This window comes from Ensifer sp. Root1252 (genome assembly GCF_001425885.1).
Lineage (GTDB): Bacteria > Pseudomonadota > Alphaproteobacteria > Rhizobiales > Rhizobiaceae > Ensifer > Ensifer canadensis.
In genome coordinates, this window is record NZ_LMDT01000059.1 from 114,202 (window position 1) to 171,872 (window position 57,671).

The 57,671-nt window shown below is 62.4% G+C and carries 39 protein-coding genes (1 of these 39 running past the window's edge); 20 read left to right on the plus strand and 19 right to left on the minus strand.

From position 1 onward, the window contains the following. Window positions 1-17: 17 nt before the first annotated feature. The 5 genes from ASD02_RS36255 to ASD02_RS36275 all read right to left on the minus strand — a co-directional run bounded on the left by ASD02_RS36255 (window position 18) and on the right by ASD02_RS36275 (window position 5,075). Entirely contained in the window at window positions 18-1,367 is a 1,350-nt protein-coding gene (locus ASD02_RS36255; RefSeq protein WP_057213032.1) for an LLM class flavin-dependent oxidoreductase, read from the minus strand. 23 nt (window positions 1,368-1,390) lie between these two features. Further along, the gene (locus ASD02_RS36260) at window positions 1,391-2,386 is read right to left on the minus strand and encodes an LLM class flavin-dependent oxidoreductase (RefSeq protein WP_057213029.1); all 996 of its coding nucleotides are present in this window, start codon (window positions 2,384-2,386) and stop codon (window positions 1,391-1,393) included. A 377-nt stretch (window positions 2,387-2,763) separates the two neighbouring features. Continuing rightward, window positions 2,764-3,291, minus strand: a complete 528-nt coding sequence (locus tag ASD02_RS36265) for a DUF992 domain-containing protein (protein WP_057213026.1) — start codon at window positions 3,289-3,291, stop codon at window positions 2,764-2,766. A gap of 322 nt (window positions 3,292-3,613) precedes the next feature. Then, window positions 3,614-3,826 (minus strand): hypothetical protein, encoded by a 213-nt coding sequence (locus ASD02_RS36270; RefSeq protein WP_057213024.1) that lies wholly within the window; start codon window positions 3,824-3,826, stop codon window positions 3,614-3,616. A 70-nt stretch (window positions 3,827-3,896) separates the two neighbouring features. Next, window positions 3,897-5,075, minus strand: coding sequence for a glycosyltransferase (locus ASD02_RS36275; RefSeq protein ID WP_082555728.1), 1,179 nt, complete (start codon window positions 5,073-5,075; stop codon window positions 3,897-3,899). A 330-nt stretch (window positions 5,076-5,405) separates the two neighbouring features. Between ASD02_RS36275 and ASD02_RS36280 the strand changes: the two genes are divergently transcribed. The 7 genes from ASD02_RS36280 (at window position 5,406) to ASD02_RS36310 (ending at window position 14,999) form a co-directional block, all read left to right on the plus strand. After that, window positions 5,406-6,731, plus strand: coding sequence for a polysaccharide biosynthesis/export family protein (locus tag ASD02_RS36280; protein WP_082555729.1), 1,326 nt, complete (start codon window positions 5,406-5,408; stop codon window positions 6,729-6,731). Window positions 6,732-6,777: 46 nt separating this feature from the next. Then, window positions 6,778-9,051 (plus strand): exopolysaccharide transport family protein, encoded by a 2,274-nt coding sequence (locus ASD02_RS36285; protein ID WP_057213022.1) that lies wholly within the window; start codon window positions 6,778-6,780, stop codon window positions 9,049-9,051. A 92-nt stretch (window positions 9,052-9,143) separates the two neighbouring features. Beyond that, complete coding sequence (locus ASD02_RS36290; protein WP_244494350.1) at window positions 9,144-9,968, plus strand: glycosyltransferase; 825 nt, start codon at window positions 9,144-9,146, stop codon at window positions 9,966-9,968. A 4-nt stretch (window positions 9,969-9,972) separates the two neighbouring features. Further along, window positions 9,973-11,262 (plus strand): glycosyltransferase family 4 protein, encoded by a 1,290-nt coding sequence (locus ASD02_RS36295; RefSeq protein WP_082555730.1) that lies wholly within the window; start codon window positions 9,973-9,975, stop codon window positions 11,260-11,262. Between the two features lie 229 nt (window positions 11,263-11,491). Beyond that, window positions 11,492-12,169: a sugar transferase gene (locus ASD02_RS36300; RefSeq protein WP_057213020.1), complete on the plus strand. Its 678-nt coding sequence runs from the start codon at window positions 11,492-11,494 to the stop codon at window positions 12,167-12,169. A 441-nt stretch (window positions 12,170-12,610) separates the two neighbouring features. After that, complete coding sequence (locus ASD02_RS36305; protein ID WP_244494346.1) at window positions 12,611-14,131, plus strand: oligosaccharide flippase family protein; 1,521 nt, start codon at window positions 12,611-12,613, stop codon at window positions 14,129-14,131. Window positions 14,132-14,177: 46 nt separating this feature from the next. Then, a complete protein-coding gene (locus tag ASD02_RS36310) occupies window positions 14,178-14,999 on the plus strand; it encodes a methyltransferase, TIGR04325 family (RefSeq protein WP_244494347.1) in 822 nt (273 codons plus the stop codon). 32 nt (window positions 15,000-15,031) lie between these two features. Here the strand turns inward: ASD02_RS36310 and ASD02_RS36315 are convergent, their stop codons facing one another. Then, the gene (locus tag ASD02_RS36315; RefSeq protein ID WP_057213016.1) at window positions 15,032-16,756 is read right to left on the minus strand and encodes a GMC family oxidoreductase; all 1,725 of its coding nucleotides are present in this window, start codon (window positions 16,754-16,756) and stop codon (window positions 15,032-15,034) included. A gap of 273 nt (window positions 16,757-17,029) precedes the next feature. Here ASD02_RS36315 and ASD02_RS36320 point away from each other — a divergent pair, with 273 nt between their 5' ends. Continuing rightward, the gene (locus ASD02_RS36320; protein WP_057213014.1) at window positions 17,030-18,211 is read left to right on the plus strand and encodes a DegT/DnrJ/EryC1/StrS family aminotransferase; all 1,182 of its coding nucleotides are present in this window, start codon (window positions 17,030-17,032) and stop codon (window positions 18,209-18,211) included. Further along, on the plus strand, window positions 18,201-19,001 hold the full coding sequence (locus ASD02_RS36325) for a 4'-phosphopantetheinyl transferase superfamily protein (RefSeq protein WP_063978329.1): 801 nt from the start codon (window positions 18,201-18,203) through the stop codon (window positions 18,999-19,001). Before ASD02_RS36320 ends, ASD02_RS36325 begins: the two co-directional genes overlap by 11 nt. On the opposite strand, the gene ASD02_RS36330 is transcribed toward ASD02_RS36325, so the two are convergent. The 5 genes from ASD02_RS36330 to ASD02_RS36350 all read right to left on the minus strand — a co-directional run bounded on the left by ASD02_RS36330 (window position 18,922) and on the right by ASD02_RS36350 (window position 34,568). Beyond that, window positions 18,922-20,508, minus strand: coding sequence for a hypothetical protein (locus tag ASD02_RS36330; RefSeq protein WP_057220182.1), 1,587 nt, complete (start codon window positions 20,506-20,508; stop codon window positions 18,922-18,924). The two genes, ASD02_RS36325 and ASD02_RS36330, sit on opposite strands and share 80 nt — an antisense overlap. A gap of 24 nt (window positions 20,509-20,532) precedes the next feature. After that, on the minus strand, window positions 20,533-23,343 hold the full coding sequence (locus tag ASD02_RS36335; protein WP_057220183.1) for a condensation domain-containing protein: 2,811 nt from the start codon (window positions 23,341-23,343) through the stop codon (window positions 20,533-20,535). After that, a complete protein-coding gene (locus ASD02_RS36340) occupies window positions 23,340-31,418 on the minus strand; it encodes a hybrid non-ribosomal peptide synthetase/type I polyketide synthase (RefSeq protein ID WP_057220184.1) in 8,079 nt (2,692 codons plus the stop codon). Before ASD02_RS36340 ends, ASD02_RS36335 begins: the two co-directional genes overlap by 4 nt. Then, on the minus strand, window positions 31,415-33,361 hold the full coding sequence (locus tag ASD02_RS36345; protein ID WP_057213005.1) for a non-ribosomal peptide synthetase: 1,947 nt from the start codon (window positions 33,359-33,361) through the stop codon (window positions 31,415-31,417). Before ASD02_RS36345 ends, ASD02_RS36340 begins: the two co-directional genes overlap by 4 nt. A gap of 349 nt (window positions 33,362-33,710) precedes the next feature. After that, entirely contained in the window at window positions 33,711-34,568 is an 858-nt protein-coding gene (locus tag ASD02_RS36350; RefSeq protein WP_234907998.1) for a glycoside hydrolase family 16 protein, read from the minus strand. Between the two features lie 138 nt (window positions 34,569-34,706). Here ASD02_RS36350 and ASD02_RS36355 point away from each other — a divergent pair, with 138 nt between their 5' ends. The 4 genes from ASD02_RS36355 (at window position 34,707) to ASD02_RS36370 (ending at window position 39,310) form a co-directional block, all read left to right on the plus strand. Continuing rightward, complete coding sequence (locus tag ASD02_RS36355) at window positions 34,707-36,155, plus strand: hypothetical protein (protein ID WP_244494348.1); 1,449 nt, start codon at window positions 34,707-34,709, stop codon at window positions 36,153-36,155. After that, on the plus strand, window positions 36,152-37,435 hold the full coding sequence (locus ASD02_RS36360) for a polysaccharide pyruvyl transferase family protein (RefSeq protein WP_057213003.1): 1,284 nt from the start codon (window positions 36,152-36,154) through the stop codon (window positions 37,433-37,435). Before ASD02_RS36355 ends, ASD02_RS36360 begins: the two co-directional genes overlap by 4 nt. Before the next feature lie 270 nt (window positions 37,436-37,705). Continuing rightward, complete coding sequence (locus ASD02_RS36365) at window positions 37,706-38,374, plus strand: Crp/Fnr family transcriptional regulator (RefSeq protein ID WP_025428341.1); 669 nt, start codon at window positions 37,706-37,708, stop codon at window positions 38,372-38,374. Between the two features lie 273 nt (window positions 38,375-38,647). Further along, window positions 38,648-39,310 (plus strand): response regulator transcription factor, encoded by a 663-nt coding sequence (locus ASD02_RS36370; RefSeq protein ID WP_025428340.1) that lies wholly within the window; start codon window positions 38,648-38,650, stop codon window positions 39,308-39,310. A gap of 229 nt (window positions 39,311-39,539) precedes the next feature. Here ASD02_RS36370 and ASD02_RS36375 read toward each other — a convergent pair whose 3' ends face one another. The 4 genes from ASD02_RS36375 to ASD02_RS36390 all read right to left on the minus strand — a co-directional run bounded on the left by ASD02_RS36375 (window position 39,540) and on the right by ASD02_RS36390 (window position 45,320). Further along, on the minus strand, window positions 39,540-40,091 hold the full coding sequence (locus ASD02_RS36375) for a DUF922 domain-containing protein (protein ID WP_244494349.1): 552 nt from the start codon (window positions 40,089-40,091) through the stop codon (window positions 39,540-39,542). 222 nt (window positions 40,092-40,313) lie between these two features. Continuing rightward, window positions 40,314-43,466, minus strand: a complete 3,153-nt coding sequence (locus ASD02_RS36380) for an efflux RND transporter permease subunit (protein ID WP_057213064.1) — start codon at window positions 43,464-43,466, stop codon at window positions 40,314-40,316. Between the two features lie 26 nt (window positions 43,467-43,492). Further along, the gene (locus tag ASD02_RS36385; protein ID WP_057213000.1) at window positions 43,493-44,602 is read right to left on the minus strand and encodes an efflux RND transporter periplasmic adaptor subunit; all 1,110 of its coding nucleotides are present in this window, start codon (window positions 44,600-44,602) and stop codon (window positions 43,493-43,495) included. A 109-nt stretch (window positions 44,603-44,711) separates the two neighbouring features. Further along, complete coding sequence (locus ASD02_RS36390) at window positions 44,712-45,320, minus strand: TetR family transcriptional regulator (RefSeq protein WP_057212998.1); 609 nt, start codon at window positions 45,318-45,320, stop codon at window positions 44,712-44,714. A 219-nt stretch (window positions 45,321-45,539) separates the two neighbouring features. On the opposite strand from ASD02_RS36390, the gene ASD02_RS36395 reads away from it, so the two are divergent. After that, window positions 45,540-46,508, plus strand: coding sequence for a DUF808 domain-containing protein (locus ASD02_RS36395; protein WP_025428335.1), 969 nt, complete (start codon window positions 45,540-45,542; stop codon window positions 46,506-46,508). A 97-nt stretch (window positions 46,509-46,605) separates the two neighbouring features. Here the strand turns inward: ASD02_RS36395 and ASD02_RS36400 are convergent, their stop codons facing one another. Beyond that, window positions 46,606-47,367 (minus strand): L,D-transpeptidase, encoded by a 762-nt coding sequence (locus tag ASD02_RS36400; protein WP_038577748.1) that lies wholly within the window; start codon window positions 47,365-47,367, stop codon window positions 46,606-46,608. A gap of 108 nt (window positions 47,368-47,475) precedes the next feature. Between ASD02_RS36400 and ASD02_RS36405 the strand changes: the two genes are divergently transcribed. From ASD02_RS36405 to ASD02_RS36415, 3 genes are all read left to right on the plus strand, one after another. After that, window positions 47,476-48,138 carry a response regulator transcription factor gene (locus tag ASD02_RS36405; RefSeq protein ID WP_057207531.1) on the plus strand — a complete coding sequence of 221 codons (663 nt, stop codon included), beginning with the start codon at window positions 47,476-47,478 and terminating at the stop codon, window positions 48,136-48,138. Then, complete coding sequence (locus ASD02_RS36410) at window positions 48,138-49,493, plus strand: ATP-binding protein (protein ID WP_025428332.1); 1,356 nt, start codon at window positions 48,138-48,140, stop codon at window positions 49,491-49,493. Before ASD02_RS36405 ends, ASD02_RS36410 begins: the two co-directional genes overlap by 1 nt. A 69-nt stretch (window positions 49,494-49,562) precedes the next feature. Further along, entirely contained in the window at window positions 49,563-49,913 is a 351-nt protein-coding gene (locus ASD02_RS36415; RefSeq protein ID WP_025428331.1) for a DUF1801 domain-containing protein, read from the plus strand. Between the two features lie 18 nt (window positions 49,914-49,931). Here ASD02_RS36415 and ASD02_RS36420 read toward each other — a convergent pair whose 3' ends face one another. After that, window positions 49,932-50,894, minus strand: a complete 963-nt coding sequence (locus tag ASD02_RS36420) for a LysR family transcriptional regulator (RefSeq protein WP_057212994.1) — start codon at window positions 50,892-50,894, stop codon at window positions 49,932-49,934. A gap of 108 nt (window positions 50,895-51,002) precedes the next feature. On the opposite strand from ASD02_RS36420, the gene ASD02_RS36425 reads away from it, so the two are divergent. The 3 genes from ASD02_RS36425 to ade all read left to right on the plus strand — a co-directional run bounded on the left by ASD02_RS36425 (window position 51,003) and on the right by ade (window position 56,131). Then, window positions 51,003-52,805, plus strand: coding sequence for an adenine deaminase (locus ASD02_RS36425; protein ID WP_057220185.1), 1,803 nt, complete (start codon window positions 51,003-51,005; stop codon window positions 52,803-52,805). A 59-nt stretch (window positions 52,806-52,864) separates the two neighbouring features. Beyond that, window positions 52,865-54,268 carry an NCS2 family permease gene (locus ASD02_RS36430; RefSeq protein WP_082523592.1) on the plus strand — a complete coding sequence of 468 codons (1,404 nt, stop codon included), beginning with the start codon at window positions 52,865-52,867 and terminating at the stop codon, window positions 54,266-54,268. Between the two features lie 72 nt (window positions 54,269-54,340). Then, window positions 54,341-56,131 carry an adenine deaminase gene (ade, locus tag ASD02_RS36435; protein WP_057207528.1) on the plus strand — a complete coding sequence of 597 codons (1,791 nt, stop codon included), beginning with the start codon at window positions 54,341-54,343 and terminating at the stop codon, window positions 56,129-56,131. A gap of 71 nt (window positions 56,132-56,202) precedes the next feature. Here the strand turns inward: ade and ASD02_RS36440 are convergent, their stop codons facing one another. Next, window positions 56,203-57,336 (minus strand): serine hydrolase domain-containing protein, encoded by a 1,134-nt coding sequence (locus ASD02_RS36440; protein WP_225906401.1) that lies wholly within the window; start codon window positions 57,334-57,336, stop codon window positions 56,203-56,205. 5 nt (window positions 57,337-57,341) lie between these two features. After that, window positions 57,342-57,671, minus strand: the final stretch of a protein-coding gene (locus ASD02_RS36445; protein WP_057220186.1) for an ABC transporter substrate-binding protein. The gene runs 1,269 nt beyond the window's last position; 330 of the gene's 1,599 nt are visible here — the last part of the coding sequence; its start codon lies off the right edge, out of view; it ends in the stop codon at window positions 57,342-57,344.

Genomic DNA, 57,671 nt, shown 5'->3' on the forward strand with positions numbered 1-57,671 from the left:
GCGGCTCCGTCGACGCCTCAAGCGCCGACGGCCCTTCCCTGCTCGATCTCTTCCGCCGCCGCCGCATAGCGGCTCTCCCTGTAGGGCAGCCCCAGATGATCACGCAGCGTCTCGCCCTTCAGATGCGGGTCGAAATAGCCGCGCTCTTCAAGAATCGGCAGCACGTGGGCGGCGAAATCCTGCAGGCCTTCGGCAATGACCGGGAAGCCGAGGATGAAACCGTCTGCAGCGTCGCCATCGACCCAACGGATGATCTCGTCGGCGATGTGGTCTGCGGTGCCGATGAAGGCGGTCCGCGGCGTCGCAACATCAAGCGCGATCTCGCGAAGAGTCTGGCCGGTCTCGCGCGCCGTCTTCTTGATGCGGTCGGTCGTCGCGCGAAAGCTGTTCTTGCCGATATCGCCGATGTCGGGGAACGGTTCGTCCAGGGGATAGGCACTGAAATCATGGTGATCGAAGAACCGGCCGAGATAGAGGAGCGCCTCCTCGACCGTGACCAGCGCGCGGATTGCCTGATACTTGGTCTCCGCCGCCGCGGCCGTCGAGCCGACGATCGGCGCGATGCCGGGGAAGAGGCCGATATCGGCCGCCCTTCGGCCTTGAGCAATCGCACTCTGCTTGATCTGCTTGTAGAAGGCTTGAGCATCGTCGATCGGGCCGCCATTGGTGAAGACGGCATCGGCATGTTTGCCGGCAAGACGGATACCTGAATCGGAAGCCCCTGCCTGGAAGATCACCGGCTGTCCCTGGCGCGACCGGCTGATGTTGAGCGGCCCTTCGATGCGGAAGAAACGGCCTTTGTGGTTCAGACGGCGCATCTTGGCCTTGTCGACATAGACGCCAGCCTGACGGTCACGGACAAAGGCATCGTCGTCCCAGGAGTCCCAGAGGCCCTTGGTCGCATCCAGATACTCGTCGGCGATCTCGTAGCGCAGCTCATGTTCCGGATGCTCGCGCCCATAGTTGCGGCCGGAGCCCTCCAACGGCGAGGTCACCGCGTTCCATCCGGCCCGCCCGCCGCTGATCAGGTCGAGCGAAGCGAACTGGCGGGCGATGGTGAAGGGGTCGCTGTAGGAGGTCGAAACGGTACCGACGAGCCCGATCTTCGAGGTCGATGCGGCAAGCGCAGACAGAATGGTCAGCGGCTCGAAGCGGTTGAGAAAATGCGGGATCGACTGTTCGTTGATATAGAGGCCGTCGGCGACGAAGGCGAAAGCGATACCGGCGGCTTCCGCCTTGCGCGCCGTGTCGACGAAGAATCCGAAGTTGACGCTAGCGTCGGCGGGACCGCTCGGATGCTTCCAGGCATTCATGTGGCCGCCGGGGCCCTGCAGCATGATACCGAAGGTGACATTTTTCTGGGGCATGGACGAGATCCTTGTGCGGATGTTCAGGCGACGAGCGAAAGCCGCTCTCTGGCGATGAGTTCGATCGATGCGAAGCGTTCGGCCGCAGGAAGGGCTGGCGTGTCGATCACGAATTCCTTGACGCCGTAGCGGCGGTGAAGCGCATCAAGCTCCTGGCGGACCTGCCGCGGCGTTCCGTGCAGCACGCTCGGGCTCTTTTCCTCGACGCGGTAGTCGCTGACGCCCGCCTGGCGCGCGAATTCGGCCGCCTGTTCCTCACTGCCGACATTGACGCTTTGGCCGTTGCCGAGGAAAACCTTGAATATACGAAGGCCGGCGACGCGCTCGCGGGCGCGCTCCTCGCTTTCCGCTGCCAGCGCCGCGACTGCCAAAATCGGCCGACCACCGCCCGTTGCGCGCTCGTAAGCCGCAACCGTTCGCTCGATGTTGTCCGGATCACCATTGAGATGCGCGGCAAACACCAGTTGCCAGCCTTTTGCAGCGGCAAGTTCCGCACTCTCGACACTGGCCCCAAGCAGGAACCTTTCAGGCGCATGGACGGGCAAGGGCGTTGCCAGCAACGCTCCGTCTTCGGATTTTCCGGGCGCAAGATAGTGGTTGAGATCGCTCAGCTGTTCGGCAAAACCCGGCTTGCGCTCGGGATCGATGCCGATCTGTAGCGCCCGTGTTGAGAGAGGAAAGCCACCCGGCGCCTTGCCGACACCGAGATCGACCCGTCCGGGGGCAAGTGATGCCAGGAGGTTGAACGTTTCGGCGACCTTGTAGGCGCTGTAATGCTGCAGCATGACGCCGCCGGAGCCGATGCGGATCTTGGATGTGCGCGCCAGGAGATAGGCAATCAGCGTTTCGGGCGCCGAGCTTGCCAGCCCTGTCATGTTGTGATGCTCGGCCAGCCAGAAGCGGTGATAGCCCCACTCTTCCGCTTTCGCCGCCAGCCTGGCGGTTACCTGCAGCGCGTCAGTTGCGGTGGTTCCCGGATCGATCGGGCTCTTGTCGAGAAGACTGAGAAGATAGGACATGCCAAGTGTTCCAGATTGTCTCGGCGCCCTTGCTGGTCGCCTTTAATCTATAAAACACATAGACAATATGCATTATAAGAAATGCATTTCTATTTCGGGGCGGGATGAGAGAAAAACCCGCCCAAAGCTTGCAGCCTGGAATCTCGCTGAAGACAGGGTGCGCCACATGTGGTCGGCGCTGGAAGCCAGCCGTTCGACCGGAAGTGCAGGAGATGGGCTGCAGTCAGCCTTGCGGGAATAACGCCGAGGCGTGGTCCGGCGACAGGATTGCTCGACGCCAGCTTCGACTGAGGCAGCGCGGCGACCCTGAGGTGTGGAGGCGGCGAAAAAGGATGGAGAAGCACCGGCGCGCAGCAGAGCCGCGCGCCGCTCGCAGATCAGTTCACCGAAGTGAGCGTCATCGACGTGCCGGTCGCGGCAACGTTGAGGCCGAGTTGACCCGTCACACTGACCGTCTGCAGGTGAATGGCACCGGCCGTACCGCCGATGAGAATGTTGGCCCCGACGCCTGCACCGAGCGTCGCTTCGGCGGTCGCACCCTGGTAGATGCCGCTCAACGCGCCCTTGTGATAGCCGGCGGTCGGCGCGAACACCGCCCAGATCAGCCGGCTGCGGGTGGTGAAGCCGACATCGACGCCGAGCTTGCGGATCGCACCGGCATAGTGGTCGGAAGCCTCCGCGCCGACGGTCGGACGGAAGACGCATTGGACTTCCTTGGCCGAACCCAGGACATAGCCGGCACCGCCGGCAATGTTGCAGTCGAGGTAACCGATCTTGACGCCACCGCGCGCGTCCGGCTCCCGGTAGGTCTCCTTGTAGGTCGGCAGGTCGGCGGCATTGACAGCCCACGCACCGGCAGACGCCAGGGTTGCAGCAGCAAGCGCCATCGCAAGACTCTTTTTCATAGTTCGCTCCTTTTCGGGTCGTTATTGATCAACAGCACTCGGTCTTTTTGGAAAACGAATCGAGCGACAGAGACGTCACCGTTGAACGCCGATCGGACATTTCGAAGGCACCGCTCCGGGCGCGAGCACCCGGATGCAAGTTTGCGGCGGACTGTTGCTGATGGAGAACACCAATCGCCTGCGGACACCTGCCGAAGGGCAGTTGCGCCAATATGGACATAGGATGGCGATAGCGTCGGACCAGTGTGGCTCGAAAGCCGCATAGCGAGACAGATCTGCAGAAGGTGCCGCCACCGGGAGCGTCGCTTCAACCGCCCATCCGTCAGCCTGCCTTGCGGTCAAGCCCCGTCAGCCACCCAACCGTCATCAGAACGAGGATTGCCGCAAGGGCAAGCACACCGACGGCATACATCACGAGGAATTCGAGGATGCGCGGCACGAATAGCAGCGCCTGTCTCGGGCGCGATTGAGCACCACGCCAAGCGGGCAGCTCATCCCGATTGAAAGCCTCCAGCCGACGAACAAGAAAACGCATGTCCACCTCTTCCGGCCGACGGCAAGCCAAGGTGGCGCGCCGGCAATTCCCGTTTGAACATCGACCGCCCTCAATGCAGCGGCGTCGCGCTTTCCGCGTCGCGCATTTGAAACCCGCCGATCGCCAGTTTTCCGTCGCCGAACGGCAGCGCGCGGCGCTGACGAAGCTCGTCATCGATCACCGCCTGCATGCCGGACTTGAATTTCCTGACGCTGAACTGGGCAGTGTGTGTCCTGATGACGTCGGGCCGGAAGGTATCTTCGCGCGCCTCGAAAGCGTAGATCGCCTTGATCAGCGCGTCGACACTCTGCTGCTCGAAAAGCATGCCCGTCAGATTGGGCACGACGGTTTCAAGCGCCCCCCCGGCGCCAAAGGCGATGACCGGACGGCCGCTCGCCATGGCCTCGACAGGCACGATGCCGAAGTCTTCCTCTCCGGGAAAGACAAGAGCGCGGCAGCGCGAGAGCTTTTCCTTCAGCACTGCAAAAGGCGCGCGCCCGAGGAAGGTGACGGTGGGACCGGCCATGCGCTTCAGCCTGACGATGTCCTGTTCCTTGCCGTCGCCGATCACGACCAGGTTCTTGCCCATCTTCGTGAACGCCTCGACCGCGAGATCGATTCGCTTGTAGGGGACGATCTGCCCCGCACAAAGATAGAAATCCTCGATCTGCGTCGAGGGTGCGAAGTCCTCTGTGCTCACAGGCGGATAGACGACCGTGGCCGGACGTCGGTAGTATTTGCCGATGCGTGCCGCAACATGATGGGAATTGGCGACAAACCGATCCACCCGCATGCTGGTATTGACGTCCCAACTGCGCAGCATCGGCGCCAGCACCGGCATCATCATCCGTGACAACAGGCCCGCGCTCGACCGATAGGCATGGTAGTGATCCCAGAGATAGCGCATGGGAGAATGGCAGTAGCAGATGTGTGCTGCATGTGGCGGCGGGATGATCCCCTTCGCCGGCCCCGACTCACTCGAAATGATCAGGTCGTAGCCGCTGAGATCGAGGCTCTCGAGCGCAAAAGGCATCAGTGGCAGCAGCGACTGATAGTGCCCGATCGCTCCCGGAATGCGCTGTAGGAATGACGAGGTGACCTTGTGCTTCTTGATCTTGTCGGACACGCGGCCCGGATCATAAACCAGGGTGAAGATGTCGGCCTCGGGATAGAGGTCGCAAAGCGATTCAATCACCTTCTCCCCGCCGCGCATCGATACCAGCCAATAATGAACGATTGCGACGCGCATAGTGCTCCCCTCTGAAACGATCCTGCCGCAGCATGGGACACACAAGGTGCGCGTGCACAGAGCCAAGATCGGTCCGGGGGTGCATCCGAAGGAACGATCGTCATACCCGAAAGGTTTAGCGGCCGGTGGCGGACGACCCGGGTTTAGCCATAGGCCGAGGCAATCCTATCCGATGGTGCCGCCAGTTTAGGGATATTCCCCTAAAGGGATTACCCACGATTAGACCGCAGGGAATTTACCTCGAACGTTTTGGGCCGACAATCAATCCGACGCGCCACACCAAGCCGAGCTGTCCGGTACCGTGGCGCGCTGGAACATCAGCGAGGCCCCATGCCCCATGCCGATCACCGTATTCTGCATCGCCTGTCGTCGCTTGGCCGTGTCTCGACCCTGTACCTGGCGATCGGCCTGAGCACTCTTGCTCCCATCCATCAGGCCCATGCCGAGCCCGTGTTCCGTTTGCAACCCCAGACAAGGGTCAAGGTCGCGATCGTCGAATGGGTCGCGGCGACCGGGGAATACAAGGAATGGACCGCGCTCAACGGAGAATATGTCGTATCCCCCGCTGGCACGATCTCGGTTCCGCTGGTCGGCGAAGTGAAGGCCAAGGATCGGACACCCGCAGAACTGGCGGCCACGATCGCCGACCTCCTGAAGGAGCGCACCGGCCTCAGCAAGGCGCCGGAGACATCCGTCGAAGTTGTCCGCTACCCGATGATCTATGTCACGGGTCTGGTGGACCGGCCGAGCGAGCTGGAATTCCGCCCGGGCATGACTGTGATGCAGGCGGTGGCCATGGCGGGCGGGCGCGAACGCCGTACGAACCCTGCCGGCGGCTACTCCGACATGGAGCAGATCCGCTACACCGGCGAGTTGAACCGGATGGAACTTGAGATGATGCAACTCGCCGCCCGTCGGGCGCGGCTGAGGGCCGAGTTCACCGACGGCCCCAAGATCGAGTTTCCCCAGGCGCTCAAGGCCGCCGATAGCGCCGCCATCCAGCAGATCGTACGCGACGAGAGCACGCTCTTCGATGCCCGGATCGAAGCCATGCGCCGCCAGCTCGATTCCCTTGCCGAGCTCGGCACGCTGCTCAAGAACGAAATCGATGTGCTCGATGAAAAAACGGCCGTCCAGCAGCGTCAGATCGAGATCGCGCAGGACGAGCTCAAAGGCATATCGAAGCTGGTGAACGACCAGACGGTGACGAAGTCGCGGCAGACGTCGCTCGAGCGGATCGTCGCAGAACTGCAAAGCGACAAGCTCGACCTCCAGGTGGCCGCCATGCGCGCCAAGCAGAAACTCAGCGAAACCGAACGCGATGCCGTGACCTTGCAGGGTCAGCGCCGAACCGAAGCCGGCCGCGACCTGCAGACGACGGAAGCCGCGATCGAAGATCTGAAGCTCAAGCGCAGCACGACGCTGCAACTGCTGCAGATCAACGGCGCTTCGCTTTCCCGTTTCGCCGACAGGAAGGCAATGGACCTGGAGCCGCTGGAGTACTGGATAACACACGGCGGCGGCACCGACCCGGCCGTGAGAGTTACGGAAGCAACATTGCTGGTTCCGGGCGACGTGCTCGACGTGCGCTCGGCGCTGACGGCAGCGCTGGATAACAAGCTTCTGACATCGGTGGGCATCGAGCAGTCCCAATAGCAACGACAGATCAACTGTGGCGCAGCGTATTTCATGGGGAACACCAATGGTCGTGCATGACATCTCAAAAATCGTGCTGGATGAGAACTTCGAGGCCAAGCGTTCATCTGGCCAGGAGAGCATATCCTTCCGCGATGTTTCCGACTTCCTGCGGCGGCACCTCATTCGCATCGGGATCTGTGGCGTGATCGGGCTGGCGCTCGGCGCATTCTACATACTCAACACGGCACCGACCTTTACCGCGACCGTCCGCCTGGTGATCGATCCCGAGCAGGGTCGCATCGCCTCACAGGATGCCTCGACCGGAACGATCATCATCGAAGCAGCCGAAATCGCCAGCGAAGTCGAAATCGTCAAATCCGAGGCGATTGCCCGCGCCGTGATCGAACAACTCGACTTGACCAATGATCCGGAAATTGTCGGCGGCGGCGTCTCGATCCGCGGCATGATCGGCTCGCTGCTCTCGTCGGGGGCCAAGAATTCCGACGATGATAAGGTCGACGACGAGTATCTGATGCGGCGCACGATGGCCGCCTTTCTCTCGCGCGTAACCGTGCGGCGCGTCGGCCAATCCTACGTGCTTGAGATCGGCTACTCTTCCACGGACCCGCGAAAGGCGGCCAAGACCGCCAACGCCATTGCTGGAGCCTATATCCGCACGGGCATGAACGAGAGATCGGACGCCGCGAGAAGCGGCGCCAAGTGGCTGGAAAGTCGCCTTATCGAAGTCGGCGCGCAGGCCCGCGCAGCCGCCATGACCGTGGAGGAGTTCCGCGCCAAGAACGACATCACAACGGTGGGCACCGCGTCGACGCTCGATCAGCAACAGCTTTCCGAACTCAGCAGCCAGATGCTGGCGGCACGCGCCGCGACCGCAGCGGAATCGGCCAAGCTGATGACGCTGCAACAGCTCATGTCGAAAGATACGCTGGTCGCGACCGTCAACGACAGTCTCGACAACCCGCAGATCCAGAAGCTCAACGAAGAAATGCGCCTGGCATCCGCCAAGCTCGACAATCTCAAGACCCGATACGACAGCGGAAATCCCGCCATTGTCGCCGCCGAGGCAGATATTGCGCGGCTGGATGCCTCTCTTCGCAACGAATTCCTGCGCATCGAACAGTTCTACAAGTCGAATGTGGACATCGCCAAGACCCGGGAAAAGCTGCTGGAAAGCGAGCTTGCCAGCCTTACCGCGGCGGGTGCCGGCAAAAACGTCGCCCGCGTCGAACTCTCCGAGATGGAAAGCCGCGCGACCACCTACCGCAGCATGTACGAGGGCATTCTACAGCAGCTCATCGGCGCTTTGCAAAAGCAATCCTTCCCCCTCGGCAAGGCACGCATCGTGACGGCGGCAACGGCGCCGCTGGGCAAGACCTGGCCGAAACCTTCGACGATCATGCCGTTTTCGCTGATGTTCGGATTGGCAACCGGGTTGATGCTGTCGGTGCTGCGCGACGGTCTCGACCGGCGCGTCAGCTCCAGCGAGCGCCTTCGCGCCGAGCTCGGGATAACGTCGCTCGGCCACGTGCCGATGTTCAGAAGCAGCCCACGTCCCCATCAGCCTCCGATCGCCTCCACCATGCTGCCGCTTAGATCGGTCCTGGACATGCCCTATTCGCGCTTCTCCGAGGCCCTGCGCGGCGTCAAGAACTCGGTCGATTCCGCCTTCCCTGCCAATGCGACGGCGGTGATCGGCGTGACCTCGGTCGGACCCGGCGAGGGCAAGACCACGATCGCCGCCAACCTCGCCCAGCTCTACATGAACGAAGGGACCTCGGTCCTGCTCGTCGATGCGGATTTCGTCGGCTCGCGGCTCAGCCGCGTCACCACCGAGGATGGTGCGGGCTTCGGCATGGAGAGCCTGCGGATCCTGGGCATTGCCGGCCAATACTCCAGGCGCAGATCAAGCGAAGCGCCGCAGCACGTCGACGAATTCGACGGCAAGGCCGTTCGCTGCGTACCGGTTCTGACTGTCGACCAGACACGCAAGGCCGCCGTCGCGCATCAGCGCTACGGTCACCTGCCGGCGCTGAAATCGGAGCTCGAGCTACTGAGACAGCGCTACAAGGTGATCATCGTCGACATGTCGGGCTTCGAGGATTCGGCCGATACGCGTGTGATCTGTACTTACCTCGACGGCATCGTCGTGGTTCTTGGACAGTCCGACAAGATGACCGTCGAACGCTTGGGCGAAGCCTTGGCGACATTCGGCAAATCACGCGTCGCTTTGCTCGGCGTCATTTCAAACAGAAGCGACGGCCCTCGCCGTACCAACATCCGCTGGGACCGAAAACAATGGCGCAAGTTCAGAAGATGATGCCGGCAACGGGCGATCCCACCGAAGTTCGTCCGGCAACGGTTGCCATCGGCATACCGAGCTGCGGGCGAAGGGACATTCTCTCCGCCGTCCTGCCCCTGATCGCCCGACAGACCCGGCAGCCAGACGAGATTTACGTCTGTCTTTCGTCTCCGGAGGATATGGATCCGAGTTGCACGGACATGCTCGCCTGCCCTGTCACCGTGATCCTGTCCGAACGTGGTCTGTGCCGCCAACGCAACCGGATACTGGCGGCGGTGAATGCTGACATCATTCTGTTCCTTGACGACGATTTCCTGATGGCGCCGTCGTATTTGAGCGAATTGTTGGAGCTGTTCGTCGGCAAACCTGACGTCGCCATGTGCACGGGCACTGTCATCGCCGATGGCATCATCGGCCCAGGTATCGCAATCGATGATGGGCTTGAGATGATAGAGGCAGGATTGCCTTGGCCGGATCTGCCGGAGACCTTCGCACCGATTTACAGCGCTTACGGCTGCAACATGGCGGTGAGGACTGACGCCATCCGACGCGGCGGGTTACGCTTTGACGAAAATCTACCGCTCTATGGTTGGCTCGAAGACGTCGACTTTAGCCGGCTGGTTGCCAAGCATGGTCGTGTCGTTCGTTCGAGCAAACTGCTGGGCGTCCACCTCGGAACGAAGAAAGCCCGCACCTCTGGCATCAAGTTCGGCTACTCACAGATCGCCAACCCCATTTACCTCATGCGCAAGCATACAATGAGCATCCGCCACGCCACCGTCCAGATGGCGCGAAACCTGATCGCGAACTCGGTCAGGGTCTGGAACCCGGAGCCGTGGATCGATCGAAAAGGCCGCCTGCGCGGCAATGTCCGCGCTTTCCTGGATCTGCTGACCGGCCGGCTCGCGCCGCAGAACGTGGAAAGGCTCGAGTAGCGCCATGATGGTCCTGCCGCCCGACCGTGTCGTCGTCATCAACGACCGCTCCACCAGGGTCGGTGGCGCCACGAACCTCGCCATACTCTCGGCCGAGTTGCTCCAACAGCGCGGCCTATCGGTGACGTTCTTTGCCGGGGACGGCGCCCCCGTCGACCGGCCGGCCGCCGATACGATCAATCTCGACGCTGTTCCCCTCCTTGAGCGGCGGCGGAGCGACGCATTCCGGCTCGGCCTTTACGCTCCGCCCGTCTACGAGGCCCTGAGTTCGTTGATCACCAGCCGCGATACGTCATCGACGATCTACCATGTTCATGGCTGGTCGAAGATCCTGTCGCCGGCGATCTTTCGGGCACTGGCACCGGTGCGCGATCGCGTCATTCTACACGCTCACGATTACTTCCTCGCCTGCCCCAATGGCGGCTTCGTCAATTTCCAGACCCAGCGTGTCTGCGACCTCAAACCGATGTCGGGCCGTTGCCTGACGACACAATGCGACAAGCGCGGACTGCACGAGAAGGCCTGGCGCTCGGCGCGGCACATGCTGCGCGAGCATCTTTTCCCGACCAAGCGAATGGCCGCGAACATCATCGTCGTGCACGAGAAGATGCGGTCCTATTTCGAACGCGCCGGCATGAACGGCACCCGGATCGAAACAATCCGCAATCCGGTGCTTCCCTTCATCGGCCCCGGGCTCCAGCCCTGGACCAACCGCAACTTCGTGTTCGTCGGCCGGCTGGAACCCGAAAAAGGGTTCGAGGATGCAGCCAAGGCAGCGAGCCTTGCAAAGGTCCCGCTTCACTTCATCGGCGATGGCTCAGGTCGCACCATGATCGAGAAGACCTACCCCGAGGCAACCGTTCACGGATGGAAGTCGAAGGACGAGATGCGGGACATCATTCGCAGCGCACGTGCAGTCGTGGTCTCGTCGCGCGTGCCCGAACCGTTCGGGCTGGCGGCTCTCGAAGCCGTTTCGAGCGGCATACCGGTCATCCTGCCCGACGCTGCATTGCTCGCGGACGAGATTGAGGCCTTGGGATGCGGCGTCAAATTCCGCATCGCCAATGTCGAGGATCTCGCCGCCGCTATACGATCCGTCGCCGCCGATGACGCATTGGTGCAGAGGATGAGCGCGAACTGCTTCAAGGAGGCCGGCGGGCTGGCGCATTCGCCGGAAACCTGGGCGGATGAGTTAATCGACCTCTACCGTCGCGTACTGCACCATTCGGCGCGGAGCGCGATCACGACGATCGACAGCGCTGTCTGTGATCTACGCAGCGGAGATGCTCCATGAAACGGCGTCAATCGTCACCGGGAGCAACTGGGCGACAGGAGTTACGGCAACCCGGCAAAACCCGGAGGCATTCGGCTTGCTCTCGATTAGACCGCCGACCGCCTGGCGGCGCAATCCTGTCCGTCGCGTACCTCCATTGGACTAGGCCCTGCCCATCAGGGTCGATTGTAAATCAATGCGCCCGCTGGCAGCCTGTTAAGGGCGAACGGTGTTTGGAGGGGTGAGAGATATGCTGTCCGTTTCTGATGGCGCTGGACGACAAGGGCATACCGCGCGCGGAACCATCGCAGCACGGCGCGCTAGCAGATCCAAGCGTCTGATCGACGTGACCGTCTCCATCCTGGCGCTGATCTTCCTTGCGCCTGCCCTGGCGCTGATTGCAATCGCGCTCATGATTGTCGACGGACGCCCTATCCTTTTCCGACAGGCCCGTGTCGGTGCGCAGGGGGAGATGTTCGAGTGTCTCAAGTTCAGATCCATGCGCCTCGATGCGGCGGAGCGGCTTGCGGAACTGCTGGCCTCCGACCCCGCGCGAAACAGGGAGTGGATGGAGAACCGCAAACTCGTCGGCGACCCGCGTGTCCATTGGCTCGGCAAGATCCTGCGGATGACCTGTCTCGACGAACTGCCGCAGTTCTATAACGTGCTGCGTGGCGATATGAGCCTTGTCGGCCCTCGACCAATTTCACCTGAAGAAACCGAGAAATACGGTCCGAACCTGCATTACTACACGGGGCTGAAGCCCGGCATCACCGGCATGTGGCAAGTCAAAAGACGGCCGGACACGACCTATGACGAGCGCGTCCAATTCGACATCGAGTACTACCAGTCTCGGTCGATCTATCTCGACATGGTGATCATCGTAAAAACGGTGGGCGTCGTCCTCTTTGCAACAAACGAGACCTGACGGGGACGTTCACCAGATGAAAAAAATCACGGCCGCCCAAAAGACAAGGCACAGCATGACCACTAACCAGCGAATGGCCAGCGTCGTGTTCCATGCAGGCCGATTGGTCATGGCGCCCTCTTTGTCCAACGACATCCGTCTCAACATCTGCTGCGAGCTCCCCTTTCCCGCCTGCGTCGCCGCTCTTTCCCTGGCCGCAACCAGCCACGGAATTCAGGCGAACTGCGGGCGCCACCGTTCACGCCATCGCCCATTCTTCCGCACAGAACGGGCTATACCCGAATCATGGCGACAACGGACACCATACCTTAGGCCTTGCGAATTTTCAGCAAATCGGGGCAATTTCGCGAAAGTCGCTACGCAACGCTCGGCACGAGCGGTTGAGCCCGACCCGTTATCATCCTTCCGTCAGCGCCGCTTCCTCTCAGTCGTGGTGCAATGATGGCCCGCTGGATCGAGACGGCAATCCTCCCATTGCGACGGCTGCTGCCAGATTTCTCCCGCGCCTTGCGCCTGCCGCACCTGATTGGCGACGGCTTTGCCGCCCTGTGCGCCAAGGTCATCTCGCAGGCCGCCCAATTGTCGATTTTCATCGTCGCGGCACATGTTCTGGCGGCGGCCGAATTCGGCTTCTTTGCGTTCGCCTCGTCCTTCGCCATCTTCGTTCTTGTTGTCGCCGAAGGCGGATGGGGCGAATTCATCATGAAAGGCGGCGCCGATAAGACTGATATCGATCAGCTGGCGACCCTGTCGATGCTATCAGGGCTTATCGCCACGATCCTGGGCCTGTGTACCGCCGCAACCATGTTCATGCTGGGTCACGGTTGGAACGCGCTGCTGGTCGCCCTTTTCAGCTCCTGGTACCTGCCAGCATCGCTGTCGACGGTTTACGACGGCATTCTCATCTCGCATGGCCGGTTGCGCGGCCAATCTATCATTAGGATCGCGGCCGAGATCATCGGGCTGCTCGTGGCGATCGGCGGGCTTTCCTTGGGGTGGAACATTGTTGCTCTCATCTGCGGACGGTTGGCGCAACAGCTGACGATCCTGGTCGCCTCGATGATCTTGGTGCGATGGCTGCCGCGTCTGCGCTTGCGCCGCGCTTACGCCATGCAGGTGTTGGAATTCTCGCGCCATATCGTCGCCAACCGGCTTGTGGTGTTCTTTCGCTCCTACGCCGGCACGCTGGTGGTGGGCAGCTTCCTCGGCCTGGCCGAAGCGGGATACTACCGGGCAGCGGAGCGGATCGTCGCCGCATTCTCCGAGCTTATGGGTGAACCCGCCCGGATGCTTGCCTGGATCCTCTTCGGCCGCGCGGCGGGCAAGGACAAGGGCAATGTCGACCGGGCCGCGATCGGGACGACTGCCACCACCTTCATGACCGTGCTGATGGCGATCTCGACGCCGATCTATCTCGGTCTCGCGCTGATCTCGGCAGAATTGATCGACGTCGTTCTGGGTGAGAAGTGGGCACCGGCGGCGATCCTTGTTGCAATACTCGCCGCGAAACAGACGCTTCTGATCCCGGGCTACGTCACCGAGCCGCTGCTTTCGCTGAGCGGCAACATTCACAGGATGCCGCGGGCCGTCATGTTGAATGGGGCGATCTCCGTCGGCCTGGTCATTCTCCTGACCCCGTTCGGCGCGGTTGCTACGGCGCTGGGACAGTGCGTCGCCGCGGTGTTTTCGTTCAACATATCCATGCGCCTGCAATCGCGCGAGGGCGAACTTGCCTGGAACCGCGTCCTTCGCGACTGCGGCCTGGTGGCAATCGCCGTCTGCGCCATGGCCGCCGCCGTCTTTCTGTTCGGCCGGATAGCCGAAGCGTCGTCGCTGAAGCAGATGTCGACGATCGCGCTGCAGGTGGTTGCCGGTGCGGCGATTTATGTCGCAGCACTCGCCGTGCTGCAGCGATGGAGCGATGCCTTGCGGCCGCTCTTCGCGTTCGGCCGCCATGGATAAGAAGCACACAGGACAACGCAGGCGCGGCAACCAGGGGAGACGCATCGTGCTGACCAGCGATATCAGGAACACCGCCTACCCGCTTCTGCGCAGCGCAATGCGTAGCCTCAACCGCTCCCTGACCCCGCTGAAGGCGGCCGGTGGACGGCTGCGATATCTCTCGCCGTTTCCACAGCGTTTCACCGGCGCCTACGCGTCGTTCGAAGACGCAATCGCTGCCGCCCGCTCCAACGGGCTTGCCGGCTATGACCATGAGGAAATCGCGCAGGTTGCCTTCGAGAAGATGTGCGAGATCGCGCCCTGGGATTACCCGGTGCTTTTCTGGATGCGGCAGGTCATGGGCGAGATCGACGGCCTCGTCGATGCCGGCGGCCACATGGGCACCAAATACCGGGCGTTCCACGACCTTCTCTCGCTCGAAGGATCCTTCCGATGGGTTGTCTACGACTTGCCTGCGATCGTGCAGGCGGGCCGGCGCCGGGCCGAACAGGATAAGCTCGACAATCTGCATTTCGTCGATCGCATCGCCGATGCCGGCCCTGTGCCGTTGTTCCTCGGCTCGGGATTGCTGCAATATCTCGATGTCCAGCTGTCAGACCTTCTGGGACGGATGCCCACCCTGCCCCGCCACCTCCTGCTCAACAAGGTGGCGCTGAGAAAAGGCGGCGCCGTTGTAACGCTGGAGCGCATCGGCACGGCCATCGTGCCTTACCAGATGCGGAACGAAGAGGTGTTCCGCAGTGACATCGAGAGACTCGGCTACCGCCTCGTCGACCGCTGGTCCATCCCGTCGCTCTCACATGTGATCGAAACACATCCCGAGCTGGGGCCGAGCGAAAGCGCCGGTTTCTATTTCCGCCTGCAATGACGACCAAGGGCCCATAGGCGAAGGGATAGGCATCAAATTCCCGGTACGGCGACCGTTTCCTCCGCAACCGCACGAGACGTCGCCGTCGCTGCCGGGCGTCTTTCCAGCCGCATCTTCAGATGATCGGCAAGACGCATCGCCAGGCCAAGCGTCATCAAGGTCGGATTGGCGTGGCCGGGCGTCGGAAAGATCGAGCTGCCGGCGACAAAGAGCCCGTCCACTCCATGCACCATGGAATTCGCATCGACTACACTGGTGGCCGGATCGCTCCCCATGCGCGTCGTGCAGGACGGATGCGCCATGTCGGTGAACGCAGCCTTGCCATCGTCATTCTCGGCTATCCAGTCGACCAGGCGCGGCTGTGGAAGGCCATTGCGCACGAATTCGGAGACCAGTGCCCGTGCAAGCCGCTTGACGCTCTGCACCTCCGTGGAGCCGATTTTCCAAGCGACACACGGCATCGGTACGCCGAACCGGTCCCGCTGATCAGACAGGGTGACGCGGCTCTCCGCGTCGAGCTTCTGCTCGACCATGACATCGAAGCGTAGCTCGTCGGACCGGTGCATCATTCCCCGCTTTTGCACCTTCCGGCGGAAGGTACCTGCTGCCAGGAAGGCAGGCGACCGCGCGACAACAGCAAGATCGCTCGCAAGTCGCGTGCGGTCGCCCCGCATCAGTCGCTTCAGCGCCGCCCATGGATCACGAGCCGAATGGATCTGCACAGGGTAGGCCGCGCAGTTGACCAGCTCTTCGCGCCTCTGGACGTCCGGGCTGAGGCGCAGACCATGGAGATAGAACCGGGTCGCGCCTTGATCCCACAGGCCGTAGAAGTTGAAGTGCCGTGCCACGGCGTCAATATCCTGCCGGTCGAAGCGGAGGAGCGACGAGCGCGGGTGATCGGCGAGGTAGCGCCCGACGACACCTCTGCCGTTGCCGACACCGCCCGGCATCACCGATGTCGAAGCCAGCAGCAGGCGGGCGTTCTCGATGCCGCCCGTACACAGAACGACAGTCTCCGGCCGCACACTTGCGAAAGCTCCGTCAAGGCTCTGTAGATCGAGCGACGCGACACGCCTGCCGCCCTGATCGAGATGGATCGCCGTGACGGTGGCATGCGTCAGGATGTCGATGTTCGGCGTCACCAGCTCGGCAGCCACATTGGCAAACCGCATGGGTTCGCCGCGCCGATCGCGTTCGTGACTGAACTGCCAGAAGAAGGGACGAAGCAGATCGCGGTCAAAGCCGAGTTCGTCCGGCGGCGCATGGAGCCGACCAAAGAGTCTCTCGTCATAGAGATTGGGTCCGAGATTGAGCAGGAGCGCCGCGCGATCGAGTACCGGCCCGAGGCTTTCGCGCGTCATCGGCCAACCGGACACCGGCAGCCAGGGCCGTCGCTCGAGGTCGATTTCGTCGAAGCTTGCGCATTTGCCGATCCATGTATGCGTACTGCCACCGAGCACCCGGTTGCGCAGCTCGAAGGGGGGTATGTCATTCAACCATTCGAGGCTGCCGTTGTAACCCCGGCCAAGGCTTTCGACGCCGTCTCGGACAACGGGCTCGCCGACATTCACGACGGCATTCAGCGTCTGCTGGGCGGCCTCGAAGTCGGCGCCGCCGCTTTCGATGATCAGCACTCGGCAGCGGCTGGTGGCCAGTTCCCGGGCTATCGTCAACCCGACGGGACCGCCGCCAATGATCGCCACATCCGGGCGAAACTCAGTGCCAGAGGGGGCTGATCGGAGGTCACGGATCGGCATGAAAAGAACTCCCGCTTACTACACCGGTCGTAGCACCAGCGCCATCGCGCCGAAATCTCCCAATATGCATAGGGGAGTAGGGCATCTACTGATTTCGGCTAGCTGGAGCCTGCACACTTTGTTCAGGCGCTGGCCGGAAGTCCATTTTGAAACGATGTCGCGACGCGACTAGGCTTGATTTTTGGGGCCGGTACCCTGCAGGCGATTTGTCCTTATCCCTGGACGCCGATGGTCGGCGAGTGCGGCGAGCCGGCAAGGAGCGGAGATGATGGTATGGCGCGTGTAGGTATCAGAGAATGGCTGGCACTTGGCCCCGTGTTTGCCTCGGGCAAGCTGGCCCGCTTCAGCAGCGACGGCAGCGGGCCACTCACACGTTTCGAAGCGGATTTCGCGGCCAAATTCGGTACAGGCCATGTGCTGACCGTCAGCAGCGGCACGGGCGCATTGATCGCGGCTCTGGCCGCCGCCGGCATCGGTCCGGGCGACGAGGTGCTTGTGCCCGCCTATACCTGGATCGCCACTGCCGGTGCAGCACTGGCCGTCGGTGCCATCCCCATCATTGTCGATATCGACGAGACCTTGACGATGGACCCGGCAGATATCCTGCGAAAGATTACGCCCTATACGCGCGCCATCGTTCCCGTGCACATGGCCAACATGGTGTGCGACATGGACAGTATCATGCAGATCGCCCGCCAGCACGGGCTCGTCGTCATCGAGGATGCGTGTCAGGCCGTAGGGTTGACCTACAAGGGGGTGCGGGTGGGCACTATCGGCGATGCCGGCGCCTTCAGCTTCAACCAGTTCAAGAACATCAATATTGGCGAAGGCGGGGCCGTGGTCACCAACGACGACCGGCTTTTTGCCAGGGCGCGCATGTATCACGACATCGGCGCGCTCTTTCGCGGCCACCTCGACAATGCAAATGAGCCGCCCATGCTCGGCATCAATCTGAAGGCCAGCCAGATCCAGGGCGCCATGCTGAACGTGCAGTTGAAGAAGCTGGATCCAATGATCCGCCGCTTGCGCCGTCGCTACGATGCGATCGCAGAGATCCTGTCGGCCAGCGACGCCATGCGCATCGGCCCGCACAACGACCGCGACCATGCCGCCGGCCTGCACGTCATCTTCGACACGGCCGAAGAGGCGCGGGCGTTCGCCGCTGAAAACAAGCGCGGGGTCTACCGGCTCTATGATTCCAGCCGGCACGTCTACAGCAACTGGCTGCCGGTACTGGAACAGCGCACGGCAAATCCGAAGATGAACCCCTACGCCTGGGGATCCCGCAAGATCGAGTACACGCCGGATATGTGCCCGCGGTCGCTCGACATCCTCAAAAGGACATGCCGCATCGGGCTCGGCGAGAACTATCCCTTGCCGCTCATGACCTATTTCGCCCGACGCATGCTGCGCCATCGACCCGCTTCGAAGGGGAGCCTCGTCTATGCGACCTAGCCTGGACCGGATCGGTCCCAACTTCATCGACATCTGGCGCTGGAACCTTGACCCGGCCGCGTGCGAAATTGACCGCCTGTTCCCAATGCTGAGCGGCGAGGAAAAGGCGCGAGCCTCACGTTTGGTCTATCAGGACCATCGCCAACGCTTCATAGCCGGCCGCGCCGGCTTGCGCCTCGTGCTCGGCCACTACCTCCACCTGCCGCCGCACCGCATCGGTCTGACCTACAACGTCTTCGGCAAGCCGCGCATCGCCGGCGCGTCGGAGTTGCTGCATTTCAATCTCAGCCACAGCGCAGATGTGGCGATGCTGGCGGTTTCCGACCATTATCCCGTTGGCATCGACATCGAAGCGATCAAGCCGCTGAAAGAGGATATTGCCGGACATTTCTTTTCGAAGCGCGAGTGCGCGGCTCTCGGGGCGTTTGCCGGCGACGACTATCTCAACGCGTTCTATCGCTGCTGGACGCGCAAGGAGGCTTTCGTGAAGGCTCATGGCGCCGGGCTGTCGCTGCCGCTGGACTCATTCGACGTCACCGTCGACGCAGCCTCCCGTCCAAGGCTCGAATCCCTTGATGGTGACAGAGATGCGCCGCTGAACTGGAGCCTCTTCGACCTCGCGAGCCCGCCTGGTTTCGCCGGCACCCTGGCAGCGCTCACCCTCGGCAATGCCGTCCATCTTCGCTATAGCGATCACGATGTCCTGGCGCTCAAAGCGTCAGTCGCGCATCCAGCACATACCGATCCCCGGCAGCGTCAAAATGGTGGCAGCCGAGCAATCCCGGTTTGAAATCGGGCTTGATGGTTCTGATGCACCGCTCCCGGTAGTTCTCCAGGTCCAATTGCTCGATTTCCATGATGTTCAGCCCATAGCCGTAAATGCCATGGGCATTGTGCTGCGATGGGCGGAAGACACGGCCCTCGCGCGCAAAGATCCGGCCAGCGTTGCGGGCAAACGTGCTGCCGAGCACCACCGGATTGCGCTTGTGCGGCGTGATGCGCGCCAGCCCCGGCCCATCGACTTCAAAGATGTGAAGCTCGCTGCAGTGATCCTCATAGGCGTGGAACTCGGAGAGGTTCGTAAACAGCCACCACCGCCCGTCATGGCGCGTCAGCACGCTGTCGGCGGCAGACATGCCATTGAGCGCGGTCGCATGCAGCTCCCACTTCAGCGGAAACTCAACGCAGCGCCAGATCTCGATGCGCCTGGATTGATGCGTCTCTGGCATCATGAAGATGTCGTCGCCGTCGCGGAAGACGAACGGGTAGGACAGGTGGTAGTCGCAGTTCAGCGCGACACCCACCGGCTCAAGCCGATCGCCATCAAAGCGGCCGACCGCGATATGCGCCTTGCGGTCGCCATCGGCATAGGCCTCGTAGAACAGGTAGCACTCGCCTTCATGCTGAAGCAGAAACGGATCCGCCTTGATGTCCGTCGACGTCGGTGGGATTTCGACCGAAATACCCGGCTCGAAATCGTCGATGCGGCCGCTGCCGGTAAAGAGCGTCCAGACGGCCGAGCCCGTGCCGGCCTTGTGCTGCACGGCCTTTTTCGCGCGCGCGACGAGCTGGCCGCTGAGGATGCCGAGATACCGGCCCAACTCGTCAATCGACGGCGGCGCGGATTGCCGGCGCGCCGGCAGAGGCGTGGTGATAAGCTCCCCGGTATCGGCCAGTCGCGAGAGTTCGCGCAGCAGCAGGGAGGCGGCGCGCTCCTTGACGAAGTTGATGTTCCTGACCGCGCTGAACTTGATGTTGAAGGAGGACGAGGCGATGGCAACCGACGAAGCGGAAACGCCGAGCCGAACGTAGAGCGAAAGGTCCACGGCCGGCGCGCCGCTGGCCACTTCGAGATAGCTGAACCATTCGCCCGCCCCCGACTTCTGATCGGAAAAGGAGAGCGCCCATTCGCCATAGGGCAGCTCGCGCACGGCGTCGTCGGGCAGGCCGCTCGGCGTCATGCGGATCACCAGATCGAGACCGAGCTCTGCCACCTGCGCCTGGACGGCCCCAGGCTGCGCCGATGCCAATGGCACGATGCGCTGTTTGTGCGCATCGAAGTTGCACGGGTTATATGCAGCCTGGCGGCCGAACGCTGCCTGCTCGAGCCGATGAGCGAGCTTGAAAAAGACGGAGCTCCTACCGACCCCATAGGGTGCCGGATGAACGAGCAAGGCGGTCAGGGCGTATCGCGGATCGGCCACGATTCGATCAAAGACCATCAGTTGCCAATTCTCGAAATGCTCGTCCTGTTCGACCAGGACGCCGATGCGCAATGGTAGGCTTGTGACACGCATGGATGTTGCCTTCGCACGTCGTGTTCAGCGCTCGTCGGAGCGGAACCTGTTGATGACGATGGTCGCCAGGGCCTGAATGCTGTTGCTGTTGAGGCTATCCTCGTGCCAGCCTTCGAGGTCGAAGACCTCGCTGTCTGCAGCGATTGCACCACCCCAGCCGAACAGCAGCTTGCGCGCGCGGCGATGAGTGGCTTCACTGCGGAACAAAAGCACCGACTTCTCATTCGTCGATGGCGGACGATAGCGGCGGGCCGCATCGACCAGCAGATCGGTAACATCGGCATTGACGGCTTCTTCCTGAGAATAGGTCCCGGCCCGCAGACCCAGGTGCTTGAGCAGGGCAAGCGTGAAGTTGAACTCCCTGAGATAGTCGACGAAGCTGATGCGGCCGGAAAAGAGCTTGCGGGTGAAGTAGCCGACGCGCTTCACGCGGCGCTCGCTGTTCCAGCGAAGGCGCCGGAGCCGGGGCTGCGACTTGACATAGCCCGGTGCCCAGGCATCGATGACGGCCGTGAAGCGAAGATCAGCGCCGCGCTCGCGCAGCTGGCGGGCAATTTCGACCGCCAGCACGCCATTGACGCAGAGCCCCATCACGCCGACCGGGCCTTTCAGAATATCTGCGCCCATGCTGTCGACGGCATGCCCAGCGATCTCTTCAAGCGACATGGAGGCGAGATCGCCGGTGAGGTCCGCATGGAACATGTTGGCGTTATAGACCGAGACGGCACCGCCAAGATCGGTCGCAAGCCGGTAGTAGAGGAACGGATGATTGAGCGTGTAGAGCGTATAGGGCGCATCGGTCCGCCCGCAGGCCCCGACGCTCCAGGGATTGGCGCTTGCGGGTTCCAGATCGGTGCCGCTTACCTGCGCTTCGCCAAACAGCGCAGTGGCAAAGCCCCCGAATGTCGGCTGCTTGAAGAGCAGCTCTAGGTCAGCCTTGGCCCCAAGCTTCGATCTGGCGCCGGAGAGCATGCGCAATGCCAGCAGCGAGTGGCCGCCGAGCGCGAAGAAGTTATCGCCGGCCGCGACCGTTGGGACGCCGAGCACCTCTGCCCAGATCGCTGCAAGCGCCTTAGTCTGGTCGATCAGGGCCGCCGATACGGGTACTGGTGCCGGAACAGCTGTTGGCTCAACGCGATCGGCCACAGCCTTGGCAAGGGTGGTCGGCGGCGCCGGTATCCGCAATGCGGTTCGGTCGATGGTGCCGCTGGCATCGCGCGGCAAATTGAGAAGCACGCTGATACCACCAGGCATGGCGGATTGCGAAAGTTGCCGTCCGAGATAGTCCATCAGATGCTCTGGGAGGCGATCGAGCGGTTCGGTGGTCGTCGGCGCCGGGGTGACGAAAGCATGCACGCGCTTGCCATCGTCTTCGACCAGCACCACGGCCGAACCGACCGATGGATGGGCGGCAAGCATCAATTCGATCGCCGTTGCCCGCCCCGTCTCCACTCGCTGCGTCTTGATCTCCCTCGGAGGGATGACCAGTGAGGAAAGCGGCGCCGAGGGCCGTTCCAGCGCCGCTTCATAGGCCTCCTGCCAAAGCCGCAGAAGAGATTCGATCGTGCTCTTTTCAAACAGGTCGGCATTGTATTCGATCGACATGCGCCATCCGCTCGGCCTGCCGATCATGATGAAGCTCAGATCGTAGATAACACCAGGCGATTGCGACGGCGCGCTGATCAGCTCGAAGCCTCCATACTGATGGTCTTCCAGGAATGCCTTCTGCAGGTTGAAGTTGACCGAGATCAGCGGGTTGCGCGAGGGATCGCGAACCGGATTGACCAGTTCGACCAGTTTGTTGAACGGCATTCTGTGATGGTTGAGGGCAGCCGTCACCGTTGCGGTTGCTAGACGCACATGCTCGGCAAAGGAAATGTCACCGGCCATGTCGAACCGCAGAACAACATTGTTGATGAAGACCCCTATGAGGTTCTCCAGGTCCGTCTCGTCGCGCCCGGCGACCTGTGAGCCGAACATGACGGTGTCGTGTCCGGTATAGCGATGCAGCAACGCGCTGACGACGGCAGCCCCGAAACTGTAGAGCGAGACCCTATGTGCGCGGGCGGCGGCGTCGATCCGCTCGCTGAATTCGCTCGGGTTGTTGACGGACAGGATATTGCCGCGGCTGGTCTTGACCGGTCCGCGCGGCGTGTCGGGAATAACTTCGAAATAGGACGCTCCGGTCAGCTGTTCGCGCCAGAATGACTTCTCGGTCTCGAAACCGTAGCTGTTCAGATACTCCTGCTGCCACAGCGAGAAATCGCCGTATTGCAACGGCAGGTCCGGAACAGCCGGCTGCCGGCCGGCATCAAGCGCCGCCGCGATCTCGCCGACCTCGCGGCCAAGCACGCGGATCGACCAGCCATCAAAGCAGCTCTGGTGGGCGGTGATCAGTAGAAAGCCCCGCTCGTTCTCTACCATCAGCAGCGAAACGCGGAAGAGGTAGGGACTGCTGAGGTCGAACGGCGCGCGCGCGGTCTCCTCACCGATCGAGAGGATACGCTGATCGCGCTGATCGGCAGGTACGTTTCGCAGGTCGATGACCGACATCCTGAAGTCGACTTGGTCGACCACCTGCTGGCAGGGCCTACCGCCGACTTCGACGAACCGGGTGCGAAGGGCCTCATGACGCTGGATGACTGTACGAAAGGCGGCCTCCAACGTCGAGGATCGGAATGCGCCGCGGATCTCCCATCGGACTGCGACGTTGAGCGCCGGATTGCCTGGCTTCAGCTGGTCGAGGATCCAGCAGCGCAACTGGGTCTGGGAACAGGGGAACTCCGCAATCACGGTGGGTTCGGCGACAGGTGCAGTGTTGCTTGTCTCTTTCATACTCTTGATACCTGCTCAAACCGGCGCCGCGCGCCATTGCGGAAATCTCTCAGCGAAGGGACCTGCGGCTGGGTGCCGTTCGGATCGATGTCGTCGCGTGTCTCGGCAAAGGTGGCGAGTTCTGCGATGGAGGGATGCATCATCAGATGTTTGGCCTCCAGGCGCAGACCGCTGTCGAGCATGCGGGCGGCGATGCGGAAGATGATCAGCGAATCCGCGCCGAGCGCGTAGAGGTTGTCCTCGACGCCGATCTCCTGCGCGTTCAGAACCTCGCGCCAGATCTCGCAAAGCTGCGTTTCCATGGCGGTGCGCGGCGGCACCCTGATGGCCGTGGTCTCGCGTTGCGGCAAACCACGCTGTTCGAGCGTCTTGCGGTCGAGCTTGCCGTTGGCCGTCTGGGGGAGAGCCTCCTCAAGCACCCAGAAACCGGGGACCATATGCGCCGGCAGGTTGGCCTCCGCATGGGCGGCAAGCGCGGATGCCGAGGGTTTGCTGCTCAGGTCTTCCGGGATGACATAGCACACCAGCTGCTTGTCGCCATTGCTGTTCGGGGCGGCGACGACGGCGCATTGGCGAACGCCGGCGGCGCTGGAAATCGCAGCCTCGATATCGCCAAGCTCGATGCGGAAACCGCGCAGCTTGATCTGCTGGTCGCGCCGGCCGAGCAATTGTAGCGAACCATCCGCGAGCCGCCGACCGACGTCGCCGGTCTTGTAAAGACGCTGAACCGTTCCCGTGCCGATGTCGATATCGGCGAAGGCCTTCTCGGTCAGATCAGGGCGCGCGAAGTAGCCGTTGGCAAGGCCCTCGCCGCCGATATGCAGTTCACCCGTGACCCCGATGGCGGCAACGCGGTTGGCCTTGTCGAGGATGAGGAGCTGCGTGTTGGCGATGGGATGGCCGATGGTGATCGGCTTTTCGCCATCCTCGATCCGTTGCACCGACGACCAGATCGTCGTCTCGGTCGGGCCGTACATGTTCCACAGCTCGCCTCCGAGGCCGAGCAATGAAGAAGCGAGCGCCTTGGGAAGCGGCTCGCCGCCGCACAGCATCTTGAGGTTCGAGCGGCTGAGGCCGGCTTCGACCAGCATCTGCCAGAGTGTCGGCGTCGCCTGGAGCACGGTCGCACCGCAGCTTTCGACGAGCCGCACCAGAGCAAAACCGTCGCGCACCGTGTGCCGGCCGGCAAGCACCACCTTCGCACCTGTGATCAGCGGCAGGTAGAGTTCAAGGCCGGCAATGTCGAAGGAGATCGTCGTCACCGCGACGATCGTATCGCGATCGTCAAGTCCCGGCTCCCGCGCCATCGACGTGAGGAAGTTGACCAGGGCGCGATGGGAGACTTCGACCCCCTTCGGTGCGCCGGTCGATCCCGACGTGAAGATGATGTAGGCCGGCGTCGCCGCGTCCGTGGGGACCTTCGGCAGTGCAGTTGCCGCGCCGGTCGCATCGACGTCGCTATCGATGCGGATGATCGCGACGTCCTTGCCGGCCAGGCCCTCTGCCCGGTCGCTATCGCAGATCATGCCGGCAACGCGCGCAACCTCAAGGGTTTGCGACAGGCGGGTCTCAGGATGGGCAGGGTCGAGCGGCACATAGGCATGTCCCGATTTCATGATCGCCAGCAGGGCGATCACCATTTCAAGCGACCGTTCGGCGAAAAGGGCGATGCGCTGGCCCGGCTCCGGGACGGTCTTCTGGATTTGGCAAGCCAACTGGTTGGATCGCCCTTCGAGCTCGCCATAGGTCATCGTCTTGCCATCGAGTTCGACGGCGATCGCTGTCGGATGCTCGGCAGCTCTGCGAGCAAACAGCGAGAAGACGAATGCATCGCGATCGTAGTCGGCGGCCGTGTCGTTGAGGCCCTCGGCAAGCCAGGCCTGTTCAGCCGCAGACAGAAGCGGCAGACCGTGGATCGGCCGGGTGATGTCGGCTGCCAGCGCCGCAACCAGTGTCGCGAAATGGCCGATCCAGCGCTCGATCGTGCTGCGCTCGAAGACCTCGGCATTGTAGTCGACATCGATGCGAACGCCGTTGGGGCTTTCGGTCAGGTTGAAGAACATATCGAAGTTGGAGAAGGCCTTGGCGTTCGACGCGATCTTCGTCTGCAGCCCGCCGAACTCCAGATTGTCAGGAACCCGCTCGAGGTTGAACTGGATCTCGGTCAGCGGCAAGCGGTGCGTGTCACGCTTGACGCCGAGCTTACGGACGAGCGTGCCGTAGGTGTAATCCTGGTGCTCGAACGCACCGAGCACAAGCTGCTGCGTCGCCTTGAGATGCTCGTCGAAGCGCTTGTCCGACGAGACCGTCTGGCGAAGCGGCAGGAGGTTGACGCAATGGCCGACGAGCGTCTGGCCGTCGAGCAGGCTCTGCCCGGCCGAAGGCACGGCGACGACGATGTCGTCCTGTCCGGAGAGGCGGGAGATCATGATTTGCAGCGCCGCCAGCAACGTCGAAAACAAGGTCGCGCCGGACTTTGCACCTGCCTTCTTCAGGGCTTTGTAGGTTTCCGCCTCGATGCTTCCGGTGACGGTGCCGCCGGCAAAGCTGCGGCGATCCGACCGCGGCCGGTCCAGCGGCATTTCCGGCAGATCGGGGACGTCCTTGTATTGGTCGAGCCAGAATTGTTCGGTCGCGTTCGATATCTCCGCATTGGGAGCAAGATCGGTCGCGTAGGTGGCAAAGGAGAGCGGCGTCGTGAGCCCGGCCTCGGCGTTGCGCATCAGGGCGGAATAGGTCGCGGCAAGCTCTTCGATCAGCACATTGATCGACCAGCCATCGCAGATGATGTGGTGTGCGGTGAAGACCAGGCGGTGGCTGTCGGGAGTCATCCTGACGATGGAAGCCCGAACGAGTGGCCCATCGGCAAGATCGAAGGGAGTGCGCGCATCTTCGTCGATCAATTGCTGCAACAGCGCCTCGGCATCGTTCTCGCCGGCAAGGTCGATATCGGCGACATCGAGCACGAAATCGGGAATGAACTCGAAATGATCCCCCGCCCGGCCGAACCGGATCTGCAGCGCATCATGGCGTGCGACTACGGCATCAAGCGCCCGGCCCAAGCGTTCGCGATCCAGCGGCCCGTCCAGAACCATCGTGAAGGACTCGTTGAAGGAGCAGGAGGCTTCATCGCCGACCTGGGCGGCCAACCAGATTTCCTTTTGCGCTTCCGTCAGCGGCGCCGTTGAAGGTCGGCCAGTTGCCACAGCAGCAGGCTCTGGCGCGATATCCTCTGCCTGGCGTTGCGTGCCGAGGATGCCGACCGATTGGAACGCATCAAGACTGGTGCGGAAGGCGGCAGCGATCGCCTGGAAATCCGCCTCGCTGTGGGCGGTCGTCAGGAAGCAGGGATAGCCGTCCTGGATATGAATACCCTGCATGCGCATCTTGGCATAGAGGAGCGAGCCCAGCGGATCGTCGCTGCCGAAGTCGGCAAAGAACCAGCTCTTGTAGCTGTTGATGGTCTTGGCGATACCGCGCCGGGCGAGATCCGCATTGATCTCGGCGACCAGAGCCTGCGTGCGATCGGCGACGGCGCCATAGAGTGCGGCGCCCTCGCCCCTGATGTGCTGAAGAACGGCCCGCGCCGCCGCAAGCACGAGCGGATGGCGCACGAAGGTCCCGGCAAAGAAGGTCGGCGCGGTCATCGGAACGCTATCGTCGCCATAATTCCAGCATCCGCCGTCGAGTGCATCCATGAAGCGGCTGTCGCCCACCAGCACGCCGATCGGCATGCCGCCGCCGATGACCTTGCCATAGGTCGCCATGTCGCCCTTGATGCCCCAGACGGCCTGCATGCCACCGGGATCGACACGGAAGCCGGTGACGACCTCGTCGAAAACCAGCGCGAATTCGGATTTCGTGGCAATAGCACGCAGCTCGCGCACGAACTCGACCGGCCGTAATTCCGGATGACGGCTTTGGACCGGCTCGATGATCACCGCGGCGATATCGCCGGCATTGGCCTTGATCCATTCAAGGCTTTCCGGATCGCCGTAGCGAAGAACCGTCATGTTGGCGACGGAGGCGGCAGGGATACCGGCGGCGACCGGTATCGCGACCGGCGCACCAGCCCGATTCTTGCCCTTGACCAGCACCTCGTCGAACTGCCCGTGATAGTCGTTGCCGAAAATCACGATCCGATCCCGGCCGGTCACCGTGCGCGCCACCCGCATGGCCGCCATGACGGCTTCCGAGCCGGTGTTGCAGAAGGTTACGCGTTCGTGCCCGGTCATCTCTGCGATCAGTTCCGCGACTTCGCCGGCAAGCGGCGTCTGCGGGCCGATGGCAAACCCGGCGTCGGCCTGCGCCTTCACCGCCTCGACGACGAAATCCGGTGCGTGACCGAAGGCCGTCTGACCCATGCCGTTGACCAGATCGATATATTCATTGCCGTCGACGTCCCAGATGCGCGATCCCTTCGAACGATCGGAAACGACGGGGAAGACCATCTCCTTCCAGTCCTGGCGGAAGCCGGCAGCGGTGCGCGGATCGGCGAGCCACTTCCGGTTCTGGCCGGTGAAGCTCTTCGATTTCCCGTTCCGTGCCTCGTAAGTGGCGATCAGGTCGGCGACGAACGCCTGCTTCTGCGGCGTCATCTCGTGTGCAAGGCTCTTGGCGCCGGGACGGTAGAGCTTGATGCGCTCGGCGCCGATTTCACCGTCGCCTGCACGATCGACCTCAATCTTCGATACCGGCTGCGGCTCAATCGTCGCGATCGGAGGGGCGATCGCCGCCGCAACAATGGTCGACGGTGCGGAAGGGGCTGCGACGGAACCTGTCGCCTGGAGCACCTGCAACTGCTGCGTGACGATCGTCTGCAGCATCTGCAATTGCGACTGGAGGACGGACTCGATGCCGGCAACAGTCGCGGCTGTGGTGACGGGGGCAACGGCAAGCGGCAGGGCCGTCTGCGCCGCGACGGCGGGCGCCGCGGTCGTTGCGAGTGGCGTCGTGGCAGCTGCCGTAGCTGCTGGGGCCGGCTGCGGCTCGGGCGGCAACTGCCGGTCGAGATGCGCGGCCAGATCCTGGATGCTGGGAATGTTGCTCAGCAGCTCCCGGAACGAGAGCTTGATCTTGTAGTCTTTCTCGATCCTTTGCGCGAACTGGCCGATGAAGAGCGAGTCAAAGCCGAGCTCCAAGAATGTCGCACCCGCTTCACCCGGTCCGAGCGCCTCCCCCGACATGTCGCTGAGCAGGGTGATGAGGGAGGTTTGCAAGGCAGGGATACGGCTGGCAGCAGCAACTGGTGTGGCAACATTCATGATTTTGATCCCGTCAAACGGTTGCGCTTGAGTGTCGGTGGAAGATGGCTCGGCGGCAGGGAGCTGCTCGGCCGACGATGCCGGCCGGCCTTCGCCGCGCCGTGCGGAGGCAGGAGCGTCAATCCAGTGGCGCTGCCGCTGGAACGGATAGGTGGGCAGAATGAGCGGGGTTTTGCTCGCGGACGACGTCGGCCAGTTGAGGTCGCAGCCCGACATCCAGAGCTTGCCGTGGGCCTCGGCGAGCGTTTCACCGGCGGCATGCGCGCGGTCATGTTCCGGTAACGACTGGACGACGGCAGTGACCGCATCGCGGCTGAGCGTCTGGGCCGCAAAGACCGACAGGGTGCGACCGGGGCCGACCTCCAGCAGGACGGGCTTGCGCCCGTCGCAAAGGGTCGCCAACCCGTCGGAAAACCGGACGGCGGCGCGGCAGTGCTTCGCCCAATAGTCGGGCGACATGCCTTGCTCAACCGTCTGCCATCCACCGGTGACGCAGGAGATATAGGGCGTTATGGCAGTACCGTAGGTGACCTTTGCCGTCTCTTCGCGCAGGGCTTCGGTGACGCCGTCCATCATGGCGGAATGAAACGCATGCGAGGTGTGAAGCCGGCTGAAGGCGATGCCGGCGCGCTCCATCGCAGCGCACGCAGCATCGACGGCAGCGAAGGTTCCGGAGATCACGCAGAGTTTCGGGGCGTTGACCGCAGCGATTTCGACCTCGTCGCCAAGATAGGCTGAGACTGTCTGCACATCCGCCCGCACGGAAACCATCGCGCCCTGGGGCTGCGACTGCATCAAGCGGCCGCGCGCGGCCACGAGCCGCAATCCGTCCTCGAAGGAAATGACGTTGGCAAGCGTCGCGGCGACGAATTCGCCAACGCTGTGACCGATCATGACATCGGGTTTCAAGCCGCGGCTCATCCATAACCGCGCGAGCGCATATTCGACGAGATAGAGGCACGGCTGCGCGATGCGCGTCTCGCGCTGTTCGTCGGCCATGGCCTGGCTCACCGTGCCGCTGTGGCAGATGAAATCGCGCAGGTCGGTTTTTAAAGGTGCCCGAAGCAGCTCCGTGCCTCTGTCGATCCAGCGGGTGAATTCCGGTTCGCGGCTGTAGAGTGCCGCGCCCATGCCGACATATTGCGAGCCCTGGCCGGGGAACATGAAGGCGATCGGCGGCCTTTCGGTGGCAACGGCACTTGCTACGCGCTCGCTGCCGAGGCGCTCAATCGCCTGCTCGATATCGTTGGCAGCTATGGCGGTGCGATGGCTGAAAGCGCGGCGACCGGTCTGCAGCGTGTGCGCGACCTGCGACAGTGGCAAAGCAGGGTTCGCCTGCAGGTGATCGCGCAGGTTCGCCCGCATGGCCGCAAGTGCTGCCTCGTTGCGGGCAGACAGCGGCAGAATGTGAGGCCCCCGCGCCACGTCGTCGACATTGCCCTGCGACGCGGGCGCCTGCTCCAGCACGAGATGCACATTGGTGCCGCCGACGCCGAACGAGCTGACGCCGGCGCGGCGCGGACCTTCGGTGGCCGGCCAGTCGGTGGTGCTGGCGGGAATATAGAAGGGACTGTCGTCGAGATTGATGCGCGGGTTCGGCCGCTGATAATTCGCCATTCCCGGTATCTTGGCGTGATAGAGCGCCAGCGCGGTCTTGATCAGCCCGCTGACGCCGGCAGCGGCATCGAGGTGACCGACATTGCCCTTGACCGAGCCCAGGGCACAAAGCTGCCGCTTGTCGCCTGCCTCGGCAAAGGCGCTGCGCAATCCGCCGAACTCGATCGGGTCACCAAGCGGGGTCGCGGTGCCGTGGCATTCGACATAACCGATCGTCGAAGGATCGACCCCCGCGTTTGCCAGAGCAGACGAAATCGCGTCCGCCTGCCCCTCGACGCTTGGCGCGGTAAACCCGATTTTGTCCGAACCGTCGTTGTTGATGCCGTAGCCGCGAATGACCGCGAAGATCCTGTCGCCATCCCTCAGCGCGTCTTCCAACCGCTTCAACAGCACGATGCCCGCGCCGCTGCCGAAAACCGTTCCAGCCGCCTGTTCGTCGAACGGCCGGCAGACACCATCGGGCGAAACCATGCCGCCCTCCTGATAGATATAGCCACGCCGTTGCGGGATCGTGATCGATACACCACCGGCAAGCGCCATGTCGCAGCTGTAGGTCAGCAGGTTCTGGCAGGCCTGCGACACGGCGAGCAGCGACGTGGAGCAGGCCGACTGGATGGCGATCGCCGGTCCGCGCAGGTTAAATTTGTAGGCGATGCGGGTCGCTAGAACGTCCGTCACTGAACCGACGATCTGCTGGAAGCAGCCGATCTGGTAGTTGGAGGTGAACTCCTCGACCTTCGCCCGCTCACCCAGGACATTGTTGATGAGATAGGTGGGCATCGAGGCTCCGGCGAAGACGCCGACCAGGCCGGGATAGCGGTGAGGATCGTATCCGGCCCGCTCGAGTGCTTCCCAGCAGACCTCGAGAAAGACGCGATGCTGCGGATCGGTGACCGCCGCCTCCCGCGGGAACATGCCGAAGAACTCGGCGTCGAACATGTCGACATCAGAAAGCTGCGGCCGGGCTGGCACGTAATTGGCGGCAGCACGTTCCTCATCGGTAAATGCATCCTCGATTTCGTCCAGCCTCAGTTTCGAGAATGCATGCCGCCCCTCGCACACCAGATCCCACAGTGCCTCGACCGATGGGGCGCCCGGGAACCGACCGGACATGCCGATGATTGCAATGCCTGTCACGTCCTGGTCATTGCGATCCGAACCGCGGGCGTCGTCTGCATCGTTGAAAACGGTCATGAAGCGCTCCTGCGGAAATGGGAGATGTTCTTCTTTTGCAGCGCCGCACGCTCGGCCGCCGTCATCGCTCGGGCACTGGCCGACGACTTTCCATCGAGGAAGCCGGCCAACTCGTGAATGGTCGGGTGCTTGAACAGGGCAACGACATCGATCGACCGACTGAGGTTGACCTCCAGCGCCGCATGCACCCGCATCAGCTGCAGCGACGTGCCGCCGAGATCGAAGAAATTGCGATCAAGCTCTACGGCCTGCAGGCTGAGCACGTTGCGCCAGAGGTCTTGCAAGAGTGCCTCGGTCCGACTGGCGACTGGCGCGTTCTCGGCCGGCAACGCATCCACCGGCAGCGGAAGCCTGGCGCGGTCGACCTTGCCCGATTGATGCAATGGCAATTCGTCAAGCACGATCACCGCACCCGGGATCATGTAGGCGGGCAGGCTGTTGCGCAGTCTCTCCATCACGTCGCGGATCAGCTCGGCGTCGTCTGCGCGGGTGCCCTCACGTGGGCACAGGTAACCAACGATGCGCTTGTGCGACTGATCCAGATGCTGGCAGATGACGACACCGTCGGCGAGCCGCGGATCGCGACGCAAGGCGGCCTCGATCTCGTCAAGCTCGATGCGCTTGCCATTCAGCTTGACCTGCCGGTCACGCCTGCCCCGGAAAAGCAGGATGCCGTCGTCGCTGAGCACCGCGAGATCGCCTGTCAGATAGCCGCGCACGTCTCCCTGTTCGGTGCGGATGGTGATGAACCGTTCTGCCGTCAGCTCGGGGCGTCGGAAATAGCCGATGGCGACGCCCTCGCCGGTGAGGACAAGCTCTCCCTCTATGTCGCGCCCGACCGGGCGACGGTCCTCGTCGACGATCAGTATACCGGTATGGCTGACGGCGCCGCCGATCGGCACGTCCTTGCCGTCGAACCCCGCGGGGATGTCGAAGGCGGTGGCCAGAACAGTGATTTCCGTCGGCCCATAGAGGTTTGTCAGTCGGCAGTCCGGATGCGCCTTCTGAAAGCGTTTGATGTGCTCGGCAGAGGCGACTTCGCCGCCGAACATCATATGCCGCAACGTCGGCAGTTCGCCGCAGGAGAAATCGGCGAGCAGGTTGAACAGGCCGGTGGTCAGCAAGGAGGCGGTAACGCCGTTGTCACGGATGACATCCCTAAGCCGGCCGACCGAGAAATTTCCGTCCCGCAACCCGGCAATGGTCCCACCGTTCGTCAATGTCGTCCAAATCTCGAACGTGGAAGCATCGAAAGCGATTGTTGCGGCGTGCAGCATCACGTCACCGCTTCCGAGCTCGACATAGTTCTGATCGAGCGCGAGCCGGGTAATGCCACGATGCGGAATGGAGACGCCCTTGGGTCGACCGGTCGAACCCGACGTGTACATGACGTAGGCCATGTCACCGCCTTCGCAGGGTACCGGCTCGAACGGCTTCCTCTCGGTTTGTGCGAGATCGGCGACGATCGCGTGAAGGTCGGCGATCGTGCCCTTGACGTTCGGCACAAGGCGCATCGTAGCAAGCGAGCGGGTATCGACGAAGACCACCTTGGGCTCGCAGTCGCCGATGACGTAGTCGAGATGATCGACGGGAAAAGTCGTATCGAGCGGCAGATAGGCGGCGCCGGCCTTGAGGGTGGCCAGCATGGCGACGATCGTTTCGAGGGAGCGCGGGACGAAGAGGCAGACGATATCGCCCTTCGTGACGCCCGCATCGATCAGATAGGCGGCAAGCGCATCGGACATCAGGTCAAGTTCGCCGTAGGTGATCGAGTGGTCGTCGAAGACGATTGCCGTCGCCTGCGGAGCCGCCTGGGCGTGCCGGTGAACGACGGCATGAACCGAGTGCTCCGGGTCGTAGTGCACGGTTTCCTGCGAGCGGCCCGTCACGCGCCCGGACTTCACCGCCGAATCTACTGCGCTGAAAAATCGGAACTCAGCCATCGTTCGCCTCCTGTCCCTCTCGCCTCACTGCCCGGCGGGACGGCTCAAACGCCCTCCCGGCAATGGGCAGCTCGCGAATTTTGCTGCAATGCCGTCGTCAGCCAGAATTCCATGGTGGCGAAAAATGAACAGCTGATCATTGGGATAGCCGCACCGACGCATCGCCATCAAAAGGGTTAGGCCCGCTTAGTCCTTAAGGGGATGGAAGTCACGGCTATGCACGGACGAGGCGCCCGATAGGCGGCCGGAATCGTGTTCCATCTTTTTGTTTTCGCAGGAATTTTCGAGGCCACCCGCAGCGCTGACCTTGCCGGATCAAACGCGGTGAAAACGACCTGGCGAGGGGCGCCTATTGAAGGTCGTATGCCCTGACATAATCGATGAACATGTGGGATGGATCCGGCGCCTGATCGGCGGTTTTTTCCACGAGCGCGAGGTTGAGCAGCACGTACATCGGCTGCCGGTGCTCAGGCCGCGTTTCGGCCTTCCACACGAGTTTCCGGTCAAAGTACATCCGTATGAATTCGGAATCGATCTTCACCCCATAGGTATGAAAATCCTGGGGGTCGGCGTCGCGAAATACCTCGATCCGACTGAATTGGGAATCGTCCTTGTCATCGCGATGCCAGACATGGATGACAGAGGAGTATCCTTCCGGCTTGTCACCGTAGAATTCCATCACGTCTATCTCGGCCGTCGACTTCGAGCGGTCCTTGCCGATCAGCCAGAATGCGGGCCATACGCCCGGACCGACCGGCAAACGCGCACGCATTTCGAAATAGCCGTATTGCTGGGCAAAGCCATTGCCCTTGGCGTCCACCGAGGCGAGCAGGCCTGACTGCCAGTCACCTTCCGGGTCGCGCTTGGCCTCGATCCTCAGAATGCCGTTTTCAGTCTTGAACGGCGAGCGCTCACCGGGGTTGGCAAAGCGGGCGCCACCAAAATCCCCCGACCACGGCGTATGCGCGATCCAGCGGGTGCCGGGCCCCCAGGCGGACACGCTCAGATCATCGAAGGTCTCGTCAAAGGTCAGCGGCATGTCGTCGACAGGAAGCTCGTCGCCCGTGTCGCCGGCCGTGTACCCATCGGCATGGGTCGCCGACACAAGCATCATCAGCCACAGGCAGCCGACGACAGGCCGGACGAAAAGCCGAACTGGCAGGCGGCGTGCCCAATACGGGCGAACTTCGCGAACAGATGGGGTCATGGTGCAAACTAACGCGGGGCGCTACCGCGGGTCCATTACCGATTCAGGCCGCGGCTTTATGCGAAAGGCTTAGCCGGAGGCGTAAATACGCAACATGCCCCCTTTGATAGGATCGTTTCAGCAACTGGAACTGGTGGCATGAGCTTTGAACTGATCGGCTTCGTTACCGTGCTTGTGGGTTTGGGCGTGCTGATGGCGCCCATTCACTGGGCGTTGACGTTCATGGTCGTCTCAACCGCTCTCGGCTCTGCCGCTGCCATCGGCCTTCCGGCACTTGGCGGCGCATCCATCCTCGTTCCAAATGTTTTCCTGCTGTTCTTCGGCCTCAGGGTCCTGATGGCCTATGGCGAAGGTCCGGTGCTGGCGGCCTTCGTGCCTGCCGGTGCCGGCTTCTGGCTGATGGTGCTCACCCTTTTCGGCGTGCTGACGGCGATCCTGTCGCCTCGCCTGTTCCAGGGCGCCGTCGACGTGATGACGGTCGAGCGATCTGTCGGTGCGAGAAGCTTCATATCGCTGTCACAGCTGCGGTTTTCGTCCAACAACATAACGCAGGCCGTCTATGCACTCGGCGGACTTGCCTGTTTCGGATTCTGCCATGCCTATCTGCGCCGGACGGCCGCGCCGTCGCACCTCGTCCACGCCATCCTCATTGCCGCCACCGTCAACCTCGCCTTCGCCGCGGCCGACATCCTCACTTATTTCTCCGGCACCGAGTATCTGCTGAGCGTGGTACGGACGGCCAACTACGCCCTTCTGACCGCCGCGGAAAAAGGTGGGTTGAAACGGATTTCCGGATCGTTCCCCGAGGCGTCGGCCTTTGCCGACTACACCTTGATCCTGTTTGCCGCGACCGCGAGCCTCTGGCTCGACCGGGTGCGCTCACGGGCGACAGCCCTCCTGGCGATCGCCTCGCTTGCCGGCCTGGTGTTTTCGACTTCTGCCACGGCACTGCTCGGGTTGGCGGTGGTCTTCCCGTTTCTCTGGATACGTTCGATTGTGACGGTCTTCGAACGGAGAAAGCCCGGACGTCCGGTGTTTCTCGCCGCCCTCTTCCTGGTCGTACCGCTCGTCATCCTCACGGTCGTCAACTTGTTCCCGGAGGTGGTGTCGACTGTTTACGATTTTCTCGATGAGATGCTGCTGTCAAAGGCCGACAGCCAGTCCGGCCGCGAGCGCGCGATGTGGAACGCCGCCGCCTATGAGGCGTTCGTCAACACCTCCGGCATGGGGGCCGGCCTGGGGAGCGCCCGCGCCTCCAGCTATCTACTGGTTCTGCTCTCGAATGTCGGGGTCCTTGGGCTCGCCATCTTCTGGGTCTTCGTCGCGGCCATTCTGTGCGCTCGCGCGGCACCAGACGCCGGGCGGCGGGCGGAAAGCCTTGCCGCGCTTCGGGCGGCAAAGGCCGGCTTTATCGCGGCCCTCAGCACCGCTCTCGTATCGGGCACCGTCTATGATCTGGGCCTGATGTTCTACATTCTCGCCGGCAGCGCGTCGGCGCTGACATGCCGGCAAATCGCCGAGGCAGAAGCGCCACGACCGCGACTGGTCGGTGCGACAAGCCCGCGCCGCATGGGAGGCTCCCGATGAAAATTGTCATCTTCAACGTCAAATACAGCGAAAACCTGGGTGACGGCATTCTGGCGCAGTGCCTGGAGACTGCGCTGGCGCGCGGAGCCAAGGGACTGGAGGTCAAGACGATCGATCTCGCCGGCAGGACGGCTTTCGGTACCGGCGGCGGCGGGCGCCGCCGGCTGTTGCTGAAGGTACTTCAAGCGCTGCCGTCATTCGCGCGTCGGCTGGTCGTCAGACAGGTGCTTGGCCCGACACTCCGCCGACTGCAAGTCGAATGGCGAAAGGAGATCGACGCCGCGGATGCGGTCGTCATCGGCGGTGGAAACCTGTTTCAGGACGACGACCTGAACTTCCCGCTGAAAGTCGGCGCAGCACTCGATTGTATCAACCGCAGCGGCAAGCCGCTGGCGGTCTATGCCGTCGGCACCAGCCGGGACTGGTCGTCGCAGGCAAGGCAGCTTTTCGGCATGATCGATGAGAGCCAGGTCGTCCACGTTTCGGTTCGTGACACGATCGCCGGCCGCAACTGGCTCGGCCACTTTCCAGCCGGCCCGCACGCCCGGATACTGCCCGATCCCGGGCTGCTCGTCCGGGAAATCGTCGCGTGCCACGCGCTTGCGCCACTGAAGGCAGATGACCGAGCAATCGGCATCTGCGTCACTGACCCGCTGATTCTGCGCCGACATTCCAGCCATGGCTCGGCTGGAACTCCTTTTCGGCATGCCGACGACTATCACCAGCTGCTGGGCCTGATGCTCGATGCCGGATATCGGATTTGCCTCTTCACCAATGGAGCCCAGGAAGACCAGGCCTTTGCGCGGCGCATTCTCGGCGGTGACGGTCTCGCCGATCACATCGACAGCGGTGATCTCTACCTCGCCCCTCGTCCCAAAACGCCCGAGGAACTGATCCACATCATCGCATCGACGCAGGTGATACTGGCGCATCGCCTTCACGCCTGCATCGCCGCCTATTCCCTCGGCGTGCCGCAGGTCGGTCTCGGCTGGGATGCGAAAGTCGAAGGCTTCTTCCAGTTCGTTGGCCGACCGGAGTATTTTGCCAACGGACCCGACATCTCCGCTCGCGATGTGGCCTCCTTGCTTGAAGAGTCAGCCCGCAAAGGCATCGATCCCGCGGCCCATGCCTCGATACTCAATCAAGCCCGCAACGGCATCTCGCAGCTGCGAGAGTGCCTGGAGGCGCACCAAAACCGCAGCGCAAGCCCGACGATCCAGCCGGTGGTTGTGCCAAGCGGCAGAGCCTTATCTGGCTATGCGTTGTCGCACGGTCTCTAACCGTAACGGGTCACACAGTGTTGATCGCGCGGTTATCGGCACCTTAGTGGTCCAAAACCCAAATGCTTCAGCTAATTAGGACCGGTACCCACCCGGCCGGATTAAGCTCATATCGATGTGATTTCCCGCCATTACTAATCCTCTTGGGTAATATTCCTAACCACCGGTTGTTTGCTATATACTTAAGTACAATCGAATGGACCGAAGAGAGAGTGCGCCTTTATGGTGGGGCAACTTGGGGCATTTATAGGATCGTCACGGTTTAGAGAATTGTCGAGTTTCGACACGGATCAGCAGAGGTCCGAACTCTCCGTGGCGCGAAAACGGGTATTCCCGGCGGGCTCGATACTGTTCGAGCCCGAAGGTCGATCGTGCGTCCTGTTCTTCATCTCCGGCTGGTGCGTCAGCCGGAAGATTCTGGCAAATGGCACCCGCATCGTCATCGATTTCATGCTGCGCGGAGATATGCTCTGGACCTTGTCGTCGGAAATGACGCAGGAGACAATCCAGGCGCTTTCCGACGTTGCCGTCTACGAGTTCGCGGTGCCTCCCGGCACCGGCGGCCCCAATCTGTCGCAGAGAATCCAGCAGAACTTCGTGCACGAGATGCTCAAGCGCCAGGTCAGGATGACCGAGCGGCTGGCAAACATCGCACGTCGCGACGCACTGGAGCGTACCGGGCATCTCTTGCTCGAGCTCGCAGTCCGCGCCGGTAGACCCGACAGGCTGGGATTTGACGGTTTCGATTGCCCGCTAACGCAGTCCGACATCGGCGACGCCGTCGGCCTGTCGACCGTGCACATCAATCGCGTTCTGAAGGAGATGAGGTTGAAAGGATTGTTGTCGTTCAGGAATGGCATCGTCGAATTTCTCGATCGCAGACGCCTGGCCGAATTGGTGGACTTCGATCCGGGCTATCTCAGCACGAATTCCGGTTGATTCATTGCGAGGGCTTTAACCTGTGTTAATGCGCACCGACAATATATGTGATCTGATTACCAAAATATAAGAAGAAAATACGAGAGGACCCTGAGGGAATATCAACACCAATACTTGTATCTAGAATATTTACACCTAACAAAATAAGAATAAAAAGGAGAAAATTCAATGGATATTCGTACAGCAACAATTGCAAGAACCTCCACGACGCGACCGACATCCCTCCCAAGCGTACTGGAACAGCGTCTTCCCCAAAGTCTGGCGGGTTCGGATATGACCGATCAGGAGGAAGATCTCGACTACATCCTGCTCATCGACCCTCGTGCTCTCGACCGGGAGTGCCTGTCGAAAAGCCTGACGGGCTATGACCCCGGGCTGACGATCGTCACAGTCGGATCCTTTGACGAGTGGCGCGGCCGCAAATTGCAGACAGACCCTTCCGCCGTTCTTCTCATCGTCGGCGGCGGCAAAGTGGGTGACCTTGCCGTCTGCGAAAAGATCGAAACTCTGGTTGAGAAGTTCAAATACAGCCCGGTGATCGTGGTTGCCGAAACGGATGAACTCGGCCAAATTCTCAAGGCATTGGAATGCGGTGCCCGTGGCTACATTCCAAGCAATGTCGGCATCAATGTCGCCGCCGAAGCGATTGCGCTGGCGCGCGCCGGTGGCGTCTTCGTTCCGGCAAGCAGCATCCTGACGATGAGAGAGGCAATAAATTCGGTCGTGAATGGCGCCCGTTGCTCCGACAGCCTGTTCACGCCTCGGGAAATCGAAGTCGCCGAAGCCTTGCGCCGTGGAAAGGCAAACAAGATCATCGCCTATGAGATGGATCTGTGTGAAAGCACCGTGAAGGTTCACATCAGAAACATCATGAAAAAGCTGAACGCGACCAACCGCACCGAGGTCGCCTACAAGATCAGAGAATTCATGAAGTAAGCCGCCGATAGCAAACGAACCGGCAGACGTTGCGAATAACGAAGGCTCCGGCAGGCGTGTTTTTGATCACGGCCTGCTGACCGTGGTTCGCGATCGGCTGACTCGTCTCCTATATCCGGCATCCGGCGCCGATATGGGGCGGCATGTGTAGTTTCGAGATGCGCCCCGGCAAGAGATTGTCGGGGATGCCGTTGCGGCGCATGAAATGGCGCATGCCCGTGAGCCTCGGTCAACGGCTTCCGGCACCATTGACGAGATTGAGAATGAGTTGATGGATATTGCCGCCATCACTGAGTTCGACGCGGTCGAAGTCCCGGCTTCTCTGGCGTTGAGCAACAGACAGCTCGCCGAGCCGCTTCGTCAGCTCAGTCCTGATCTTGCGGCAGTTGGGGTCTGCGTCTACCGAGAGCCCGACTGATGTGGTCTCGATCGCCTTCACCAGATCCTTGATGTAGTCACCGTGAACAAGCTCGTGCTTGCGAACGCCTGCGAAAAAGGTTTCCCAGTTCTCTACCATGGCCCCCTGCAGCGGCTTCGACGGCTTCGGCAGCGTATAGGTGATGATGAGCTTCGGCTTGGCCGAAACGAGCGTGCAGGCGTTGCCTTGCGGCTCGTATTTCCGGGTCCAGGTCAGCTTGAAGTCCGTGTGAGCGATGGCCCGAACCAGCCCGCCGACCTTTGGCCCCCGCTCGCCGATCGACGCATAAAGCTCGGCGCCGGTCTGCCCCGAGATCGCATAGGTGCGGACCTTTTCCACCGCCTGCCATTCCGCATGCGCCATGCACGGCAACGAAAATGCGCAAACCATCGTACTGCAGAAGAAAACGCTTCGCTTCACCCGAATCCCCCGGAAGGCACCTGAACGCGGGCGACCCTACTGCATAATTTCTTGATCGGCATCGATTTATGGAGAAAGGCGGCCGCACAATCGCGCGGCCGCCTTCAATCGATAGAGCGCTCCGGGGGCGCCGAGCTGGTAGCTGCTATGGCGGCGCCGTCAGTGCTACTCGGCAGCAACCGCAGGCGGATAGATCATCGGCGCCGCAGGCTCGGCCTTGCCCGCTTCAGCGGATTCCGGTTCTGATGTCTGCTTCTTCGGCTCCCGGCCAAAGAAGAGCGCGTAACCGGCCGGCAGCACCAGAATTGTCAGAACGGTGGCGACAAGGATGCCGCCCATCATCGCATAGGCCAAGGGCCCCCAGAAGACGCCGCGCGAGATCGGGATCAGCGCCAGAACCGCGGTCAGTGCCGTCAGCGTGATCGGACGGAACCTGCGCACGGCCGAGCCGATGATAGCTTCGGAGCGATCCATGCCCGCGGCAATGTCCTGATCGATCTGGTCCACCAGGATGATCGAGTTGCGCATGATGATGCCGAGCAACGCGATAACCCCGAGGATGGCGACGAAGCCGAAGGGGGCGCCGCTGATCAGCAGCGCCGCCGCCGCCCCGATTATGCCGAGCGGACCGGTTGCCAGAACCAGCATCGCCTTGCCGAAATGCTGCAGCTGGACCATCAAGAGCACGACGATGACCGCCAGCATGATCGGCGCCTTGGCGGCGATTGAACCCTGGCTTTCGGCCGCGTCTTCCGCACCGCCCTGGATGCTGACGCTATACCCGGGAGAAAGACTGTCGCGCAGCGTCTGCATGTCGTCGTACATCTTCAACGCCACATCGTTCGGCTGCACGCCGTCGGGCAAGGTGCCGCGAACGGTAATCGTCGGCAAGCGATCCCTGCGCCATTCGATGCCCTGCTCGAGCACCGGCACGACCTTGGCCACCTGTGAGAGCGGAACGAAGCTGCCGAAATCGGTTGGAATATAGACGGACTCCACCGACGAGAGCAGCGCGCGGGTGGCATCCGGTTCACGGGCAACGATCGAGACCGTCTCCTCGCCATCGCGGAAGTTGTCGAGCGGCACGCCGGACACGGTGGCCTGCAGCATCTGTCGGACGCGCTGCGAGGTGACGCCGAGCGCACGGGCGCGATCCTGGTCGATGACCAGCTTCATCGCCGTCACCGGCTCCAGCCAATCGTCGTGCACGGCACCGAGCTGCGGGTTTTCGGCAAACTTCGCCTTCACCTGGTCGGCGATGCGGCGCACCTCCTGGCGGTCCGGCCCCATGACGCGCATCTGCACCGGCCAGCCGGTCGGCGGGCCGAGGAAGAGGCGATCGACCTTGGAGCGGATCGACGGGAAATCCTCGGCAAGGATCTTGCGCAGCTTGACGATCAGCCGTTCGCGTGCCGGCTCGTCATTGGCCATGACGAGGAGCTGGGCGAAATTCGGATTCCGCAATTGCTGGTCAAGCGGCAGGAAGAAGCGCGGCGCGCCCTCGCCGATATAGGTCGCGATGAAGCGTTTGTCCGCATCGTCGATCATCCGCGCTTCAAGCGCCTTCGCCTGGGTCTCGACTTCCTTGATGCTGGTGCCTTCCGGCAGCCAGAGATCGACGAGGATTTCCGGACGTGAGGATTGCGGGAAGAAGTTCTTGGGAATGAACTGGAACGCCCACAGGCTGACGAAGAAGGCGACAAGCGTCATCGACAGCACGATGATGCGATGGTGAACCGCCCAGGAGACCGTCGAGCGCAGGCGCCGATAAAAACGAGTGTCGAAGACATCGTGGTGGCCGCCGGCATGGGGGCGCTGCTTCAGGATCATGTTGCCGAGCCAGGGCGTGAAGTAGACCGCGACGAACCACGAGACCACCAGCGCGATGCCGACGACGTAGAACAGCGAGCGGACATATTCGCCCGCCGTCGAGGCGGCAAAACCGACCGGGATGAAGCCGGCGGTGGTAATCAGCGTGCCCGTTAGCATCGGGAAGGCCGTCGAAGAATAGGCGAAGCTTGCTGCCTCGACCTTGACCAGCCCCTCCTCCAGCTTGCGCTCCATCATCTCGACAACAATCATCGCGTCATCGACCAGGAGCCCGAGAGCGATGATCAGCGCCCCGAGCGAGATGCGCTGCAGGTCAATGCCAAGCTCGTACATGATGGCAAAGGTCGCCGCCAGCACCAGCGGAATGGTGATGGCGATCACCAGGCCGGAGCGCCAGCCGATCGACAGGAACGAGACAACAAGCACAATCACCAGCGCCTCGCCGAGCGCCTTCATGAATTCGCCGACGGCTTCCGTGACCACTTCCGGCTGGTTGGAGATCTGATCGACGACCATGCCATAGGGCAATGCCGCCTCGAAACGCTGATAGGTCTCTTCGACGGCCGTACCGACATCGGTCACCTTGAAGCCCTTGGCCATCACCACGCCGATCTGCACGCTGTCCTGACCGTTGAAGCGGAACTTGCGAGAATAGGGATCCTCCAGCCCCGAGGAGACGGTGGCGATATCGCCGAGGCGGGTGACCTGCCCACCGGCCGTCAGGCTGAGGTTGCGCAGATCCTCGACCTTGTCGAGGCCGCCCTCGACGGAAATGCGCACGGAGCGCGAACCGGTATCGACCGAACCCGCGGGATCGACATTGTTCTGACCGGCGATGGTGTTCCTGAGGTCGTTGAGCGTCAGCCCGCGCGCAGCCAACACCTTGGAAGAAACGTCGATATAGATCTTTTCGGGTTGATCGCCGAGGATCACCGCCTTCTCGACGCCGGGTGTCGTCAGCAGCATGTCGCGCGCCTGGATCGCGAACTTCTTCAGTTCGGGATAGCTGTAACCGTCGCCGCTCAATGAATGCAGGGTGATGAAGGTGTCGCCGAACTCGTCGTTGAAATAGGGCCCGTGCAGCCCTTCCGGCAGCTCACTGGCGATATCACCGACTTTCTTGCGGACCTGATAGAACGCGTCGGCCACCTGCTGGGCATTCGTGTCACCCTCGACCTGCAGGGTGATGATCGCGCTTCCGGCGCGGGTATAGGAGCGCACGAAATCGAGATGCGGGGTTTCCTGCAGCTTGCGCTCGATCTTGTTGACGACCTGATCCTCCATCTCCTGAATCGAGGCGCCCGGCCAGAAAGCCTGCACGACCATGACGCGGAAGGTGAAGTCCGGATCTTCCTTCTGCCCCATCCGCATCAAACCGAGCGCGCCGGTGATGATGATCAGGCCGAACAGGAACCGCGCGATACTGGGATGGGCGATCGCCCAGCGCGACAGATTGAAAGGCCGTTTTTCTTCTGACGGTAGGGACATCGGCATCATTCCGCGGTTGGGTTGGTTCAGCGCACGATTTCGGCGGCTGCGGTCTTGTCGGTCGCGGCGGACTGGCGGGCGATATCGCCCGATATCGCAACCTTCAGGTCTTCGGTCATGAACTGCGTGCCGGCGGCCACGACCAGATCGCCGCGCTTCAGCCCGTCGACCACGCGCACGCCCTCGCCGGTAAAGTCGGCAACGGTGATCGTCCTGCTCTTCACGGTCTCGCTGTCACGGTCGACGACCCACACCGTTGTTTCACCGTCCTTCTGAGCCAAAGCGCTCAAGGGCACGGACATGTGGCGCTCGGCGTCATCAGCCGAAGCCAGGATGGTTGCGGTCATGCCGAGCAGAATGCGCGGATCGTTGGGCAGACTGACGCGCACGGCAAAAGTTCGCGACGGCTGTTCGGCACTGCCCGCGACCTCGCGCACCTTGCCGTCGAGGATCAGGCCCTGATCGGACCAGAAGCCGGCCTTTACCGCCATGCCCGGTTTGAAATTGGCGACATCGACTTCCGGGACGGCGATGAGCACTTCCTTCTCGCCGTCGACGGCGACGGTGGCGACAGGCGTGCCGGAGCCGACCACCTGCCCGACATCGGCAGCAATTGCCGCGACGATGCCGCTACGGTCAGCGACCAGTTCGGTATAGGTCACCTGGTTCTTCGCCTGGGACAGCGCCGAGCTTGCGGCATCGCGCGTTGCCACGGCCTGGTTATGGCTGAGTGTTGCCTGGTCGAGCTGCGCCTGGGAGGCGACTTTCCGGGCAAAGAGTTGTTCGGCGCGTGCGCGAACCAATGCGGTCGTCTCGACCTGGCGCTCGGCGGCCTCAAGGTTCGCGGCCGCACTCTTGACTGAAAGATCATAGTCCGTCGCATCGATGCGGGCGAGCGGATCGCCGGACTTCACCCGGTCGCCGACATTCACCAGGCGCTCGGTGATCTTGCCGTTGACGCGAAAGCCGAGGTTCATTTCCGTTCGGGCACGCACGACACCGGAATAGTTCATCTGCCGCGCTTGTCCGGCATCGCTGATCTCGACCACCTTGACCGGCCGCACGACCGGCTTGGCTTCCTCCTGCTCCTGCGAGCAGGCTGCCAGCACCAGGGACATCGCGGCAAGAAGAGCCATCCTTGCGCTCAACGCGAAACGGCTACGGGTTTGAACGGGCATAGACATTTCCGCACTCCTCGGCGGCATCAGCCACACGGTACACATCGGGGGCCGCTACCCGGCCTGGTCAGTTTTTCAGTGCCTTGATCGCAAATTCGATCAGTTCATCCGGCGTCGCCCGATTTTCCTTCGAGAGACATTGAGCCACCATCTGCGGGTGGCAGAGGATCACGGTCGCGGCGCCGAAACATCTGGAGGCCGCGTCGGCGTCCTGTTCGGGGAATTCGCCCGCGAGAATGCCTTCGCGGATCACATCGGCGACAAGGGCGTGCAGACGATCGATGTGCTTGTCGATCACGTGCCAGTCGCGTTCCATCGCGATGACGACCATCTCGTGCACCTTCTGGTCGTCGAGCATGACCTCCACCGTCATTTGATGCTGCGCGCGGATATATTGCCGCAAGCGCTCGGTCGCGCTCAGCGACTGCCGGCAGATGTCCTGAGCCTGCTGATAGCTGGCAGCCAGCATGCGGCCGCAGATCGCCTGATGGATCTCCGCCTTCGAAGCAAAGAAGCGGTAGATATTGGCGGGCGACATGCCGAGATCGCGGGCGATGTCGGCCACATTGGTCTTCGAATAGCCGAAATGCCGAAACAGCCGCTCGGCCGCATCCAGGATCCGCGAGACGTTTTCCTGACGCGTCGCGTCCAGCTGGCTGTCGATGCTGTCATCCATGTAAGTCCGCTTTCGATTTACGACTGACGATTTTCATATTTCGTCAGTCGTAAATCGAAAGCGGACCGACGTCAACCGAAACGAGCCACTTTTCGCCTCACGTTATGGTGTCCGCTCGCCAGAGAATTTGCATGTCGTTGACTCGACACGCGGCGGTGGTTACTGCCGAATCCTGGAGCACCCGCCCCATGGAATTTCAGCGCAAAGGGTTCGCGTTCAATGGCTACTGGTCTCATCGCCCTGCTCGACGACGTTGCCGCCATCGCCAAAATGGCGGCCGCCTCGCTTGACGACGTCGCCGCACAGACTGCAAAGGCCGGCGCAAAAGCAGCAGGCGTGGTCATCGACGACGCAGCCGTGACGCCGCGCTACGTCGTCGGGCTGACACCGGAACGCGAACTGCCGATCATCGGCCGCATTGCGCTCGGCTCGCTCAAGAACAAGATCCTGTTCCTGTTGCCCGGTGCACTGCTGCTCGGCTACTTCGCCCCCTGGGCGATCACCCCGCTGTTGATGCTGGGCGGCATCTACCTCTGCTACGAGGGCGCCGAGAAACTTTATGGCGTCTTCTTTCCGCACGCGGCCCATGAGCACGAAACCGCCGTGCTCGGAGAAAAGACCGATCCCGTCGCGCTTGAAAACGAGAAGGTCGCCGGCGCCGTGCGCACCGATTTCATCCTGTCGGCCGAGATCATGGCGCTCACGCTCTCAACCGTCGCCGATGCCAGCATCTATATGCAGGGCGTGGTGCTTGCCGCGGTCGGCATCGCCATTACGCTTGCCGTCTATGGCGTCGTCGGCCTGATCGTCAAAGCCGACGATGCGGGCGTCGCGCTGGCCAAGACCTCCGTATCGGCGCTACGCGCCATCGGCCGCGGCCTGGTCGTCGGCATGCCGATCTTTCTGAAGGTTCTCGCCGCCATCGGCACTGCGGCGATGCTCTGGGTCGGCGGCAGCATTCTCGTCCACGGCCTTGCCCAGATGGGATATGCCGGCCCGGAACACATCATCCACGACATCTCCGAAGCCGTGGTCCACGCGCTCCCAGTTGCCCCGGGTCTGATCGGCTGGATTGCCACGTCGGCGCAGCAGGCCCTGCTGGCGATCGTCGTCGGCGCTGCAACCATCGCCGTCATGGGCAACATCGTCGCGCCGATCTGGGGACGACTGAGACCTGCGAGCCACTGACCTCGCATCATTGGCGCCGCCACGCTCTGGCCCTGCCCGGGCCAGAGACATGCATGTTCCCTAATCGGTCGATATTGACCGACCGGACAAGCCGCGATCAGCTCGTGGCGAGATGCGCCTTCGACGGATCGGGAATGACGACGATCGGGCTACCGTCTCGGACCTGAGCGTGCAGATAGACCACATCCTGGTTGAGCATGCGGATGCACCCGGACGAGACGGCCTTGCCGATCGACCGTGCCTCGGGACTGCCATGGATGCGGTAGAGCGTGTCCTTGCCGTCCTTATGGATATAGAGCGCCCGCGCGCCCAAAGGGTTCTTCAGGCCCGGCCCCATGCCGCCGTTCTTGATGCTGTAGGGCTCGAGCCTCGGCTGCCGCGCCACCATTTCGTCGGGCGGCGTCCAGCGCGGCCATTTCCGTTTATAGGCGACCACCGCCCGCCCGGACCAGGCAAAACCCTCGCGGCCGACACCGATGCCATAGCGCATGGCGCGCTGGCCGGGCAACACGTGGTAGAGGTGTTTCGCCGGCGTATCGACGATGATCGTGCCCGGCCGCTCCTGTGTCGGATAGTCGACTTCCTGGCGCCAGAACTTCGGATCGACCTGGGAGACATCGACCGCGGGAATGGGAAATTGCTCATCCGGCATCGCGTAGTACATCGGCGGAACGGTGCCCTTGGGCGGCGGCGTCATCTCGACCACCGTCGGCTTCGGTGTCGGGCGCGCGGTTGCTGCACAACCTGAAAGCAGGATGGCCGTCGCGCCAACGAAAAGGCTGCGGCGCGTCAGCGAGCCGCCGGATCGCAAATAGGTTCTGGCTGATGGTAACGGGTTCAGTTCATCTATATCGGACATTCATCGACTCGGGGCTTGTTACGATGACGCCCAAAGGAATGCGCTACCTTAAGGCTGCCTTAAGGGAGGTGCTAAACAACCGCCGTCGGTTAATTCGTGGAGACCTAAGTGCGGGTACTGATTGTCGAAGACGATGACATTTTGCGCGACGGGCTGAAGGTCGGCTTGGCGCTCGCCGGTTTTACCACCGATGCCGTCGCCACCCGGGAGAGCGCCGACGCGGCGCTGGCCGCAGGCAAGTTCGACGCCGTCGTCCTCGATCTAATGCTGCCGGACGGCTCCGGCGCGGACGTGCTGAAAAAACTGCGCGACGCACGCAACGACACGCCGGTCCTGCTCTTGACCGCCCGCGACACGGTCGCCGATCGCGTCAGCGGGCTGGACATGGGCGCCGACGACTATCTCGGTAAACCCTTTGACCTCGATGAGGTGGCAGCACGGTTGCGCGCGCTCGCGCGCCGATCCGCCGGTCGATCGACCGCCTTCATCGAATGGTCGACGATCCGGCTCGATCCAGCCCGGCAATCGGTGGAAAAGGCAGGCGCGCCGGTCCGGCTCTCGCGTCGGGAATATTCCATCCTGCATGCGCTGATGTCGCAGCCGGGCGCGATCTTTTCGAAGGCGACGCTGGAGGACAAGCTTTACGGCTGGCAGGAAGAGGTCGAAAGCAACGCGGTCGAGGTGCATATCCATCACCTCCGCAACAAGCTCGGCCCTGGCCTGATCGAAACCGTCAGGGGCATCGGCTACCGGCTCGGCAGCAACATCTGATGCGATCGATCCGCGCACGCCTCTTTTTCATATTGCTCGTCACCACCGGGCTCATGTGGCTTTCGGCCACCCTGTGGATCTTCTTCAGCACCCGCGCCGAGGTCGAGCAGGTGCTCGACGCCCGACTGATGGAGGCGGCGAAGATGGTCAGCTCGCTTGTGGTCAACCAGGAGATCGACCCGGATAAGCCGGCGCAGACGAAGGCAAAGATCCCGGTGCTCGAGCACCCGCATTACGACCGGCAGCTTTCTTGCCAGATCTGGTCGCTGGACGGCACCCTGATCGGCAAGTCGGAAAGCGCGCCGGAGACGACGCTGTCGGCGCATGCGACCGGCCTTTCCGAGACGGTGATCAATGGCGAAACCTGGCGGGTCTACGCGGTCGAGAATGCCGAGCTTGGCGTGCGCGTGCTCGTCGGCGACAACCTGCGCATCCGCGACAGGCTGGTCAACGACGTCGTCAAAGGCCTGCTCTTTCCGGCCCTCCTGATCATACCGCTGCTGGCGACCCTGATCTGGCTGAGCGTCGGGCGTGGTCTGGCACCGCTCAGAAAACTGGCGGGCGATCTTGCCGCCCGCGACGCCTCGGACCTGCACCCGATCAAGGAGACCGCAACACCGAGCGAGATCAGTCCCGTGCTTCGCGCATTGAACGGTCTCTTCGGCCGCGTCGCCGGCGCACGTCAGCGCGAGCAGAATTTTATCGCCTTTGCCGCCCATGAACTTAGAACGCCGCTTGCCGGGCTGAAAACCCAGGCCCAGGTGGCGCTGGCGAGCAACGATGCCGAAATCCGCGAAAAGGCTCTCGGCCAGATTGTTGCTGGTGTTGACCGCACCGGACGGCTCGTCCGGCAGTTGCTCGACATCGCGTCGGTCGAAGCGTCGGAAACGGCGCGCACTGTGGCCGAGGTCAATCCCGGCGAGATGCTGGTTTCGCTCAGGAGCGAACTGCTTGGCCATGCCGGCAGTGCCGCGACGGTTGTCGTCGACCCCAGTCTTTGCAAGCTGCAGGTCAGGACCAATCCGGATCTGCTGCGACTTGCCGCCCGCAATCTGATGGAAAATGCGCTCCATCACTCGCCGGCCGGCGGAACGATCCTCTGCTGGCTTGAAAGCGACGACGGAACGACCACGATTGCGATCGATGACGATGGCCCGGGCATTCCGCCGGAGGAAATGCCCCACGTCACCGAGCGTTTCTTCCGCGGACGCTTCAAGGCCGCGATCGGCAGCGGCCTCGGCCTGAGCATCGCCGAACTCGCGCTCGATCACGCGGGCGCCGCGTTGGTTTTGCGAAACAAGGTCGGGGGTGGATTGTCCGCCAGGATCGTCCTGCCCAAACACCTCATCGCGTGAGCATAGTCGGCGCACGTCGCGCGATATTGGTGCGTTCAGAATTCTGCAACGAGTCGTAAGCGAGCCATTATGGACAAGCGCATTGAAGCCTTCCTCGCCGATATTCGCGACCGCGGCGACACACAGTTCGCGATTGTTTCGCGGCTGCGCGAGATCGCATTGGCGTCCGGGGCGGGCATTTCGGAAGAGATCAAATATGGCGGCCTGCTGTTTTCCGCCGCGCGACCGTTCTGCGGCATATTTCCGTATTCGGCCCATGTCACCCTGGAATTCAGCGAGGGCGCCGCGCTACCGGACGCGCATGGCGTGCTGATGGGTCAAGGCAAGGCGCGCCGCCACATCAAGATGCATTGCGTGTCCGATATCGCGGCAAAGCATGTGGCCGCCTATGTTGACTTGGCTTTGAGAGCCGCCGGCTGATCGATTGCGGACGCCGCGTCAGCGGATCGCACGATTCGACGGCATGCTGACTTTCTCCACGTAGTAGCGCGGAATGCCTGTGCGCTCCCGGTCGCGATAAAAGTCGATGCAGAATTCGACAAAGGCCCTGAAGCGCTTCGACACGTGCCGCCGGCGCGAATAGATCAGGTTGATCGCCGTTTTCGGCGAACTCCATTCGGCCAGAACAGGCTGAAGCAATCCCGCTTGCCGCTCCGTCTCCACGAAGAATTCCGGCAGATAGGCGATGCCCTCGCCGGCAACCGCGAAATACTTGATCGTCCAATAGTCGTTGGTGGTGCAGGTTGCCGCCGGCAGCAGATCGATCTCGGCATCGCCGTCGCGCGTCAGATACCAGGATTGCAGGCGTGTCTGCTGGCGAAAGACGAGCCCGCGATGGCCGGCGAGGTCGTCGGGCTTAAGCGGTGCGCCGTGCCGGGCGATGTATTCGGGGCTCGCAAAGAGACCGTAAGATGAGACCGAGAGCCGGCGACTGATGTAGTCGACATCTGATGGTTCGCCCCAGTGAAAGATGCCGTCGAGCGCCTGCTCGGTGACCTCGGAGAACGGTTGCCGCGAGCTCAGAAAAACGACGTCGAGATTGACCTGCGGATATTGCTGGCGAAATGCGTAGAGCAGTTCGGATGTGATCGTCGTGCCGAATTCGCCGGTCGAGCCGACGCGCAGCGTGCCCGCTACCTCCTGCCGCATCTCGGCCATCGCCGTTGCCGCATCCTCGCAATTCGACTGGATGAGCCGGGCATAACGCAGGAACTCCGCTCCGGCGTCGGTCACATGCAGCTGATGCCCCTCGCGCACGAAGAGTTCGATGCCGAACTCGTCCTCCAGCTGCCGGATCTTGTGGCTGAGGGTCGATTTCGGCAGCCGATGCAGGCGGGAAGCCGCTGAAATCGAACGGGAATCGGCAACTTTCACGAAGCAGTCGAGAAGCGAGAGATCCATTTTTCGTCCAAAATCCTGTACGATATGTCCTATAAATACGCCATTTCGGCCCATTGTACAAACGAAACCAAACTGGGAATATTCGGCGACGCTAAGGGAGAGGTTTCAGTGAGCAATATCAGAGAATTCATCCGGGCAGCCTCGGGCACCGGCAACAAGGCCACTTTGGCGATCCGCGGCGGCAGGCTCGTCAACGTCGTATCGGAAGAAATCTACCAGGCCGATGTCGCGATCTACGGCGAGCGGATCATCGCCGTCGGCGACATCTCAGACTATGTCGGGCCGGAAACGAAGATCGTCGACGCCACCGGCAAATACCTGGCGCCAGGCATGATCGACGGCCATCTGCATGTCGAATGCTCGAAGATGTCGCTAACGAGCTTCGCCAAGGCGGTCGTTCCGCTCGGCACCACGTCGATCGTCACCGGGCTTGACCAGATCATCGTCGTCGGCGGGCCGGCGGCGGCGCGTGAATTCCTCGACGAGGCCAAGCAGACACCACTCAAGGTCTTCTGGGGCGCGCCCTGCAAGACGCCGTACACCATGCCGCGTTCGACCGTCGGGCACTATTTCAGTCCTGCCGATCACCAGGCCACCCATCACTGGCCGGAATGCGTCGGCATTTGGGAAACCGTGCGCGAGTTCATCCAGGAGGAAGACCCCGACGTGCTGGCGGCGCTCGAGCTTGCCGAAAAGAGCCGGCTCCCGGTGCTCGGCTGCTGCCCGATGACGCGCGGAGCGCGCCTCAACGGCTACCAGCAGTCCGGCGTGCGCGCCGACCACGAAAGCTATTCGCCGGAGGAAATGCTCGAAAAGCTCAGGGCCGGCATGCATGTCGTCGTGCGCGAATCCTCGATCTCCCACTTCCTCTCCGACAATCTGCGCATCGTCACCGAAATGGGCGTCAAGGCCTTGCGCCGCATCAGCTTCTGCACCGATGACGTCGTTGCCAGCGACATTCTCAAGCGCGGCCATCTCGACAATATGGTGCGCATGGCGATCGCCATGGGAATCTCGCCGATGGCGGCGATCCAGATGGCAACGATCAACGGCGCCGATGCCCTTCGCATCGACGACAAGGTCGGCTCAATCTCGCCGGGTCGCGCCGCCGACATCCTGCTCGTCAACGACCTGCGCGAGTTCAGGATCGATGCCGTCATCGCCAAGGGTGAGGAAGTCGCGCGTGACGGCCGCATGGCCATCGAACTGGTGCCGCCGCCGCGCAGCGCCGCGCTATTGACTTCGATGAAGGTCGCGCCGCTCGAACTCGACGATCTGAAGCTGCGTTATGACGGCCCCGGCGGCAGCGCCGCTGCCATGGCGATCGCCGTCACGCCGGAAAAGATCTTCGTGCGCACCCGCCGCGATGTCACCCTGCCAGTCAAGGACGGATGCGTGCTCGCCGACCCGGCAAAGGACATCCAATATGTCACCGTGGTCGAGCGCTACGGCAAGACGAAAAACCGACCCGTCGCCTTCACCTCCGGCTTCGGATTGCGCGAAGGCGCAATCGCCAGTTCGACCGCGCCCGACGACAACAACATCATCTGCATCGGCGCCGACCCGGAAGACATGCGGGTCGCCATCAACCACCTGATCGCCAACCATGGCGGCCAGGTGGTGGTCAAGGACGGCAAGGTCGTCTCCTTCCTGCATCTGCCGATCGGCGGCATCGTCTCCGATATCGAACCATCGGAAATGGCGGCGCTGGAGGAGGAACTGGACGATGCGGCGCGCGGGCTCGGCTGCACCCTGCCATGGCCGTTCATGTACATGTTCGTGCTTCAAATCACCGCGATCCCGGAATATGCCATCACCGATCTCGGGGTCGTCGATTGCGTCCGGCTCAAGGTGATCTCGCCGCTCGCCGGGAACGGCGGCGAGGAAGCGCGCGCCGCAGCAGCAGAGTAAAGCCTTGGAAGGGGTCGGCATCGCCGGCCCCTTCCTCATTTCAAAAAAAGGGGAACAAAATGAACTACCAACCCAAGGGCGTTGAGCCGGCGTCAGGCCAGGCACAAGCCTCCTGGCTCGCCAGCCTGCTTGACCGCTACTTCCAGATTTCCAAATTCGGCTCGACCATTCGAACCGAAATCCTCGCCGGGCTGACCACCTTTCTCGCCGCCTCCTACGTGATCGTCGTCAACCCTTCGATCCTGTCCCACGCCGGCATTCCGTTTTCGGCCGGCGTAACGGCGACCGTACTCGTCAGCTTCATCGGCAGCTGCGCCATGGGGCTCTATGCGCGAAGCCCGATCCTGGTGGCGCCGGGCATGGGCATCAATGCGCTGTTTGCCTATACGATGGTTGTCGGCGCCAAGGTACCGCTGGAAATCGCGCTGGGCTGCGTCTTCTGGGCCGGCGTGCTCTTCACCGTCATGGCCTTCTTCAACCTGCGCCAGACGATCATCGAGGCGATCCCGGTCGACCTGCGTTATGGCATCGCCTGCGGCATCGGTCTGTTCATCGCACTGATCGGCTTCGAGAATGCCAAGTTCATCATCGCCAATCCGGATACGATCGTCGGGCTGACGACGTTCAACCCCGTAACCCTCACCTTCATTGCCGGCTTCATCCTGACGGTCGCGCTGGTGGTCCGCAAAGTTCCCGGCGCGATGATGGCCGGCATGATCCTCACCACCATCCTCTCCATCCCGATCGGCCGCTGGTGGGGCGACGGCAGCGCGTTTTCGCCGGATACGCCTGATGTGCATACACTGGTCAATTGGAGCGGCTTTTCCGCGGCACCGGATTTCAGCTTCATCGGCCAGATCGACCTCGTCGGCGCCTTGAGCCTGATCTACCTGCCGTTCATCTTCGTCTTCCTGTTCACCAATTTCATCGAGGCACTCTCGACCTTCCTCGGCCTTGCCGAAGCGGCTGACCTCAAGGACGAGCAGGGATTGCCGCGCAACATCAAGCAATCCATGCATGTCGACGCCGTCGCTGCGCTGATCTCCGCACCGCTCGGCACCAGCCCCGCCACCGTCTATCTGGAATCGGGCGCTGGCATTGCGCAGGGCGGCCGTACCGGGCTTGTCGCCCTTGTCGCCGGCCTGCTGTTCGTGCCGTTCCTGTTCCTGTCGCCGCTGTTGTCGCTCGTTCCGGCCGTGGCAACCGCGCCCGTTCTGATCCTCACCGGCCTCTTCATGTCCGAGCCGATGAGCAAGATCCGCTGGACCGACATCGACGAAGCGATCCCGGCGTTCCTTGCCATCGTGCTGATCCCGCTGACATTCTCGATCACGCTCGGGCTGTCGCTCGCAATCATTGCCTATGTGCTGATCAAGCTGGTCTGCGGGCGGGCGGGCGATGTAAAACCGGTCATGTGGTTCGTCGCCCTCTTGGCGGCAGCGCTCATCGCCCAGACCCAGTAAACCTGTCGGCGCCTCCTTTTTACTCAGACGTCAAAGGGGGCGCCGACATCGTCTCCATTGAAGGAAACTGTCATGCTCCAATCCTGGTCGAGGACCGCACCCGAGCTCGTCGACGTCGCCATGGGCCGTGCGCCGGCGGACCTCGTCATCCGCAACGGCAAATGGGTCAACGTCTATTCCGGCGAGATCATTCCGCACACCGACATCGCGGTCAAAGCCGGCCGCTTCGCCTATGTCGGGGCAGACGCCAGCCATACGATCGGTGAAGGCACCAAGGTCGTCGACGCTGCCGGGCGTTATCTCGTGCCGGGGCTCTGCGACGCGCATATGCATGTCGAAAGCGGTCTCGTCACCGTCACCGAATTTGCGCGCGCCGTCATCCCGCACGGCACGACGACGATGTTCATCGACCCGCACGAGATCGCCAACGTGCTCGGCCTGGCCGGCGTGCGGCTGATGAACGACGAGGCGCAAAGCCTGCCGATCAATGTCTACGTGCAGGTGCCGAGCTGCGTGCCGAGCGCGCCCGGGCTCGAGACGGCGGGTGCTGAACTCTCGGCCACGGACGTGGCCGAAGCGTTGAGCTGGCCGAACATCATCGGGCTTGGCGAGATGATGAACTTTCCTGGTGTCGCCTTTAACGATCCCAAGATGGTCGCAGAAATCGCGGCAACCCAGGATGCGCGGCTGACCGTCGGCGGACACTATGCTTCGCCGCATCTCGGCCGGGAGTTTCACGCCTACGCCGCTGGCGGCCCGGCCGACGATCATGAAGGAACGACCGTCGAGGACGCGATTGCCCGCGTCAGACAGGGCATGCGTGCGATGTTGCGGCTCGGCTCAGCCTGGTTCGACGTTGCCGCCCAGGTCAAGGCGATCACTGAAGCCGGCGTCGATCCGCGCAACTTCCTGCTCTGCACCGACGACAGCCACTCCGGCACGCTGGTCCACGACGGCCACATGAACCGGGTGGTTCGCCACGCCATCGCCCAAGGGCTGAAGCCGATCACCGCCATCCAGATGGCCACGCTCAACACCGCCCAGCATTTCGGCGTCGAGCGGGAACTCGGCTCGATCGCACCAGGACGACGGGCCGACCTGATCATCACGTCGGACCTTGCTGCCCTGCCGATCGAGATGGTGTTTGCCCGCGGCGAACTGCTGGCAGATTCCGGCGCCTTGGTGCGCGATATCCCGCCCTTCGTTTATCCGGAAAGCGCCCGCAACACCGTGCACCTCGGCAAGACGCTCAAGGCCGGAGATTTCGACATCGGGCTTAACAGCACCGCGACCCGCGCGCGGGTCCGGGTGATCGGCGTCGTCGAGAACCAGGCGCCGACGCGTGCGCTTGAAGCCGAGCTTTCGGCGGCGGGCGGCATCATCGAGATGGATCGCGCCCAGGACGTCTGCCAGATCGCGCTGGTGGAGCGTCATCGCGGCACCGGCGACGTCGTCAATGCCTTCGTCTCCGGCTTCGGCTATGACAGCGATTGCGCGGTTGCAAGCACCGTGGCCCACGACAGCCACCACATGATCGTCGTCGGCACCAACAAGGACGACATGGCGAAAGCCGCGAACCGGCTGCACGAGGTCGGCGGCGGCATCGTGGTGATCAAGCACGGCAAGGAGCTTGCACTGGTTGAACTGCCGGTCGCGGGGCTGATGTCGGATCAGCGTGCCGAGATCGTGGCGGACAAGGCCGCGGCACTAGTCGAAGCGATGCGCGTCTGCGGCTGCCGGCTGAACAACGCCTACATGCAGCATTCGCTGCTGGCGCTCGTCGTCATTCCCGAACTGCGCATCTCCGACAAGGGGCTGATCGACGTCCGGACCTTCGAAAAGGTCGACGTCCTCATTTCATAACAATGCTGTCAAAACGCTCGACCGCCCGAACGGGCGGTCGAGCTAATTTCGAGACGTGATCGCCAGCGGGCTTAGCTGTCCATGATGATGCCGATTGCCTGATCGAGCACTTGATGCAGACCGCTGGCGTAAAAGGACATCCGGTAGCCCGAGCCCACATTGCTGGTCATGGCGATTGTCAGACCCGATTTCGGCTCGTGCTGCATCACGGTAACATAGCCGGGGATGCTGCCCTGGTGGCCATAGACGAGCCGATCCGCGTAGCTGCTCTGGAACAGCCCCGCCCCGGTCTCGCGCATCCGCGTACCGGGAAAGCTAACGGCGACACGGCTTTCGCTCATCTCCCGGAACATTCCGTCCGCCAGCAACTTGCCGCCAAACAGCGCCCGAATGAAGGCGATCATGTCGCCGGGCGTCGAGACCATGTCGCCGCAGCCATAGGCCGCCGTGAACGGAAACGAATCCGATGAATCCTGCAGCGCGTCGGAATAGGGCAGGACGCCGTCCATGCGCCACATCTCGGCTCCGGCAGCGATGCCCGCCCCTGCATCCGCAGCCGGTGGCGGTCGGTGGTAGTAGCCGCGCACCATGCGCTCTTCCGGGAAGCTCTCGGTCGAAGGCGACCAGGTGTTTTCGAGCCCGAGCGGTTCGAGCACCTGATGGCGGACATAATCGCCGAGCGACTTTCCGGTGACCTCTTCGATCAACATGCCGGCAAGCACATAGCCGGTGTTGTTGTAGACGGCCGGACCGCCGGGCGCCGACTGAGTGCCGACCCGAAACGCGAGATCGACGAGTTCGGCCGGCGTCCAGATGCGGTCCGGGGTCATCGGTATGTCGTACTCGAATTCCGGCAACCCGCCGCGATGGTTGACGAGTTGGCGCACCGAAATGGCAGCGGCACCGGGAAGGTCCGGGAACCAGTGCGAGATCGGCGCGCCAAGCTCCACCACACCGCTTTCCGCCAGCTTCATCAGGGCGGCAACGGTAAACGTCTTGGTGCAGCTGCCGATCTTGAACAGTTGCGTTGGCGAAACCGGTATCCCCCGCGCCCGGTCGGAAAGTCCCGAGGTCAAGGTGACGGTCTCGCCATCGCCCTGTGAAAAGGCCAGGGAGGCGCCGACGGCACCATCGTTGATGTAGCCTTGAAGCAGTCGGCTTAGATCGGCAAGCGTGACGCCGCCGCTCATTGTCATCTCGTCCATCCGGCTTACTCCGCGATATCGACGTTGGCGAAGTTCTGGCGGCCGAAGGCGTCGAGAACGTAATTTTTCACGCTCTTGCGCACAGGGATCGACACGACGGAATGGGCGATCGGCGCAACAGGCACTTCCGCCTTGAGGATGGCCTGCGCCTTGCCGTAAAGCGCTGCCCGTTCCTTGGGATCGGCGGCGACGCGCGCATCCTGAAGCAACTTTTCAAAGTCGGCGTTGCACCAGCGCGCCCGGTTGGAGCCGCCCTTCACGCCGTCGCAGCTAAGCAGATAGCTCAGCATATTATCCGGATCACCGTTGTCGCTGCTGCCGCCGAGCAGGAAGGC

Excerpts from the sequence above, each read along its gene's own strand:
- ASD02_RS36255 (WP_057213032.1), bottom strand. The coding sequence starts at position 1,367 with ATGCCCCAGAAAAATGTCACCTTCGGTATCATGCTGCAGGGCCCCGGC.
- ASD02_RS36260 (WP_057213029.1), bottom strand. The coding sequence starts at position 2,386 with ATGTCCTATCTTCTCAGTCTTCTCGACAAGAGCCCGATCGATCCGGGA.
- ASD02_RS36265 (WP_057213026.1), bottom strand. The coding sequence starts at position 3,291 with ATGAAAAAGAGTCTTGCGATGGCGCTTGCTGCTGCAACCCTGGCGTCT.
- ASD02_RS36270 (WP_057213024.1), bottom strand. The coding sequence starts at position 3,826 with ATGCGTTTTCTTGTTCGTCGGCTGGAGGCTTTCAATCGGGATGAGCTG.
- ASD02_RS36275 (WP_082555728.1), bottom strand. The coding sequence starts at position 5,075 with ATGCGCGTCGCAATCGTTCATTATTGGCTGGTATCGATGCGCGGCGGG.
- ASD02_RS36280 (WP_082555729.1), top strand. The coding sequence starts at position 5,406 with ATGCCCCATGCCGATCACCGTATTCTGCATCGCCTGTCGTCGCTTGGC.
- ASD02_RS36285 (WP_057213022.1), top strand. The coding sequence starts at position 6,778 with ATGGTCGTGCATGACATCTCAAAAATCGTGCTGGATGAGAACTTCGAG.
- ASD02_RS36295 (WP_082555730.1), top strand. The coding sequence starts at position 9,973 with ATGATGGTCCTGCCGCCCGACCGTGTCGTCGTCATCAACGACCGCTCC.
- ASD02_RS36300 (WP_057213020.1), top strand. The coding sequence starts at position 11,492 with ATGCTGTCCGTTTCTGATGGCGCTGGACGACAAGGGCATACCGCGCGC.
- ASD02_RS36305 (WP_244494346.1), top strand. The coding sequence starts at position 12,611 with ATGGCCCGCTGGATCGAGACGGCAATCCTCCCATTGCGACGGCTGCTG.
- ASD02_RS36315 (WP_057213016.1), bottom strand. The coding sequence starts at position 16,756 with ATGCCGATCCGTGACCTCCGATCAGCCCCCTCTGGCACTGAGTTTCGC.
- ASD02_RS36320 (WP_057213014.1), top strand. The coding sequence starts at position 17,030 with ATGGCGCGTGTAGGTATCAGAGAATGGCTGGCACTTGGCCCCGTGTTT.
- ASD02_RS36325 (WP_063978329.1), top strand. The coding sequence starts at position 18,201 with ATGCGACCTAGCCTGGACCGGATCGGTCCCAACTTCATCGACATCTGG.
- ASD02_RS36330 (WP_057220182.1), bottom strand. The coding sequence starts at position 20,508 with ATGCGTGTCACAAGCCTACCATTGCGCATCGGCGTCCTGGTCGAACAG.
- ASD02_RS36335 (WP_057220183.1), bottom strand. The coding sequence starts at position 23,343 with ATGAAAGAGACAAGCAACACTGCACCTGTCGCCGAACCCACCGTGATT.
- ASD02_RS36340 (WP_057220184.1), bottom strand. The coding sequence starts at position 31,418 with ATGACCGTTTTCAACGATGCAGACGACGCCCGCGGTTCGGATCGCAAT.
- ASD02_RS36345 (WP_057213005.1), bottom strand. The coding sequence starts at position 33,361 with ATGGCTGAGTTCCGATTTTTCAGCGCAGTAGATTCGGCGGTGAAGTCC.
- ASD02_RS36350 (WP_234907998.1), bottom strand. The coding sequence starts at position 34,568 with ATGACCCCATCTGTTCGCGAAGTTCGCCCGTATTGGGCACGCCGCCTG.
- ASD02_RS36355 (WP_244494348.1), top strand. The coding sequence starts at position 34,707 with ATGAGCTTTGAACTGATCGGCTTCGTTACCGTGCTTGTGGGTTTGGGC.
- ASD02_RS36360 (WP_057213003.1), top strand. The coding sequence starts at position 36,152 with ATGAAAATTGTCATCTTCAACGTCAAATACAGCGAAAACCTGGGTGAC.
- ASD02_RS36370 (WP_025428340.1), top strand. The coding sequence starts at position 38,648 with ATGACCGATCAGGAGGAAGATCTCGACTACATCCTGCTCATCGACCCT.
- ASD02_RS36375 (WP_244494349.1), bottom strand. The coding sequence starts at position 40,091 with ATGGCGCATGCGGAATGGCAGGCGGTGGAAAAGGTCCGCACCTATGCG.
- ASD02_RS36380 (WP_057213064.1), bottom strand. The coding sequence starts at position 43,466 with ATGTCCCTACCGTCAGAAGAAAAACGGCCTTTCAATCTGTCGCGCTGG.
- ASD02_RS36385 (WP_057213000.1), bottom strand. The coding sequence starts at position 44,602 with ATGGCTCTTCTTGCCGCGATGTCCCTGGTGCTGGCAGCCTGCTCGCAG.
- ASD02_RS36390 (WP_057212998.1), bottom strand. The coding sequence starts at position 45,320 with ATGGATGACAGCATCGACAGCCAGCTGGACGCGACGCGTCAGGAAAAC.
- ASD02_RS36395 (WP_025428335.1), top strand. The coding sequence starts at position 45,540 with ATGGCTACTGGTCTCATCGCCCTGCTCGACGACGTTGCCGCCATCGCC.
- ASD02_RS36400 (WP_038577748.1), bottom strand. The coding sequence starts at position 47,367 with ATGTCCGATATAGATGAACTGAACCCGTTACCATCAGCCAGAACCTAT.
- ASD02_RS36410 (WP_025428332.1), top strand. The coding sequence starts at position 48,138 with ATGCGATCGATCCGCGCACGCCTCTTTTTCATATTGCTCGTCACCACC.
- ASD02_RS36415 (WP_025428331.1), top strand. The coding sequence starts at position 49,563 with ATGGACAAGCGCATTGAAGCCTTCCTCGCCGATATTCGCGACCGCGGC.
- ASD02_RS36420 (WP_057212994.1), bottom strand. The coding sequence starts at position 50,894 with ATGGATCTCTCGCTTCTCGACTGCTTCGTGAAAGTTGCCGATTCCCGT.
- ASD02_RS36430 (WP_082523592.1), top strand. The coding sequence starts at position 52,865 with ATGAACTACCAACCCAAGGGCGTTGAGCCGGCGTCAGGCCAGGCACAA.
- ade (WP_057207528.1), top strand. The coding sequence starts at position 54,341 with ATGCTCCAATCCTGGTCGAGGACCGCACCCGAGCTCGTCGACGTCGCC.
- ASD02_RS36440 (WP_225906401.1), bottom strand. The coding sequence starts at position 57,336 with ATGGACGAGATGACAATGAGCGGCGGCGTCACGCTTGCCGATCTAAGC.